Annotated in this window: 56 protein-coding genes and 4 pseudogenes (1 of these 60 only partly in view); 22 read left to right on the top strand and 38 right to left on the bottom strand. The window is 62.8% G+C overall.

Going from position 1 to position 55734, the window contains the following annotated elements; translation table 11 throughout:
- The 4 genes from QMX79_RS02135 to QMX79_RS02120 all read left to right on the top strand — a co-directional run.
- Positions 1-637, top strand: the 3' portion of a protein-coding gene (locus tag QMX79_RS02135) for an SDR family oxidoreductase (RefSeq protein ID WP_004574804.1). Its footprint begins 140 nt before the window's first position; 637 of the gene's 777 nt are visible here — the last part of the coding sequence; its start codon lies off the left edge, out of view; the stop codon is at positions 635-637.
- Between the two features lie 14 nt (positions 638-651).
- Positions 652-1218 (top strand): OsmC family protein, encoded by a 567-nt coding sequence (locus QMX79_RS02130; protein WP_004574805.1) that lies wholly within the window; start codon positions 652-654, stop codon positions 1216-1218.
- A 312-nt stretch (positions 1219-1530) separates the two neighbouring features.
- Complete coding sequence (locus QMX79_RS02125) at positions 1531-3258, top strand: DDE-type integrase/transposase/recombinase (RefSeq protein WP_003830779.1); 1728 nt, start codon at positions 1531-1533, stop codon at positions 3256-3258.
- Between the two features lie 95 nt (positions 3259-3353).
- Positions 3354-4238 carry a LysR family transcriptional regulator gene (locus QMX79_RS02120; RefSeq protein WP_003465017.1) on the top strand — a complete coding sequence of 295 codons (885 nt, stop codon included), beginning with the start codon at positions 3354-3356 and terminating at the stop codon, positions 4236-4238.
- 290 nt (positions 4239-4528) lie between these two features.
- Here the strand turns inward: QMX79_RS02120 and QMX79_RS02115 are convergent, their stop codons facing one another.
- The 8 genes from QMX79_RS02115 to QMX79_RS02080 form a co-directional block, all read right to left on the bottom strand.
- Positions 4529-7507: a Tn3 family transposase gene (locus QMX79_RS02115; RefSeq protein WP_282243866.1), complete on the bottom strand. Its 2979-nt coding sequence runs from the start codon at positions 7505-7507 to the stop codon at positions 4529-4531.
- Between the two features lie 4 nt (positions 7508-7511).
- Positions 7512-8096 (bottom strand): recombinase family protein, encoded by a 585-nt coding sequence (locus QMX79_RS02110; RefSeq protein WP_070427539.1) that lies wholly within the window; start codon positions 8094-8096, stop codon positions 7512-7514.
- 258 nt (positions 8097-8354) lie between these two features.
- Positions 8355-9866 (bottom strand): alginate export family protein, encoded by a 1512-nt coding sequence (locus QMX79_RS02105; RefSeq protein WP_282243853.1) that lies wholly within the window; start codon positions 9864-9866, stop codon positions 8355-8357.
- A 243-nt stretch (positions 9867-10109) separates the two neighbouring features.
- Positions 10110-10955, bottom strand: a complete 846-nt coding sequence (istB, locus tag QMX79_RS02100) for an IS21-like element helper ATPase IstB (protein WP_282243851.1) — start codon at positions 10953-10955, stop codon at positions 10110-10112.
- Positions 10952-12475 (bottom strand): IS21-like element ISFlsp1 family transposase, encoded by a 1524-nt coding sequence (istA, locus tag QMX79_RS02095; RefSeq protein ID WP_140043577.1) that lies wholly within the window; start codon positions 12473-12475, stop codon positions 10952-10954. The genes istB and istA overlap by 4 nt, the downstream gene beginning before the upstream one ends.
- A gap of 154 nt (positions 12476-12629) precedes the next feature.
- Entirely contained in the window at positions 12630-13442 is an 813-nt protein-coding gene (locus QMX79_RS02090) for an alpha/beta hydrolase (protein ID WP_023082276.1), read from the bottom strand.
- Positions 13443-13471: 29 nt separating this feature from the next.
- The gene (locus QMX79_RS02085) at positions 13472-14479 is read right to left on the bottom strand and encodes an MBL fold metallo-hydrolase (RefSeq protein WP_031668809.1); all 1008 of its coding nucleotides are present in this window, start codon (positions 14477-14479) and stop codon (positions 13472-13474) included.
- A gap of 61 nt (positions 14480-14540) precedes the next feature.
- Entirely contained in the window at positions 14541-15938 is a 1398-nt protein-coding gene (locus QMX79_RS02080; protein ID WP_023082275.1) for an MFS transporter, read from the bottom strand.
- A gap of 224 nt (positions 15939-16162) precedes the next feature.
- On the opposite strand from QMX79_RS02080, the gene QMX79_RS02075 reads away from it, so the two are divergent.
- From QMX79_RS02075 to QMX79_RS02055, 5 genes are all read left to right on the top strand, one after another.
- Positions 16163-16888 (top strand): alpha/beta hydrolase, encoded by a 726-nt coding sequence (locus tag QMX79_RS02075; protein WP_049881452.1) that lies wholly within the window; start codon positions 16163-16165, stop codon positions 16886-16888.
- Entirely contained in the window at positions 16881-17282 is a 402-nt protein-coding gene (locus tag QMX79_RS02070) for a nuclear transport factor 2 family protein (RefSeq protein ID WP_015063459.1), read from the top strand. The genes QMX79_RS02075 and QMX79_RS02070 overlap by 8 nt, the downstream gene beginning before the upstream one ends.
- A 66-nt stretch (positions 17283-17348) precedes the next feature.
- Positions 17349-18230 (top strand): gallate dioxygenase, encoded by an 882-nt coding sequence (locus QMX79_RS02065; protein WP_015063458.1) that lies wholly within the window; start codon positions 17349-17351, stop codon positions 18228-18230.
- A gap of 3 nt (positions 18231-18233) precedes the next feature.
- Positions 18234-18602 carry a protocatechuate 4,5-dioxygenase alpha chain gene (locus QMX79_RS02060; RefSeq protein ID WP_015063457.1) on the top strand — a complete coding sequence of 123 codons (369 nt, stop codon included), beginning with the start codon at positions 18234-18236 and terminating at the stop codon, positions 18600-18602.
- 58 nt (positions 18603-18660) lie between these two features.
- Positions 18661-19611, top strand: a complete 951-nt coding sequence (locus QMX79_RS02055; protein WP_015063456.1) for a LysR substrate-binding domain-containing protein — start codon at positions 18661-18663, stop codon at positions 19609-19611.
- 52 nt (positions 19612-19663) lie between these two features.
- Here the strand turns inward: QMX79_RS02055 and QMX79_RS02050 are convergent.
- The 5 genes and pseudogenes from QMX79_RS02050 to QMX79_RS02030 all read right to left on the bottom strand — a co-directional run.
- Positions 19664-19813: pseudogene (locus tag QMX79_RS02050) on the bottom strand (IS5/IS1182 family transposase); the annotation flags it as partial.
- 198 nt (positions 19814-20011) lie between these two features.
- Positions 20012-20425 (bottom strand): uracil-DNA glycosylase family protein, encoded by a 414-nt coding sequence (locus QMX79_RS02045; RefSeq protein ID WP_282243935.1) that lies wholly within the window; start codon positions 20423-20425, stop codon positions 20012-20014.
- A gap of 61 nt (positions 20426-20486) precedes the next feature.
- Positions 20487-20762 (bottom strand): annotated as a pseudogene (locus tag QMX79_RS02040) (uracil-DNA glycosylase family protein); the annotation flags it as partial.
- Positions 20763-20835: 73 nt separating this feature from the next.
- Positions 20836-21138, bottom strand: coding sequence for a cytochrome P460 family protein (locus QMX79_RS02035; protein WP_003830782.1), 303 nt, complete (start codon positions 21136-21138; stop codon positions 20836-20838).
- Positions 21139-21278: 140 nt separating this feature from the next.
- On the bottom strand, positions 21279-21812 hold the full coding sequence (locus tag QMX79_RS02030; RefSeq protein WP_032437899.1) for a carboxymuconolactone decarboxylase family protein: 534 nt from the start codon (positions 21810-21812) through the stop codon (positions 21279-21281).
- 117 nt (positions 21813-21929) lie between these two features.
- Here QMX79_RS02030 and QMX79_RS02025 point away from each other — a divergent pair, with 117 nt between their 5' ends.
- From QMX79_RS02025 to QMX79_RS02010, 4 genes are all read left to right on the top strand, one after another.
- A complete protein-coding gene (locus QMX79_RS02025) occupies positions 21930-22772 on the top strand; it encodes an AraC family transcriptional regulator (protein WP_003830784.1) in 843 nt (280 codons plus the stop codon).
- A 485-nt stretch (positions 22773-23257) separates the two neighbouring features.
- Positions 23258-23866 (top strand): hypothetical protein, encoded by a 609-nt coding sequence (locus QMX79_RS02020; RefSeq protein WP_014003956.1) that lies wholly within the window; start codon positions 23258-23260, stop codon positions 23864-23866.
- 2 nt (positions 23867-23868) lie between these two features.
- Positions 23869-24429, top strand: a complete 561-nt coding sequence (locus tag QMX79_RS02015) for a recombinase family protein (RefSeq protein ID WP_014003957.1) — start codon at positions 23869-23871, stop codon at positions 24427-24429.
- Between the two features lie 3 nt (positions 24430-24432).
- Positions 24433-27399, top strand: coding sequence for a Tn3 family transposase (locus QMX79_RS02010; protein ID WP_126941428.1), 2967 nt, complete (start codon positions 24433-24435; stop codon positions 27397-27399).
- Here the strand turns inward: QMX79_RS02010 and QMX79_RS02005 are convergent.
- From QMX79_RS02005 to QMX79_RS01990, 4 genes and pseudogenes are all read right to left on the bottom strand, one after another.
- Positions 27399-27953 (bottom strand): annotated as a pseudogene (locus QMX79_RS02005) (FAD-dependent oxidoreductase); the annotation flags it as partial. The gene QMX79_RS02010 and the pseudogene QMX79_RS02005 overlap by 1 nt on opposite strands.
- 3 nt (positions 27954-27956) lie before the next feature.
- Positions 27957-29015, bottom strand: coding sequence for an ACR3 family arsenite efflux transporter (gene arsB, locus QMX79_RS02000; protein WP_282243815.1), 1059 nt, complete (start codon positions 29013-29015; stop codon positions 27957-27959).
- Between the two features lie 20 nt (positions 29016-29035).
- Positions 29036-29527 (bottom strand): arsenate reductase ArsC, encoded by a 492-nt coding sequence (locus QMX79_RS01995; protein WP_032960056.1) that lies wholly within the window; start codon positions 29525-29527, stop codon positions 29036-29038.
- A 27-nt stretch (positions 29528-29554) separates the two neighbouring features.
- On the bottom strand, positions 29555-29869 hold the full coding sequence (locus tag QMX79_RS01990) for a metalloregulator ArsR/SmtB family transcription factor (RefSeq protein ID WP_012480201.1): 315 nt from the start codon (positions 29867-29869) through the stop codon (positions 29555-29557).
- 40 nt (positions 29870-29909) lie between these two features.
- On the opposite strand from QMX79_RS01990, the gene arsH reads away from it, so the two are divergent.
- From arsH to chrA, 3 genes are read left to right on the top strand one after another with little or no spacing between them, the layout of a single operon-like run.
- The gene (arsH, locus tag QMX79_RS01985) at positions 29910-30650 is read left to right on the top strand and encodes an arsenical resistance protein ArsH (RefSeq protein ID WP_282243811.1); all 741 of its coding nucleotides are present in this window, start codon (positions 29910-29912) and stop codon (positions 30648-30650) included.
- Complete coding sequence (gene arsC / locus QMX79_RS01980) at positions 30647-31066, top strand: arsenate reductase (glutaredoxin) (protein ID WP_046982947.1); 420 nt, start codon at positions 30647-30649, stop codon at positions 31064-31066. Before arsH ends, arsC begins: the two co-directional genes overlap by 4 nt.
- Before the next feature lie 54 nt (positions 31067-31120).
- A complete protein-coding gene (chrA, locus tag QMX79_RS01975) occupies positions 31121-32323 on the top strand; it encodes a chromate efflux transporter (protein WP_046272486.1) in 1203 nt (400 codons plus the stop codon).
- Here chrA and QMX79_RS01970 read toward each other — a convergent pair whose 3' ends face one another.
- The 5 genes from QMX79_RS01970 to QMX79_RS01950 are packed head-to-tail and all read right to left on the bottom strand — an operon-like array spanning position 32324 to position 35302.
- The gene (locus QMX79_RS01970; RefSeq protein WP_080341470.1) at positions 32324-33085 is read right to left on the bottom strand and encodes a sulfite exporter TauE/SafE family protein; all 762 of its coding nucleotides are present in this window, start codon (positions 33083-33085) and stop codon (positions 32324-32326) included. It abuts the gene before it with no gap.
- A 27-nt stretch (positions 33086-33112) separates the two neighbouring features.
- A complete protein-coding gene (locus tag QMX79_RS01965) occupies positions 33113-33550 on the bottom strand; it encodes a TIGR01244 family sulfur transferase (RefSeq protein WP_049430400.1) in 438 nt (145 codons plus the stop codon).
- The gene (locus QMX79_RS01960; RefSeq protein ID WP_046272483.1) at positions 33547-33978 is read right to left on the bottom strand and encodes a YeeE/YedE family protein; all 432 of its coding nucleotides are present in this window, start codon (positions 33976-33978) and stop codon (positions 33547-33549) included. The genes QMX79_RS01965 and QMX79_RS01960 overlap by 4 nt, the downstream gene beginning before the upstream one ends.
- Positions 33975-34415, bottom strand: a complete 441-nt coding sequence (locus QMX79_RS01955; protein ID WP_282243804.1) for a YeeE/YedE family protein — start codon at positions 34413-34415, stop codon at positions 33975-33977. Before QMX79_RS01955 ends, QMX79_RS01960 begins: the two co-directional genes overlap by 4 nt.
- On the bottom strand, positions 34412-35302 hold the full coding sequence (locus QMX79_RS01950; RefSeq protein WP_282243932.1) for an MBL fold metallo-hydrolase: 891 nt from the start codon (positions 35300-35302) through the stop codon (positions 34412-34414). Before QMX79_RS01950 ends, QMX79_RS01955 begins: the two co-directional genes overlap by 4 nt.
- A gap of 228 nt (positions 35303-35530) precedes the next feature.
- Between QMX79_RS01950 and QMX79_RS01945 the strand changes: the two genes are divergently transcribed.
- A complete protein-coding gene (locus QMX79_RS01945) occupies positions 35531-35830 on the top strand; it encodes a metalloregulator ArsR/SmtB family transcription factor (RefSeq protein ID WP_032967187.1) in 300 nt (99 codons plus the stop codon).
- On the opposite strand, the gene QMX79_RS01940 is transcribed toward QMX79_RS01945, so the two are convergent.
- The 4 genes from QMX79_RS01940 to QMX79_RS01925 form a co-directional block, all read right to left on the bottom strand.
- A complete protein-coding gene (locus QMX79_RS01940) occupies positions 35809-36519 on the bottom strand; it encodes a DUF2238 domain-containing protein (protein ID WP_049430396.1) in 711 nt (236 codons plus the stop codon). The genes QMX79_RS01945 and QMX79_RS01940 overlap by 22 nt on opposite strands.
- On the bottom strand, positions 36509-37348 hold the full coding sequence (locus tag QMX79_RS01935; RefSeq protein ID WP_049430394.1) for a universal stress protein: 840 nt from the start codon (positions 37346-37348) through the stop codon (positions 36509-36511). The genes QMX79_RS01940 and QMX79_RS01935 overlap by 11 nt, the downstream gene beginning before the upstream one ends.
- Positions 37349-37368: 20 nt before the next feature.
- Complete coding sequence (locus QMX79_RS01930; RefSeq protein ID WP_049447182.1) at positions 37369-38139, bottom strand: universal stress protein; 771 nt, start codon at positions 38137-38139, stop codon at positions 37369-37371.
- Between the two features lie 88 nt (positions 38140-38227).
- Positions 38228-39607, bottom strand: a complete 1380-nt coding sequence (locus QMX79_RS01925; protein WP_282243800.1) for a DUF4010 domain-containing protein — start codon at positions 39605-39607, stop codon at positions 38228-38230.
- Between the two features lie 51 nt (positions 39608-39658).
- On the opposite strand from QMX79_RS01925, the gene QMX79_RS01920 reads away from it, so the two are divergent.
- From QMX79_RS01920 to QMX79_RS01910, 3 genes are all read left to right on the top strand, one after another.
- Positions 39659-40486, top strand: coding sequence for a universal stress protein (locus QMX79_RS01920; protein ID WP_282243799.1), 828 nt, complete (start codon positions 39659-39661; stop codon positions 40484-40486).
- 117 nt (positions 40487-40603) lie between these two features.
- A complete protein-coding gene (locus QMX79_RS01915) occupies positions 40604-41998 on the top strand; it encodes an MBL fold metallo-hydrolase (RefSeq protein WP_282243797.1) in 1395 nt (464 codons plus the stop codon).
- Between the two features lie 92 nt (positions 41999-42090).
- A complete protein-coding gene (locus tag QMX79_RS01910) occupies positions 42091-42789 on the top strand; it encodes a phosphoribosyltransferase family protein (protein ID WP_282243795.1) in 699 nt (232 codons plus the stop codon).
- Positions 42790-42836: 47 nt separating this feature from the next.
- On the opposite strand, the gene QMX79_RS01905 is transcribed toward QMX79_RS01910, so the two are convergent.
- A complete protein-coding gene (locus QMX79_RS01905; protein ID WP_282243792.1) occupies positions 42837-43400 on the bottom strand; it encodes a GNAT family N-acetyltransferase in 564 nt (187 codons plus the stop codon).
- Positions 43401-43493: 93 nt separating this feature from the next.
- On the bottom strand, positions 43494-44267 hold the full coding sequence (locus QMX79_RS01900) for a glucose 1-dehydrogenase (protein WP_282243790.1): 774 nt from the start codon (positions 44265-44267) through the stop codon (positions 43494-43496).
- Between the two features lie 200 nt (positions 44268-44467).
- Between QMX79_RS01900 and QMX79_RS01895 the strand changes: the two genes are divergently transcribed.
- Positions 44468-45187 carry a helix-turn-helix domain-containing protein gene (locus tag QMX79_RS01895; RefSeq protein WP_282243788.1) on the top strand — a complete coding sequence of 240 codons (720 nt, stop codon included), beginning with the start codon at positions 44468-44470 and terminating at the stop codon, positions 45185-45187.
- A gap of 37 nt (positions 45188-45224) precedes the next feature.
- On the opposite strand, the gene QMX79_RS01890 is transcribed toward QMX79_RS01895, so the two are convergent.
- The 10 genes and pseudogenes from QMX79_RS01890 to QMX79_RS01840 form a co-directional block, all read right to left on the bottom strand.
- The gene (locus QMX79_RS01890; protein WP_282243787.1) at positions 45225-47204 is read right to left on the bottom strand and encodes a PAS domain S-box protein; all 1980 of its coding nucleotides are present in this window, start codon (positions 47202-47204) and stop codon (positions 45225-45227) included.
- Positions 47201-47920 (bottom strand): response regulator transcription factor, encoded by a 720-nt coding sequence (locus tag QMX79_RS01885; protein WP_282243786.1) that lies wholly within the window; start codon positions 47918-47920, stop codon positions 47201-47203. Before QMX79_RS01885 ends, QMX79_RS01890 begins: the two co-directional genes overlap by 4 nt.
- 114 nt (positions 47921-48034) lie before the next feature.
- On the bottom strand, positions 48035-48730 hold the full coding sequence (locus tag QMX79_RS01880; protein ID WP_282243930.1) for a VIT family protein: 696 nt from the start codon (positions 48728-48730) through the stop codon (positions 48035-48037).
- Positions 48731-48986: 256 nt separating this feature from the next.
- On the bottom strand, positions 48987-50354 hold the full coding sequence (locus QMX79_RS01875) for an ATP-binding protein (protein WP_282243928.1): 1368 nt from the start codon (positions 50352-50354) through the stop codon (positions 48987-48989).
- A 17-nt stretch (positions 50355-50371) separates the two neighbouring features.
- Positions 50372-51046, bottom strand: coding sequence for a response regulator transcription factor (locus tag QMX79_RS01870; RefSeq protein ID WP_282243784.1), 675 nt, complete (start codon positions 51044-51046; stop codon positions 50372-50374).
- A 24-nt stretch (positions 51047-51070) separates the two neighbouring features.
- On the bottom strand, positions 51071-51685 hold the full coding sequence (locus QMX79_RS01865; RefSeq protein WP_282243926.1) for a hypothetical protein: 615 nt from the start codon (positions 51683-51685) through the stop codon (positions 51071-51073).
- Positions 51686-51719: 34 nt separating this feature from the next.
- Positions 51720-52555 (bottom strand): annotated as a pseudogene (locus QMX79_RS01860) (SDR family oxidoreductase).
- Positions 52555-53229 (bottom strand): iron-containing redox enzyme family protein, encoded by a 675-nt coding sequence (locus tag QMX79_RS01850; RefSeq protein WP_282243780.1) that lies wholly within the window; start codon positions 53227-53229, stop codon positions 52555-52557. The pseudogene QMX79_RS01860 and the gene QMX79_RS01850 overlap by 1 nt, the downstream one beginning before the upstream one ends.
- Positions 53226-54722 carry an AMP-binding protein gene (locus tag QMX79_RS01845; protein ID WP_282243778.1) on the bottom strand — a complete coding sequence of 499 codons (1497 nt, stop codon included), beginning with the start codon at positions 54720-54722 and terminating at the stop codon, positions 53226-53228. Before QMX79_RS01845 ends, QMX79_RS01850 begins: the two co-directional genes overlap by 4 nt.
- On the bottom strand, positions 54719-55399 hold the full coding sequence (locus QMX79_RS01840; RefSeq protein WP_336618844.1) for a thermostable hemolysin: 681 nt from the start codon (positions 55397-55399) through the stop codon (positions 54719-54721). The genes QMX79_RS01845 and QMX79_RS01840 overlap by 4 nt, the downstream gene beginning before the upstream one ends.
- A gap of 118 nt (positions 55400-55517) precedes the next feature.
- Here QMX79_RS01840 and QMX79_RS01835 point away from each other — a divergent pair.
- Positions 55518-55734, top strand: a 217-nt coding sequence (locus tag QMX79_RS01835; RefSeq protein WP_282243774.1) for a hypothetical protein, incomplete at its 3' end; no start/stop codon positions are given.

The raw sequence follows: 55734 nt of genomic DNA, 5'->3' as shown, positions 1-55734 counted from the left end.
CCGCAAGGCGCTGTCGTCGTTGGGCACCGTGACCGCCCTGACTGCCGATCTCTCGCGAGCCGAAGATGTGAAGCGACTCCTGCATACCATCGATGAACACCACAAGGACATCAATCTTCTGGTCAACGCGGCTGGGGTGTTCTTCCCGAAGGCGTTTCTTGAGCACACGGAAAGTGATTACGAACAATATTTGACGTTGAATAAAGCGTTCTTCTTCATCACACAAAAAGTCGTGGCCAATCTCGTGGCCAGCGAGCGTCCCGGCGCCATTGTGAACATCGGCTCGATGTGGGGCAAGCAGGCGATTGCGGCTACGCCGTCGTCCGCGTATTCGATGGCAAAAGCAGGTTTGCATTCGCTGACCCAGCACCTTGCGATGGAGCTGGCATCCAAACAAATCAGGGTCAATGCCGTTTCTCCGGCGGTTGTCGAAACGCCGATTTACGAGGGATTCATACCCAAGGCCGAGGTTCATGGCGCCTTACAGGGATTCAACAGCTTCCACCCAATCGGCAGGGTTGGGACGCCACAAGACGTCGCCGAGGTCATCCTCTTCCTGTTGTCGGACAAGGCAGCATGGGTGACGGGCGCAATCTGGGACGTTGACGGCGGCGTGATGGCCGGGCGTAACACATAATGGGGGAACGAGAAATGAACACAAACATTAAAGGAACTCCCGGCAACGGGATCAACGTCGGCGCATTGCGTGAGTTTGCAGATCAGGTCGCAGCAAAGCCCGCCGCAGGCATCGCGACGTTCGGCGTCGTGACAACCTGGGAGGGTGGCACCCGGACGCGTGCGCGAACCATGCCGCTCGTACTAGGTGACACGGCCTTGGCGCGCGGCTTTGTCATCGACGCGGACGAACCGGCAGAATTGCTCGGTACCGACACGGCCGCTAATCCACAAGAATTGATCCTGGCTGCGTTGAACGCATGCATGACTGCAACCTACGCGGCAAATGCGGCGGCAATGAACATCGAGTTGCAATCGCTGACTATCCGCACGAAGGGAAGCCTCGATCTGAGAGGTTTTCTTGGAATCGATCCTGGGATCAATCCAGGGTACGACCAGGTCGAGTATGAGGTCGAAATGGAGTCGTCGGCGGATTCGGCGGCGCTGAAAGCATTGCACGCGCAGGTGCAGCGAACATCGCCGAATTACCACAACTTCGCGAGAGCCATTGATCTCAAGGCCAAGCTGACCATTCTCCAATGATCGAGTCAGTGTTTCCCGTGGTTGGCTGACGGGAGGCCAAACCAGATGCGCTATGACGGAAGGTTCAACCTTCCGTCATCACGTTCTCTGGAATACGCAGTGTCAATTTGAGGTATACCCTAACTGGATGTCAGGCAGAACCGCGCAGCTCCGTCAGAATAGAGTCTTCTGTCGTTTTCAGAAGACGACCGCACCATCTGACTGGATGTAACGCCTGGTGTGCATACGGCTCCTGACAGCCCAATATCAGGAGTCGTCTGCACCAATCTCGACTATGCTCAATACTCGTGTGCACCAAAGCGAGGTTTGGGCATGACATCAGACACTCCACCGATTGCCGCGCAAGGCGTGGCCACCCTGCCCGACGAGGCATGGGCGCAAGCCCGGCACCGGACGGAAATCATCGGGCCACTGGCAGCGCTTGAGGTGGTCGGGCATGAAGCCGCCGATGAGGCAGCCCAAGCGCTGGGCCTGTCCCGGCGACAGGTATATGTCCTGATCCGTCGCGCCCGGCAGGGTACTGGCCTGGTAACAGACCTGACGCCCGGCCGATCCGGCGGCGGCAAAGGCAAGGGGCGCTTGCCGGAACCGGTCGAGCGCATCATCCGCGAGCTGCTGCAAAAGCGCTTCCTGACCAAGCAGAAACGCAGCCTGGCGGCGTTCCACCGCGAAGTCGCGCAGGCGTGCAAAACCCAGAAGCTGCCGGTGCCGGCGCGCAACACCGTGGCCCAGCGGATTGCCGGACTACACCCGGCGAAAATAGCCCGCAGCCGGGGCGGGCAGGACGCTGCCCGTCCCTTGCAAGGCGCGGGTGGCATTCCGCCAGAAGTCACCATGCCGCTGGAACAGGTGCAGATCGACCACACCGTCATCGACCTGATCGTGGTCGACGAGCGCGACCGGCAACCGATTGGCCGCCCATATTTGACCCTCGCCATCGACGTGTTCACGCGCTGCGTACTCGGCATGGTGGTCACGCTGGAAGCGCCGTCCGCCGTCTCGGTCGGCCTATGCCTCGCGCATGCCGCCTGCGACAAGCGGCCCTGGCTGGAAGGGCTGAATGTGGAAATGGACTGGCCGATGAGCGGCAAGCCCAGGCTGCTCTATCTGGACAACGCGGCCGAGTTCAAAAGCGAAGCGCTGCGCCGTGGCTGCGAACAGCATGGCATCCGGCTGGACTATCGCCCACCAGGCCAGCCGCACTACGGCGGCATCGTGGAACGGATCATCGGCACGGCGATGCAGATGATCCACGACGAATTACCGGGGACGACCTTCTCCAATCCCGGCCAGCGCGGCGAGTACGATTCCGAGAAGATGGCCACCCTGACGCTGCGCGAGCTGGAGCGCTGGCTCGCGTTGGCGGTAGGCACCTATCACGGCTCCGTGCACAACGGCCTGCTCCAGCCGCCGGCCGCGCGCTGGGCCGAGGCCGTGGAGCGCGTTGGCGTCCCGGCCGTCGTTACCCGCCCCACCGCGTTTTTGGTCGATTTCCTGCCGGTGATCCGCCGCACCCTGACCCGCACCGGCTTTGTCATCGACCACATCCACTACTACGCCGACGCCCTCAAGCCGTGGATTGCCCGGCGCGAGCGCTTGCCCGCCTTCCTGATCCGGCGCGATCCGCGCGACATCAGCCGCATCTGGGTACTGGAACCGGAAGGTCAGCACTATCTGGAGATCCACTACCGCACCTTGTCCCATCCGGCCGTCACCCTCTGGGAACAACGCCAGGCGCTGGCCAAATTGCGTCAGCTCGGGCGCGAGCAGGTGGACGAGTCGGCGCTGTTCCGCATGATCGGGCAGATGCGCGAGATCGTGACCACCGCCCAGAAGGCCACGCGCAAGGCGCGGCGCGACGCTGATCGCCGCCAGCACCTCAAGACGTCGGAGCCACCGGCCAAGCCCATACCGCCGGATGTGGACATGGCTGACCCGCAGGCAGACAACCTGCCGCCGGCCAAACCGTTCGATCAGATCGAGGAGTGGTCGCCGTCGATGAATATAAGAGGACTTGCCATGGAATGCTCTCGGACATAGGAAATCAGGAGTTCCAATCTTCAGTGAGGGGCTAAGATAGGAAAAGTTGAATTTCTAAACGATGAAATTCAGCTTTTCTGAACAAGGAGTGACTCATGCGCGAAATCAGCCTGGACCGTCTGCGCACGTTGGTGGCCATTGCCGACCTGGGTTCGTTTGCCGAGGCGGCCCGTGTGCTGCACCTCGCGCCACCCACGGTCAGTTTGCATATTGCCGACCTGGAGTCGCGGGTTGGCGGAAAGCTGTTGTCGCGCACACGTGGGCGCATTCAGCCTTCGGCGATTGGAGAAACGCTGGTGGAGCGCGCGCGGCGCCTGTTGGCGGATGCGGAGCAGGCGCTTGAGGACGTGGAGCGTCAGGTGCAGGGCTTGGCCGGGCGTGTGCGGCTGGGTGCCTCCACAGGGGCCATCGCACAGTTGATGCCGCAAGCTTTGGAGACGTTGGGCCAACGCCATCCCGCTATCGATGTGCAGGTCGCGGTGCTCACGTCGCAGGAAACTTTGAAGAAGCTTGCCGAGGGCTCTTTGGAGATCGGTCTGGTCGCGCTGCCACAGACCCCGGTGAAGGAATTGCGGATCGAGCCATGGCGGCGGGACCCGGTCATGGCCTTCTTGCCGGCTCGCTGGGAATGCCCGGATGTTGTGACCCCCGGTTGGCTGGCCGCCCAGCCATTAATTCTGAATGACAAAACTACTCGGCTTTCGCGCTTGACCTCGGAGTGGTTCGCCAGTGATGGACGGCAGCCCACGCCGCGTATTCAACTGAACTACAACGATGCGATCAAAAGCCTAGTGGCGGCCGGTTATGGTGCGACGTTGTTGCCGCATGAAGCCTCCACGCCATTGCCCGATACCAGGATCGTCATGCGGCCATTACAGCCCTTATTGTGGCGTCAACTTGGTATTGCCCACCGTGGTGGGGACGTCGAGCGGCCTACGCAACATGTGCTGGATGTGTTGTGGGGGTTGAGTGCGGGCTAGGGCGATGTTGTCAGAGAAAGGACCGCTTTCGACCCGGTCATACGGTGATTGAGGTCCCAGGCGTCAGCTACCGCACCTGAAGCCGTCGTTCATCGCTCCAAAGCCGGTGCCTGTCTCCGTTCGCCCAGGCCAGGGTGTCGTAGTACTTGTGCAGCAGCTCGGTAATGGCGGCGGTGTCGTCGGTCATGGGGTTTCCTTGGGGTTGGCGGTGAGGACTGCCTGGACGCGTGCTTGCAGCGCGGGCAGCACGTCTTGTTGGGGGCGTCACATAAAACGGGCACAGATATACGCTAAGCATTTTGGGCATCGGAAACGCCGATCTTTTGGCGCAGCGGCCGCAGCGTTCCGCCCATTGTGCTGGCGTCCGTCCAGAGGTAGTCGCCCGTAAGATTGATGTGCTGCCAACCCAACGGCGACAAGTGCTGGAGCAACTCGGGCTGGATCTGTTTCCCATGCCGCTCCAGATGGTGCAGTACCGCCTCCATGTAGGTCGTGTTCCACAGGACAATGGCTCCGGCGACCAGGTTGAGGGCGCTTGCCCGGTGTCCCTGGGCCTGAATCCCATGGTCGCGAATCCGGCCGGTGCGGTGAAAGAAGATCGCCCGCTTGAGGGCGTTCTGCGCCTCGCCCTTGTTTAGCTCACGTGTGGCGCGGCGCCGTTCTTCCGGCTTTTCGATCCAATCGAGGGTAAAAAGCGTCCGTTCGACCCGACCGACCTCGCGCAGCGCCAGGGCCAGACCGTTGGCGCGCGGATAGGAGCCGAGGCGCTCGAGCATCGTGGACGCACTCGTGACGCCGGTCCGGATCGACGTCGCGAGGCGGACAATATCTTCCCAGTGACTGGCAATAAGCTGCTCATCGATGGCTTGCGCGGCCAGCGAGGCGATGGCCGGACCGGGCCGCGCATCACGAAAGAGATGGAGCCGCCGCGCGGCGATGTTCGGAATCCGCGGTGCGAACTGAAAGCCCAGCAGATGGCACAGCGCGAAAACGTGATCGGACACGCCGCCGCCGTCGGTGTGATGACGTTCGATCGCCAGTTCCGCGCCATGATGCAACAGGCCGTCAAGGACGTGTGCAGCCTCACTCGTGCCGGCGGAAATCACCTTGGAATGAAATGGCGCATAGCGATCCGAAACATGGGTGTAGAAGGAGACTGACGGTTCGCTGCCCTTGTGTGGATTGACGGCACCGGTCGCCTGGGCGCGGCGATCGAGCGGGAAATTCTGGCCATCGGAACTCGACGCATTGCCGGCGCCGAACGCGTTTGAAAGTGGCAGGCGATGCTGGGCATCGACCAACATCGCCAAGGCAGCGCCATACCTATCTTCGCGCAAATGCCAGGCTGCAAGCCAACCGAGTTGGCGCTGGCTCACCAGATCGCAGGCCTCGGCCATGCGGGCGTGCCCAAGATTGGTGGCATCGGCAAGCACTGCGGTCAGGACGGCACGGGGATCATCGTGCATTCGGCCGGTTGTGAGATGGGTGAAGCATTTCGAAAAACCGGTCCAGCGGTCAACCTCCGCCAGCAGGTCAGTAATGCGGATAGTCGGCAGATGGCTATACAAGGGCGCAAGGGCCTTTTCCGCTTCGTCCGGCGTGACGGCCCGAAGCGGCGATATCCGCAGCTTGCCGCCCGAGAGACGTACATCTTCGAGTGCATCGGCCGCTGCCTTTGCATCGACCTCGGCCAGTCTCTGGGTGAGCAGGGCCTTACGTTCCGCTAGCCAGGTCGCGGCGGTTTCGGCGACCGGGATGGGCAGCGGCCCCGCCGCCCGCATGGCAGCGAACACCGGCGCGGAAATGAGCTGCTGCTCGACCGCTCTATATCGCCGGCTGCCCTCGACCCACATGTCGCCGGCGCGCAAACGGTCCCGCAATTCGGCGAGGACACAGAATTCGAAGATGCGGCGATCAAGACCGGCTCGGTCTATCCGCCGCCGCCATGCGGGACGCACGAAGCCGAGCGCGACATCTGCAGGCAATTTGCGTAGGCGGCCACTGCCCAGATCGCGCAATGTCGCGATGGCACGAGCAAGGCCCGCGCAGGCAGGAACTGCGCCGAAGGTGAAGCTGGCGACAAAGGCCGGACCGATCTGACGAAGGATCGGAAGGTTTGATCGCGCAAGCTCGACGGGATCGAGCGGATCGGGACGCACAAGTTGCCTAGCCTCCGCGATTTCGGAGCCGAGGTCATCCCACCCGATTATCTCTGCAATGGCGCCGAAAGGATCCGAGCCGTTTGCCCTTGCGTCGATGATCGCGGTTCCGAGGCGAGCCAGCAGGCGGATTTTGCCGTTGATGGTGCGCTTGTCGCGTTTCAACGCCGCCTCTTCCCGGCGTTCGGCGCGCCGGAACATCTGTCCGATCAGTCGTTCGAACATTACCACGGCATCGTCGGTCAGGGCCACCTGCGTTTCGATGACGGTGGCGATCAGAACAGCCCGACGACGGATCGGGTTCAGGACGGAAAGATGTTGCGCGGTAAGCCGGACGCCCTGCTGGTTGAGACGGCGCAGCCGCTCGGGATGGACCGGAGCCACGACTTCAGGGGCCAAGCCGATTGCGCGGAGTGCGGACAACCGCTCAAGAATCGCCGCGAAGGAACGGCGCCCAGGCCTGCCGGGCGGTTGGCGAATCCACGCAAGAGTGCTGATCCGGCCTTCATCGTGCTGCAGCAACAGCGAATCCAGCAGGCCGCATTGTGCCGAGGTCAGATGGACCGTCAGCAAATCGCCCACTTTCCGCTCGGCGTCGAGCAGGGCCTTGCTCACCATACGTTCCAGGGATGTGATGCCGGGCACGATTATCCGCCGTCTCCGGAATTCCTCGATCAAGATCCGCGCCAGATCGATTCCGCCGGTCATGGTGAGGGCGATCGGCAGGAGCCAGGCCTGCAGTTCAGCCTGGATCGGACGGCTCAATTGGCGAAAACCGAATACCTCGCGCAGCGTGTCGAGTTGCTCGTACCGGGTGGGGCCGCGCGTGGCATAGTCCGCAAGTAGGTCCGGCGCGATGCCGAGCTGATCCCCGACGAACCTGAGAGGAGCATCGGGGATGAATTCGCCGGGCTTCAGCAGCCGGCCGGGATAGCGCAAGGCACAGAGCTGTAGCGCAAAACCGAGACGGTTGTGGGGACGCCTTCGGCTCGTGATGGCGCGCAGATCGTCGACACCGAGCGTCCAGTACCGCACCAGGTCGGCTTCGTTTTCGGGCAAGGCGAACAATTCGGCATGTTGCGCCTCGGTCAGGACAGAACGGCGGGGCATCTAGTTAGGCCTTGGCTGGCCCCGTCCAGCCAATCCGATCGAGCGTGCCGATGAGGGTCGATCGGGGCACCTTGAAGGACCGGCACACTGACGCTTTGCTTGCACCAGCATTGAGTGCGTCCGTGATCTGCTCGATCGTCTCCGCGTCGATGCTCGGCGGTCGACCGCCGCGTCTGCCCCGGCGCTTTGCCGCCGCCAGTCCCGCCATCACCCGCTCGCGCGTAAGCGCGCGTTCATATTGAGCAAGCGCGCCGAAAAGCGAAAACAACAATTCTCCGTGGGGCGTGGTTGTGTCCATCTGCTCCGTCAGCGATTGAAAAGCCACGCCCCGGACTTTCAGGTCGGTGATAATGGTCAGCAGGTTGGCCAAGGATCGCCCAAGGCGGTCGAGCTTCCAAACGATCAGGGTGTCGCCTTCCTTCAGGTATTCCAGACACGTCTTCAGGCCGGAGCGATCATCCCGGGCGCCCGATGCCTTATCGGAATAGAGATGGCGTTCATCGACGCCGGCGGCGAGCAGAGCATCGCGCTGGAGGTCGACCGACTGGCGGTCGTCGACCGATGAGACACGCATGTACCCGATGAGCATGTACGACAAACCCCTGGATCAATGTTGTCGCACAGTAGGTCAAAGCGACAGGGTTTGTCGCGCATAATCAGCCGCGATCATGGAGCTTCAATCCGTTTGCGTCGTCCCCTGTCGGGAAACATGCGGTTTCCGACATGGCAGCATTGCGCCCCAGTTGGTCGCTCCGGACCTAATCCAACCGCTCTAACATGACGAATGGACCACCGCAGTCTATGCCAGTCAGCGGCCGGAGGCGACAGATGGCGATCGGGAAACCCCTCAGAATCTCAAGCTGGTGTAGGCGCCGAAGTAGTTCCCGTATTTGCCGCCAACGCTTTCCAGCGACTTGCTCGGCATGAAATAGCTGTTGGCCACGCCGAATTGCAGGCGCTTGGTGGCCTGCCATGATATGTCGATTTCCATGGCGGTACCGATCCGCCGAGCGGAAGCGGACGCAAACGATGCACCGGCAGGCCCGACGTAAGCGCCGTCTGCAATGCGATGGCGCCAGTAAAGTTGGGCCCCGGTCACAATCGTCACCGATCGCGCCGGCTTCAGCGTAAGCGTTGGGTTGAGGTTCATCAAATTTGAGTAGTTGAACAAAACACCGGCATTGAGCATCTGATAACGAGGCGCAGGCGCGACAAAGGTACCCAGCGTGTCATTACCGGCGTTGCCGTCGCCGCTAAATACATTGGCTCTGAGCCCCAGGCGCGGCTGAAGGGCAACCTTGGGGAAGGTATAACCACCATCCATCATCATCGCCCATGCGCTGATGTCCTTGGTTCCAAAGCGACCGGACTGGTAGGTACCTTCCACGTCGAGATCCCAGGTCGCAGTGCGCTGCCACAGCCTCGCACCCCAGCTGCTACGGTTCTCGGAGGCCCTGCCCTGAGCGTTCAATGCAGTGTCACGCTTCACCTGGAACCAGTACCCGTCGACGCCAAAGCCAGCCACCACGTGCGGAGCGCTGACGTAAACGCCGTGGAATGACTGTGTGTGGTTAGGGGCATTGTTGAATTCGCCGTCCTTAATGTTTACGGGGCGAACGGCGAACGTGTCGACAGAGATCTTGCCGGGAAGGGCATAGGTCGCGCGCAGGCCCTGATAGAGCACACGCTGATTGACACCGTCCCGCAGCGTGACAAGCTTGCCGTTGCCAAGCGGCATTTCGAACCGACCAGGACGCAACGTCAACTTTCCAGCTTTGCCGAGCGGCACCGTCACATCGAGGAACGCCTGCTCGACGTCGAAGGGCCCCCGGTTCGGCGGAGTGACCAGGCTGGAACCGTACTCACGATTGTCGCCCAGTTCCACAAAGGCCCGGACGTGCGGCCCCAGGTGCAGATCGGCCAGCAGTCGCAAGCGACGCTGCACCGGGTCATTGGCGTCATTCGCAGTGCGCCCGGCATTCTGATGATCCCAGGCGGTGTAGTATGCGCGCGCCTCACCGCCGAGGGAGAGGTATATGTCATCCGAGCCGATCGGGATGTGCTTGATCCTGTCGATCAATGGCGCATCCTTGCTGACGGGCTGCGACCAGTCCTCCGTCCAGCGGATCGCCTGGGGAAGGTTCGGCGTTCCCGTCTGCCCGCCGGGGACCGCCACGGCAGCGCGGGGCTGCGATCGTGGGGGGCGAACACCGGGTTGCGCCTGGCTGCCCATCGGGCCACCTGCGGACTCGTCCTCGGTGCTGGCCGGAGGCACCGATTGCGCCAGGGCGACAGTCGACCCGGTCATGATCGCTGCTCCCAGCAGACAGCCGCACACGATCGTCTTGGAACCTTTCAACACAGCCTTCTCCCAGACGACGCCCCTGTCTGCCGCAGTCCAGCAGCCCCACAAGCGAGGTCGTTCACATCATTTTGAAGTTCTGTCAATGCCGGGGTAAAATTGTGCAAGATTCCGGTGTAAGAGTGTACCAGTTGGATTGAACAAAAAGCCTCTTGTCGAGGCGGTGCTTTCATCTGCTGTGCTGAACGGTCTGGAGCGTAGCGGAAGGCCGTTCAGCACAGCAGATGAGGGGTTTTCTGATCAGGTCATGGGGGGGGGCACCTCCTCTTGCTGTGCGTGGTGGCTGTGCTTTTGCCGTTTCCGGCTGCTGGCAAGCCGATAGCTGCCCCCGTTCATCTCGAGGATATGGACATGGTGGGTCAACCGGTCGAGCAGGGCGCCGGTAAGCCGCTCGGATCCGAACACCGATGTCCATTCATCGAACGGCAGATTGCTGGTGATGAGCGTGCTGCCGCGTTCGTAGCGCTGGCTGAGCACCTCGAACAGCAGTTCACTGCCGACGGCGGTGAACGGGACATAACCCAGTTCATCAAGGATCAGCAGCTTGACTGAGGCGAGATGCTTTTGCAGCTGGCGCAACCGGCGCTCGTCTCTTGCCTCCATCAGCTCATGCACGAGGGCGGCGGCTGTAACGAAGGCGACGCTGTGTCCTTTCTGACAGGCCGCCAGGCCGAGCGCGAGCGCGACATGGGTCTTGCCGGTGCCGGAGGGCCCAAGGGCGATAATGTTGCTGCGCGTCGTAATCCATTCGCATCGCGCAAGCTCAACCACCAGCGGCTTGTTCAGCGAAGGCTGCGCGGCAAAATCGAACGTATCGAAGCTCTTGGTGTGCGGGAACCTGGCGAGCCGGATACGGCGTTCGACCATGCGCCGCTCCCGGTCGATCCGTTCCAACTCGCACAGGCGCAGCAGATAGCCGGGATAATCGGTGCGGCTGCCCGCCGCTTCCATCGCCACCTTCTCATACTCGCGAGCGAAGGTCGGCAGCTTGAGCGCTTTCAAGTGGTTGCCCAGCAGGATCTGCGGCGGCACGCTGGTGCCCGTCTCCATTATGGCAGGCAGCGGTTGCATCACAGGGTCTGTCATGCTGATGCCCCCTTCATTGTCACGCGGTGGGCATCGGGTATCAGGCCCAGATAGGCGCGGGTATCGGTCACACCGACATTGGCGCGGGGCAGATAGGGATACAGGCTCATATCCAGCCTCGCGGGTCGGTGTTCCAGACGCGCAAGCAGGATCATCTTGACCGCATCAAAGCTGATCGCGCCCAGCTCCAGCGCACGGGCGACCGCCCACTCGACCAGCGACTGCTCATAATGTTCGCACAACCGCAGGACCTGGATGAAGGCACGCCGTCCTTCCTTGCCGCTTCTCGCTTCCATCAGCCGCCGCAGGCGGTGCACCGGTTCGGACAGGTGCCAGCCATCAAGCGGCGCGGCCTGATCCAGTGCGCCGGGCTTATGCTCGAGCAGGGCCAGATAGTGGAGCGGGTTGGCAATAAAATCCTCTCGCTCATAGCTGCGCACATGGCTGGCGATGCACGTGCCCCGACAGACGATGTCGACACGATCGACATAGCCCTTGATGACGACCTGCTGATGCGCGAACGCCGTGGGTACCGAGTAATCGTTGGTGCGATAGCGCACCAGCGCCATCGACGACGCGCAGCCGCTGACGATATGGCACGGATCGAACGCCACCTCCGGCAAGGGCATGAACGCGGCACTATCGGCTTCCATGCGCGCCGTGATGCTCTGGCTTTGTCCCCGCAATACCGCTGCACCGCGACGCCGGCATTGATCGGCAAAGCGGGCGTTCAGTTCTTCGATACTCGCCGCCGCCGGTATCGGCACCATGAAGTTGCGGCGCACATAGCCGACCAGTCCCTCGACCTTGCCCTTGTCGTTCCCCTTGCCGGGGCGACCGAACCGATCGTCGAACAGATAATGGCTCTGCAAGCCCGCAAACATCCGGCTGCGTTCGCGCCGTCCATCGCCAAGAATGCGCGCCACCGCAAGCCGGGTGTTATCGTACAGGATGCGCGTAGGCACACCGCCGAAAAAGGCAAAGGCGCTGACATGGCCATCGCAAAACGCTTCCGCCACTTCGGCGGGATAGGCCTTCACAAAACACCCATCGGACTGTGGCAAATCCATGCAGAAATAATGCAGCCGCACCCGCTTGCCTGCGATGATAGCATCGGCTTCGCCAAAATCCACCTGAGCGTGCCCAGGCCTGTGGCTCAGCGGTATGAATACCTCGCGGGAACGCAACCGCTGCGAACGAACATAATCGCTCAGGATCGTCAGACCGCCCGTATACCCATGCTCAGTCCGCAGCCGTTCGTATATCCGCTTGCACGTATGGCGCTGCTTGGGAGGAGCACCTTTGTCCGAACGTAATATCTCGTCGATTAACGTCTCGAACGGTGCCAGCTTCTCCGACACCCGCGGCACCGCTCGCCGATATCCCGGTGGCTCCGCATACTGCAGCATCTTCGTGATCGTGTTGCGATGAACACCAAAATAACGCGCTGCTTCTCGCCGCGTCATCCCTTCAACCAATACGGCCCGACGGACCTTCGCATATATCTCCACTGACTTCATCCTCCGGCCCTCTCTCCAGAGGACCCATCAGGACCGGTACACTTTTACTCCGAAATGAACGGACCCCGAAAGACCCGTCAGTGGTATGTTTTTACTCCGGCGTTTATAAGTTCTCTTGCGCAGTCTCGCGCGGGCTAATCCGCAATCGCGGAGATCAAGCTGCGGACAGCAGGATTTCCGATAGCTGCTGCGGTATGTCGATCATCACGTCGTGCCCGCACTCTTCGGCTGCAAGTCCTATCGCGGTCCACGAGGGATCCTTCTGCGCCTTGGCAAAATAGCTGTCGAACGTCGGCATCGCAAAGCCGGTAGCGCGAACGTACGTTTTGCGTGCTACGCGATCGCGCGCGCCTGACAGGACGATAGGCTGGATTGCGACCCCTGATGGTTGCGGGGTCATCTTCGCCTGCACCCAAACTGCTCTGGCAGTATCCTTGATGCCGAAGACCTCGGCTTTTGGCGCGGGTCGTCCCGCCTCGCCTTTGGCGATCGCGTCCTTGAGCGCCTGTTGAAACTGCGGCGAGTTGAGATCTATTACGCGTTGTCCATTTTCAGGCACGAAGGCATCCACGAAGACGACAGAGGCCACCTTGTTCCCGATCTTCGCGAGCGCCGCGGAAACGGGCCAACCGCCATACGAATGTGCGACCAGCACCGCGTCCTCGATGTCTTCCCATGCAAACAGGTTCACGATGTCGTCGATGTGTGTCTGGAGAGTAATCGAATTGGACAAAAGGTGCGAACGGTCCGCCAACCCGGTGAGCGATGGTGTGTAGACGGTGTGTCCCTGAGCTCGCAGCAAAGCCGCTACATCGCGCCAGCACCATCCGCCATGCCATGCGCCGTGTATCAGAACGAAACTGCGCTTCCTGGCTGGCGTCACCGCCATCGCGGGCACGCCCGAGGCGGCGGTGGCTGATGCAAGAGCCGTATAAAGCGCAGATTTGATGAGGGATCGCCGGTGCATACGGTATTATCCTTTGAAGGCAGGCGAGATCACTGAGCCGGAGAAGGAATGACCGACACTGCGGAGCCAATGGCGATGCGCATCAGATCGGTGCCGACGACGACGTTTCCGTTCGGCCAGTGCGAGAGCGCGCGACGCTTGAGCGCCGCATCGGTGTTGGTCTCGTCCTGCGGGCCCGGCCGCGAGATGTGCGAGAATACGGCAAGCTTCGGGTGCGCCTGGCGGAACACGTCGCCTGCCTCTTCGGCGCTGGTGTGATGCGCGATCGAAGGCTTTGCCCATGCATCGTTGACATGGCTTGCCGCAACGATGCTGGCTTCGTGCACCAGCAGATCAGCGCCGGTTGCCTGTCGGACGACCTCCAGATCGTATTTGGTGTCTCCGGACAGGACCACGGTGCGCCCCTTGTACTGGACCTTGTAGCCGACGGCAGGCTTGATCGCCGCGCCGTGATCCACCGTGAAGGCCGTAACGCGCACCCCATTCTTCTCGAACACGACGCCGTCTCGCGTGAACTCATGGACGTTGAGCTTCTCCGCCGCGGCGGTCACTTCGTTGTCGTGACGACGGATCACCAGATCAGGCTCGAACATCGCCTGCATGCCGGCAGCCACCTGCTTGATGCCAACCGGGCCATAAAGCTCGAAAGGGGCTGTCCGACCATTTTGCGGCGAAGGCAGCAGGCTAGTCGACCACAAGTCACCCAAGCCGTTGACATGGTCGGAGTGATAATGGGTGATGAACGTGGCATCGATGCTGCCCAGCTTCACGCCCAGTTGTGCAAGGCGGATGGAACTTCCACGCCCTGCATCGAACACCAGATTGAGGCCCCCGACTTGCACCAGCGTCGAATACCCGAAGCGTGCCGGGCTCAACGTGGGCGTTCCCGTGCCCAGCAGCGTCACGACCATGTCAGCTGAGGCAAGCTGGGTATTCGCTGCCGGAGCGGGCGCAGGCGCGCTCGCTTGGGCAAAAGCCGGCGCACCGGTTTCGGCACTGCCGAGGAGCAGGAGAAGAGAAGCAACAGTTTCACGCATTTTCGACATCCATCTTGTTGGGTTTTCGGTGAGACCCGGATTTTCACGCCGACAGAGCTGGTCAGGCGACCTCGCTCTCCCGGTAGCGCACAAACGAAAGGGCAATTCCGCCTATCAGTGTCCCGCCCGCCATAAGGACGGCGACAAGCGACAGGGAGGCGCCGCTGGCAAACAACAGACCGGCAACGATCGGGCCCATCGCAGCCCCCGCCCGGCCTATGCCGATGACGAGGCCCGTGCCACCCGCCCGAAGCGCGGCGGGAAACGACTGCGCGATCACTGCATAGAGGCCCGCAGTCGCCCCATTGGTGAAGAAACCGCCGATCGCCGCGAGCAAAGAGAGCGAAGCGAGCGTGGTGAAGCCCTGGCCGAATGCAGCGATGGCCACCGCGCCCAGGAACATCGAGCCTATGACCAGCAGGCGCACCCCGACTTTCTGCGTCAACAGGCTGAGCACGAGCGAACCGCTAGCGCCGCCCACGTTGGCCCATACCAGCACCCCGCCAGCCGATGCCGCCGGGAAACCCAGGTCCGCCACGATTTTGGGGATCCACTTCATGAGAAAGTAGAAGGTCATCATGTGCATAGCGTAAGCGACGACCAGCAGCACTGTTACGGCTGCAATGCCGGGGCTGAAGAAGGCTGCGACGCCAACGCGCTCAGGCGCTTCATCTTGCGGGGGCAGTTCAAGAAGCGGGGCACGCCCTTGGCGGGTCATCGTACGATTGATCTTCTCCAGAGCGCCCTTCGGACGCTTGTGGAGCAGAAACGCGATGGTTTCTGGCACCAGCCATAGCACCAGCGGAATAAAGCAGGCGGTCGCAACCGCACCGAATTCGAAAACCGACTCCCAGCGTTCGGTGAGTTCGAGCAGTTCGCTGGCAATCAGCCCGCCTACGATAGCCCCGACGGGATAGCCGCCCGCCATAACCGCGACCGAAAGATTGCGTCGCCGGGCGTTGGAGCATTCGGCCACGATGGCATTCGTGGCCGCAAGCATCCCGCCGATGCCAAGCCCCGTGAAAAGCCGGAAGATCGACAGGGTCGTCACATTCGGCGCCATCGAGGCAGCGAACATGCCGAAAGCCATAATCACGAGGCAGTTAAGGATAGTGGGACGTCGCCCGATGCGATCGGCCATCGCACCCAGCACGAAAGCCCCGACGCCCATGCCGATGAGCTCCATCGATAGCACCGCGCCCAAGGCGGCGCGATCTATACCCCACTCTCTCGCGATTCCGGGTGCCGCGAAGCTGATCGACAGCACATCGAACCCGTCAAGCGCATTGAGCGCCGCGGCAAGCGCCACAGCGAGGATCTGACGGGAGTGCATAGGCTCACGCGCGATCAACGCGCGAGGATCGGGAGAAGAGGTCGACAAGAAGCCATCCCGAGCGCGCGCGCGGATTTCGATGTCGCTTTTCCGCACGTCGGGGCCGGGGGATTGTGCCTTGTTCATTTCACCTCTCATGCCAGCGCTGAGACTGTTCTTCGCAGTCTGCATCGTCATGGATCTATCAGGGAGAGAGATGCGGGGCGTATGCTTTTGCGCGCGTTCGATATAACCCAGCCAAATATCTCGGATTGCATTTTTGGCATATCAAACGAGCAGAGAGGTATAAGACATTCCATCCGCAGCGAGTTAGGCGTGGCGAAACAAACTCACCGCGAGAGGATGCTGCTTTGGCCGAGACGCTCGTTCTAATACCCGGACTGCTTTGTGATGCCATTATCTGGAAGCATCAGGTGGCAGCTCTGGGCGAACGATACGATATCCTCATACCTGACCTCACCCGTTTCGCATCGATTGAGGCCATGGCTGCCTCGGTGCTAAACAAAACATCGGCGCAGCTTTCCGTCGCCGGTCACTCGATGGGCGCGCGTGTCGCCATGGAGATGGCGCGGATGGCTCCCGAACGCGTAGAGCGTCTGGCCTTATTGGACACCGGCATCCATCCGATGCGCGCGGGCGAACCGGAGAAGCGAGCGCACTTGGTTGAGCTTGGGCAGCGTGAAGGAATGAGAGCAGCGGCGGACGCCTGGCTGCCTCCGATGGTCGCGCCCGGAGCTCTTGACGCCGACCCTTCGCTGCGCTCGGATCTCTATGCTATGGTCGAGCGAATGAACCCCGCGATTCATCAGGCTCAGATTACGGCCCTGCTCACGCGCCCGGACGCGCGGCAGGTCTTGCCGCTGCTGCGCTGTCCGGTACTCGTCGGCGTGGGGGAACTGGACGCATGGAGCCCGCCGGCCCAGCACCTCGACATCGTTGATGTCGTGCCGCAGGCGACTTATGTCGTCTTCGCTGGCAGCGGCCACATGGCCCCGCTCGAAGCGCCTGAAGCAGTTTCGCAAGCGCTCTCGGAGTGGATGCTGACCCCCCTATCGAAGGAGCACGCGCATGAATGATGCCGCCCGTTTCGGCATCGAACATGCCTGCGAGCGCCTGATCAAGCGCTTTGCGCAGCTTAACGACGCCCACGACCACGATGCCCTCGCCGAAATGTTCGTGAGCGAGGGCAGCTTTGCCCGGCCGACAGACCCGACCAATCCCGTCACGGGCCGGGAGGATATCCGCGCGTTCTTTCGCGACCGTCCCAAACGGATCACGCGCCACGTCATGACGAACATAGTGGTCGAGGTCTTGGACGAAAACGCTGCGTGCGCCAGAAGCTACGTCGTCCTCTATTCCGGCGAAAAAGGCGCGCAAGTGCTCCTCGGTGACTTCGATGACACCTTCCGCCGCGACGATGACGGCGCATGGAAGTTTCAGAGCCGCGCCGGCTCCCTCGCATTCGGCTGAGTAAAGCGGCCGGACAGCATGACATGGCCGCTGCCAAGCGCAGCCGCCCCAACAGGATTGAACGAAATGGCACGGATAATCGGTGGCATCGGAACCTCTCACGTCCCGACGATCGGCGTCGCCTACGACAAGGGACGCCAGGCGGATCCCGTCTGGGCACCTTTGTTCGACGGCTACAAACCGGTCGCCGAATGGCTTGCAGAGAAGAAGCCGGACGTGTTGCTATTCTTCTACAATGATCATGCCAGCACGATGTTCTTCGACCTTTACCCCACCTTCGCGTTGGGCATCGGGGACCGCTTCCCCATAGCCGATGAGGGCGCGGGTCTGCGCGATCTGCCGCAAATTCGCGGGAACGTAGACTTCCAGGCGCATATCGGAGAATCGCTGGTCAACGACGAATTCGACCTTGCGTTCTTCCAGAACAAGCCCATCGATCATGGAATTGCATCACCGCTTCCGCTCATGTGGCCCCACGAGCCGGACTGGCCGGGGGTCGTCGTCCCCATCGCGGTCAATGTCCTGCAGTACCCGCTGCCCACCGGCCGGCGCTGCTATCGCCTGGGCCAGGCAGTGCGCCGCGCCATTGAAAGCTATCCAGAGGACCTTTCGGTCGTGGTGGTCGGCACCGGCGGGCTTTCGCACCAGATTCATGGGGAGCGAGCCGGCTACAACGACACTGATTGGGATATGGAATTTCTCGAGCAGCTTTGCGACACGCCGGAAAAGCTGCTCCACTTGCGCCACGCGGATTACGTGCGCCTCGGCGGCGCCGAAAGCGTTGAGCAGATCATGTGGCTGGCAATGCGCGGCGCCCTGCCCGATCGTCTGACCGAAATCCACCGTAACTACTATCTGATGACCACCACGGCGATGACCGTCGTGGTCTATGAGGAGGCAGGTGAGCGCGCGCAGCCTTCCGCAGCAAGCACCAGCGTGGAGGCCTGACCGATGTTCACCCAGAACCCGCAGACCGTCGGTATCGAAGAACTCACCGGCACGTACGTCTTCGATCTGCGTACCTGCAACCGTACACTGGCGTTTAACCGTTTCTTCTGGAACATGATCCGTCCGAAGTATCGCCAAGCCTTCCTCGACGACGAGGAGGCTGCGATGACGGTAGCCTCCCTTTCGGACGAGGAGAAGGCACTCGTGCGCGCGCGTGACTGGCTGGGCATCGTCCAGTATGGCGTCAACTTCTTCGTTCTCGAGAAATGGGCACGCGTAGTGCGGCGGACGAACCTCGAAGTCTATGCCATCATGCGCGGCGAGACGCTCGAAGAGTTCATGCAGACCCGAGCAGTGCCGCACGCCACCTGAACTGACGCGGCCCGCGATGCCCTTTTCAAGGTAGGGCAGCGCACGCTAGGATGGCGGCATGGCGCGCTACCTCGAACAACGATTGAAGATCCGGCATTTGCGCGTGATTGAGGCTCTTGACCAGCACAAGAGCCTTCTGCGGGCCTCAAAGGCGCTCGGCGTCAGTCAGCCCGGTCTCAGCCGAACCTTGCAGGAAGTCGAAGATATCGTCGGCTGCGAACTGTTTGAGCGGCATCCCCGGGGCGTGCAACCGAACGCTGTCGGACGCCTGCTGGCAAGAGGCGCCCAGCGTCTCCTGGGCGGCATGCGCCAGATCGAGGCCGACCTCGGAGAGCTGTTCGAGGAACACAAGCGAACGATCCGCGTCGGCGCGCTGCCTGTCGCGGCGCACGGACTTTTGCCGACGGTGATTTCAGACGCGACCGACCGAGGCTCCCACCTCGGGGTCGAGGTCATCGAAGGTCTGACGACGCAATTGCTGCCCGCCCTGCATTCGGGCGAGATCGACGTCGTGGTGGGCCGCCTCTACGAGCCGGATGCACCCGATGGCCTGATCCGGCGCGCACTCTATAGCGAGCCCGTCGGTCTCATAGCCCGCAGCGACCATCCCCTGTTCGAACTCGATGGCGTGACTGCAGAGGACGTGCGGCGCTTTCACGTCGTCTCTCCGGCCGTGAGTACTCGCGTCGAACACGACGTGCGTACCGCGCTCTCCGCCATGCAGGTAGACCTAGATGTGTCCATTCGGTCGACATCGGTCGGGTTCATGCGCGAGTTGTTGCTAACGGGAAATTTCATCTCGGCGATGCCGAAGGTCCTTGTTGCGGGCGACCTGGAAAGAGGGCTGCTTCGCCTCATCCCGATACCGCTTCCGGCCCCGCCGCGCCGCGCGGGCATCATTTACCGCGAAGGTTTGAGCGACGCAGGCAAATTACTTGTAGCGGCCATCGGTCGCGAGGTTGAGCGACTGGCGGCTAGTGGGATCATTGATGCGTTTAACGAGGATTGAGCCGGTCGGCCGGCTGCACAACATAAATGCCTGATTCGGAAGGTCCTAAGGTGTAGCAATACCTCGCAGCTCTGCGGGTGAGCATGCGGATGGATGCGATGGTCGCCGATGCGTTTGATGGTGCAATAGTGGTTTCCCGGTCCTTCGCGATGCGGCGGCATAGGCCAAGCCATGCGAAGATACGTTCGACAGCCCATCGTCGAGAGTACCGAGCCTTTTGATACGTTCAGCATCCAGTTCTAGATCCCCACGTGCTGACGGTTCGCTTCGCTCAATGGCCAGATCGTCAAACTCTGGCGGGATTTTTGCTATTTGCCATGCGGCTCAGCATCACCATCACCCGGCCACCTTCCGCCTCCTCTTGGCTTACCTGACGGCGCTTGTGGTAGAACTTCGCGCATCAGGGGCAAACTTGTTCGTCGTCTTGCTCATCGTAGACCCTCACTCTCAGGAGTTGCGGCCTCGGGCAATCCCGGGGCGGTCCATACCGGTGTTCAGCGTGTTGTAGAACGACCGCAAAATCGTAGGCCACGCATTGGCCGTAGTGTACGAAAAACAGGTGTTTTTCGACACCTGACACCCTTACCGTATATCTGTGCCCGTTTAATGTGACGCCCCCTTGTTGGAACCAGGGGTTGCGCACCAGCCAGCGATTGTTGCGCGGGCTAGGGTGAGGCAGGGGGAACGCTTGCGGCCAGTGCTCGCGCCAGGCTTCGACCACCCGGGTGAGCGGCGTCTTGCCAGTACCGAGGTGGTAGTCCATGGCGTAGCTGCCCAGCACGATGACCAGCGACAGGCGCTCGAAACGCTGCATGAAGGCTTCGCGCCAGGCGGGGGGCGCACTCCGGGCGTAGCGGCAGGTCACCGCTTTTGCCGGTGCCCGGATAACAGAAGCCCATGGGCAGAATGGCGATGCGGGTAGGGTCGTAGAAGGTGTCGCGGTCCACGCCCAGCCAGGCGCGCAGACGCGCGCCGCTGGCGTCGTCGAAGGGCACGCCTGAGGCATGGACCCGGGCCCCCGGTGCTTGGCCGGCGATGAGGATGGGCGCACTCGGGTGAAACTGGAAGACCGGCTGCACGCCGTGTGGCAGATGCGGTGCGCAGCGCGTGCAGGCGCGGACGTCGGTCAGAAAGGCGTCGAGTGTCGGCATGGCGCGCTTCCGGAAAGGGTGGCTCGCGCAGGACGGAGGTGCCATCCTGCGCGAAGCGTAACCCGGCAGCAAGTCAGTGCTGGGTCAGTGTCGGATAGCCCTGGATGAATACGCGGTCGGTCTTGGCCGCCGGCACATGGCAGCCCATGCAGTCGGCTTCGTAGCTGACGGCGACATTCTTGGCGGGGGCGTCGGCCTTGAACAGCGCCCAGCCCCAGCCGTCGCCCCACAAGGGGTTGCTGGCGAAACGGCCTTTGGCGTCCTTGACCATCACGAACCACACGGCCGCATCGGAACCCCAGACCACAGGGTTGCCAGTGGTCATGGCGCTGGTTTCGAGCTTGCGGATCTCTTTCACCAGCGTGGCGCCGTCCAAGAACTTGCCGGTCTTGCGGTAGTGCTCGGCCGAGGCCTTTAGTCGCCGGCCGTGACGGCCAGTGGCAGGACGAGGGCGCTGGCGAGCAGAGCGCCGGTGAGTGCGATTTTCATCGTGTTCTCCTTATATGCCTATGGAGATCAGACGGCGACCACGGGGAAATCCACCGTGGGGTCGGCGATGTGGTTGGTGTAGTTGGTGAGCGTGTTCAGCGCGACGTTGGCGATCACTTCCAGTATCAGGCCGTCGTCGAGCCCCGCGCGGCGGTAGTTGGCCATGGCGTCGGCCGACACCACGCCGCGTTGCTCGACCAGCGCGCGGGCAAAGCCGGCGATTGCATCGTCAAGTGCGTTGGCCGCCTGGCCGGTGCGGGCCGCGGCGATGGCCTCTGCCGACAGTCCGGCACCTTTGCCGATCAGGGTGTGTGCGCTCAGGCAATACTGGCAGCGATTGGCTTGACCGGCAGCGAGCGCAACGATCTCGCGCTGGGAGGCATTCAGGCGGCCGGTGCCCAGCGTTTCGGACAAGCCGAGGTAGCCATTGAGCGCCGCCGGCGCGTGGGCCAGCGTGGCGAACAGGTTCGGCACCATGCCAAGCTTGGCTTTGACGGCCTTGAGTGTGGCAGCGGTAGCGGCGTCAGCGGTGTCGATGGTCAGGGGGGCGATTTGGGTCATGTCTATCTCCGTAGTGGGTGAGGTGCAAGAGCACGTGGGCATGATCGCCCTTTGTTTGGTACGATATGGCACGTAAAGTATCAAATACGTAACCTATCGTCTTATATGGAGAGTGGAATGGCGGATCGACTGGCCGGCTTGCTCCGGCACTACTCGCTTTCGGCGCGCGTTTTTCACAGCGGCGCCTTCTGTGGGCAGCATCATTACGCGGCGCCGCATGGCTATATCCATCTGGTGCGGCGCGGCCCGATTACGGCGCGTTCGCCCGTGCATGAAGATCTGCTGGTTACCGAGCCGAGCCTGCTGTTTTATCCGCGCGTGGCGTCGCATCGTTTTGTCGCCGCCCCCGGCGATACCGCTGAGCAGTTGTGTGCGGAGGTCGACCTGGGCGCTTCGACGGGCAATCCGTTGGCCATGGCCTTGCCGTCGATGCTGCTGATTCCGTTGGCGGACTTGCCCGGCCTCGGGCCGACGCTAGAGTTGCTGTTTGCCGAAGCCGAGCGCGACCAGTGCGGTCGGCAGGCCGCCATCGACCGCTTGTGCGAGTTGCTACTGATCCAGTTGCTGCGTTATCTGATGGATGGGCGGCTTGGCGCCACCGGACTGCTGGCGGGCCTGGCCGACCCGAAACTCGCGCGCGCCATAACCGCCATGCACGATGCGCCGCAGACCGCGTGGTCGCTCGAGGCGCTGGCGGCGAAGGCGGGCATGTCACGCGCGCGCTTCGCCGCCGCGTTCAAGGACGCGGTGGGCGTCACGCCGGGCGACTATCTGGCCGACTGGCGGATGAACGTCAGTTGCACCCTGCTCAAGCAGGGGCGGCCGGTGGCGGTGGTGGCCGACCGCGTCGGCTACGGCAGCCCGAACGCTCTGGCGCGCGCCTTCCGCGTGCGCATGGGCTGCGCCCCGCGCGACTGGCTGGCGCAGCAGCGCGGTGACGCGGCGCTCAGCGGTTCGTGAGTTTGAGTTCGATTCGCCGGTTCTTGGCGTAGGCGGCGCCGGTGTTGCGCTCGTCGAGCGGGTGAAATTCGCATCACGCCGGAACAACTGGCGGAACTCCAGGTGGCGATCCGTCAACGGCTGGTCAGTCTGTTCGTGCGGCGCGGCCGGCTGGACAAGGCTGAGTCAGTGGCGCAGGTAGCTGGATGACGCTGTCCCGCCCTGAGCCGACGCTCACAGGCGGGGATTTCCAGTGTCGTCATTGTCGGCTATTGGCCGGCAGCAGCCCGTCGTTGCCTGATGGATCCAACCCCTCCGCTGCTATAGTGCAGTCGGCTTCTGACGTTCAGTGCAGCCGTCTTCTGAAAACGACATCTTCTTTCGCATTCTTTGACACATGCCCGCAAAGGTCATAGATTTCAGCCTGACAAAAGCAGGGCTTGAGGCGCAACGGAACAGAAAGTGCACTTAGCCCCCTTGCTCACCTTCAACGCGGAGTTGTTCTGATGACCTTTCTATGGGTTGGATTAGGGTTGGTAGTCGCCGGGCTGTGGTGGGGAACGGTTGTCTGGCGGCGGGAGCAGGCAGACCCTTGGATAAATCCACCAACTCCCGAGGCGCGGCGTTTGCTTCGAGCCGCGAGCCTGCATTTGCATTGCCACATTCTCGGCAGGCCTGCGGTAGACCAGGACGCGCCGTCGTTCGTTGGGGTAGATGCCCTCCAGGCACTTTATCTACGTGACGGGGTGATCTTTTTCGAGAAGGGGATCGCCACCTTGCCGGATGGAACCCAAGTCGAGCTGGGGGCACTCACTCATGAAGTGCTCGAAGTGCTTCGAGAAACCTACAGCGCCTTGGATGCCGCTTCAGCAGTGATCACTGACTATGCCACCACCTTCAATACTCCCGAAGAGTTAGAGAAGAGCGAGAATGAAATCCTGCGAAAGATCGCTGGCTACGGGAACATGTACCCGATGCAGAGCGCGATCGCTCGACTGGCATTGTTACTCAATCTCGATCCCGACAAGAACGATGTTGGGATTGGCGGCAAAGTGTTGTGGGAGCGCATCCGCCGTTGGCGTTGGCCCGAGCGCCATTTCTCGGCGGAGCAGTAGGCGTGCAGGGACATCGCATTGGCTACGTCCGGGTCAGCAGCTTCGACCAGAACCCGGAACGCCAGCTGGAGGAGACCGAGGTGAGCAAGGTGTTCACCGACAAGGCCTCGGGCAAGGACACTCAGCGCCCCCAGCTCGAAGCGCTGCTGAGCTTCGTCCGCGAAGGTGACACCGTGGTAGTGCACAGCATGGATCGCCTGGCGCGCAACCTCGATGACCTGCGCCGCCTTGTGCAGAAGCTGACCCAGCGCGGCGTGCGTATCGAATTCCTGAAAGAGGGCCTAGTCTTCACCGGCGAGGACTCGCCGATGGCCAACCTCATGCTGTCGGTGATGGGTGCCTTCGCCGAGTTCGAGCGCGCCCTGATCCGCGAGCGGCAGCGTGAGGGTATCGCCTTGGCCAAGCAGCGTGGCGCGTACCGAGGCCGCAAGAAAGCCCTGTCCGATGAGCAGGCTGCTACCCTGCGGCAGCGAGCGACGGCCGGCGAGCCCAAGGCGCAGCTTGCCCGCGAGTTCAACATCAGCCGGGAAACCCTCTACCAGTACCTCCGCACGGACGACTGATACATGCCGCGTCGCTTGATCCTCTCGGCCACGGAGCGGGACACCCTGCTTGCGTTGCCAGAAAGCCAGGATGACATGATCCGCTACTACACCTTCAACGACTCCGACCTGTCGCTGATCCGCCAGCGGCGCGGCGACGCCAACCGCCTAGGCTTCGCGGTGCAGCTCAGCCTGCTGCGCTACCCCGGCTATGCGTTGGGCACCGACAGCGAGCCGCCCGAGCCGGTCATCCTGTGGGTGGCCAAGCAGGTTCAGGCCGACCCGGCGAGTTGGGCGAAGTACGGCGAACGCGACGTGACCCGCCGCGAGCACGCCCATGAACTGCGCACCTACCTGCAACTGGCCCCGTTTGGCCTGTCCGACTTCCGCAACCTCGTGCGCGAGCTGACCGAGTTGGCCCAGCAGACCGACAAGGGCTTGCTGCTGGCCAGCCAGGCTCTGGAGAGCCTGCGGCAGAAGCGGCGCATCCTGCCGGCGCTGAGCGTAATTGATCGGGCCTGCTCGGAGGCCATTGCGCGGGCTAATCGGCGGGTCTACCGCGCCCTGGTCGAACCACTCACGGACTCGCACCGTGCCAAGCTGGACGAACTGCTGAAGCTCAAGGCCGGCAGCAGCATCACCTGGTTGACCTGGCTGCGCCAGGCACCGCTGAAACCCAACTCTCGGCACATGCTTAAGCACATCGAGCGGCTGAAGACATTTCAGCTGGTGGACTTGCCCGAAGGGCTGGGCCGGCACATCCACCAGAACCGCCTGCTCAAGCTGGCCCGCGAAGGGGGGCAGATGACGCCCAAAGACCTTGGCAAGTTCGAGCCGCAGCGGCGCTACGCGACCCTGGCCGCCGTAGTGCTGGAGAGCACCGCGACTGTGATTGATGAGTTGGTCGATCTGCACGACCGCATCCTGGTCAAGCTGTTCAGCGGCGCGAAGCACAAGCATCAGCAGCAGTTCCAGAAGCAGGGCAAGGCGATCAATGACAAGGTGCGCCTGTACTCGAAGATCGGCCAGGCTCTGCTGGAGGCAAAGGAAAACGGCAGCGATCCGTACGCCGCCATCGAGGCGGTGATTCCCTGGGACGAATTCACCGAGAGCGTCAGCGAGGCCGAGCTGCTGGCCCGGCCGGAGGGCTTCGACCACCTACACCTGGTCGGCGAGAACTTCGCCACCCTGCGCCGTTACACGCCGGCCCTGCTGGAGGTGCTGGAACTGCGCGCTGCACCGGCCGCGCAAGGCGTGCTGGCGGCCGTGCAGACCCTGCGCGAGATGAACGCCGACAACCTGCGCAAGGTGCCGGCGGATGCCCCTACCGCCTTCATCAAGCCGCGCTGGAAGCCGCTGGTGATCACCCCGGAAGGCCACGACCGACGCTTCTACGAAATCTGCGCGCTGTCCGAGCTGAAGAACGCCCTGCGCTCCGGTGACATCTGGGTCAAGGGTTCACGGCAGTTCCGCGACTTCGACGACTACCTGCTGCCGGCAGAGAAGTTCGCCGCGCTCAAGCGGGAACAGGCCCTGCCCCTGGCGATCAACCCGAACAGCGACCAGTACCTGGAAGAGCGCTTACAGCTGCTGGACGAGCAGTTGGCCACCGTAACCCGGCTGGCCAAGGACAACGAGCTGCCCGATGCCATCCTCACCGAGTCCGGGCTGAAGATCACCCCGCTGGATTCTGCGGTGCCCAATACCGCGCAGGCGCTGATCGACCAGACCAGTCAGCTGTTGCCGCGCATCAAGATCACCGAACTGCTGATGGATGTGGACGACTGGACGGGTTTCAGCCGCCACTTCACCCACCTGAAGGACGGTGCCGAGGCCAAAGACAGGACATTGCTGCTGTCAGCAATCCTGGGCGATGCGATTAACCTCGGGCTGACCAAGATGGCCGAGTCGAGCCCCGGCCTGACCTACGCCAAGCTGTCCTGGCTGCAAGCCTGGCACATCCGCGACGAAACCTATTCGGCGGCCCTGGCCGAGCTGGTCAACCACCAGTACCGCCATGCCTTCGCCGCCCACTGGGGCGACGGCACCACCTCATCCTCCGATGGCCAGCGCTTCCGGGCGGGCGGCCGGGGCGAAAGCACCGGGCACGTCAACCCGAAGTACGGCAGCGAGCCGGGGCGACTGTTCTACACCCATATCTCCGACCAGTACGCACCGTTCAGCACCCGCGTGGTGAATGTCGGCGTGCGTGACTCCACCTATGTGCTCGACGGCCTGCTGTACCACGAGTCCGACTTGGGGATCGAGGAGCACTACACCGACACGGCCGGTTTCACCGATCACGTCTTCGCCCTGATGCACCTGCTGGGCTTCCGCTTCGCACCGCGCATCCGCGACCTCGGCGAAACCAAGCTGTATGTGCCGAATAGCGTCCAGGACTACCCGACATTGCGCCCAATGGTTGGTGGCACCCTGAACATCAAGCACGTCCGCGCCCATTGGGACGACATCCTGCGCCTCGCCAGCTCGATCAAGCAGGGCACCGTCACTGCCTCGCTGATGCTGCGAAAGCTCGGCAGCTATCCACGCCAGAATGGCCTTGCCGTGGCCCTGCGCGAGCTGGGCCGGATCGAACGCACCCTGTTCATCCTCGACTGGCTGCAAAGCGTCGAACTGCGCCGCCGCGTGCATGCTGGACTGAACAAGGGTGAAGCGCGCAACTCCCTGGCCAGGGCGGTGTTCTTTAACCGCCTCGGCGAGATCAGGGATCGGAGCTTCGAGCAGCAGCGCTACCGGGCCAGCGGCCTGAACCTGGTGACGGCCGCCATTGTGTTGTGGAACACGGTGTACCTGGAGCGCGCCACTCAGGGGTTGGTCGAGGTCGGCAAGCCGGTGAACGGTGAGTTGCTGCAATACCTGTCGCCGCTGGGCTGGGAACACATCAACCTGACCGGCGATTACGTCTGGCGGCAGAGCCGCAGGCTGGAGGACGGGAAGTTCAGGCCGCTACGGTTGCCCGGAAAACCTTAGCGTACGATTTTTTCCGAATTCTGCGGGCTCCCCAGGTAGACCTTGCGGGCGATGTTGGACAGGTACAACGCCTCTTCCACGGCGGTGTTGCCGCCGCCGACCACCACTACGTCCTGGTCGCGGTAGAAGAAGCCGTCGCAGGTGGCGCAGGCCGATACGCCGCGGCCCTTGAAGGCTTCCTCGGAGGGGATGCCCAGGTACTTGGCGGTGGCGCCGGTGGCGATGATCAGCGCATCGCAGGTGTACTCGGCGCTGTCGCCGATCAGCCGGAACGGGCGCTGGGACAGGTCGGCGGTGTGGATGTGGTCGAAGATCACCTCGGTCTCGAAGCGTTCGGCGTGGGCCTGCATGCGGCTCATCAGGTCCGGGCCCATCAGGCCATGCGCGTCGCCGGGCCAGTTGTCCACTTCGGTGGTGGTCATCAGCTGGCCGCCCTGCTGCAGGCCGGTGATCACCACCGGCCTGAGGTTGGCGCGGGCGGCGTAGACCGCGGCGGTCCAGCCGGCCGGGCCGGAGCCGAGGATCAACAGCGGGATGTGTCGGGTCGTGCTCATGACTCAATAACTCCGTGCGTCGGCAGGAAAGTAGCGCTTGCCCAGCCGCAGGGCGACATGGACCAACAGGATCAGCACCGGCACCTCCACCAGCGGTCCGATGACCGCCGCGAAGGCGACCGGCGAAGCCAAACCAAAGGCGGCGATGGCGACGGCGATGGCCAGCTCGAAGTTGTTGCCAGCAGCAGTGAAGGCGATCGCGGTCGTGCGCGGGTAGTCCTTGGCAATGAACTTGCCCATGAAGAAGCTCAGCACGAACTGAATGATGAAATAGAGCGTCAGCGGGATCGCGATGCGCACTGCATCCATCGGGATGCGCAGCACATCGCCTCCCTTCAGGCTGAACATGGCAACGATCGTGAACAGCAGCGCCGCCAGCGTGATCGGACTGATCGCCGGCAGGAACTTCTCTTCATACCAACGCACGCCCTTGCGCGCCTTGAGCCAGCGGCTGGTGAGGAACCCTGCGAGGAAGGGGATGCCCAGATAAATCAGCACCGCCTCGGCAATGGTCCAGAAGCTGACGTCGATCACGCTGCCCTGCAGCCCGAACACCGGCGGCAGCCACGACAGGAAAAACCAGGCATACACACTGAACAGCGCGATCTGGAAGATCGAGTTGAAGGCCACCAGCCCGGCCACATACTGCCCATCACCGCGGGCGAGCTGATTCCAGACCAGCACCATAGCGATACAGCGTGCCAGGCCAATCAGGATCAGGCCGGTCATGTATTCGGGGTAGTCGCGCAGGAACAGCACCGCCAGGCCGAACATCAGGAACGGACCGATGATCCAGTTCTGCACCAGCGAGAGCATCAGTACGCGCTTGTCGGCGAACACCTTGGGCAGCTCTTCGTACTTCACCTTGGCCAGCGGCGGATACATCATCAGGATCAGGCCAATGGCGATCGGGATGTTGGTCGATCCGATCGACAGGCTGTGGAGCGCGCTGGGCACGCCTTCGAACATCGCGCCCAAGCCGACGCCCAGGGCCATCGCCAAGAAAATCCAGAGTGTAAGGTACCGGTCCAGGAAGGACAGGCGGGGGGAATCAGTAGTCATGGCAGGTCTCGGAAAAGCGGTTAGTCGATCTGCGCGATCGGGTCGAGGCGAGCCTTCAGCGCTGCGCGGTCGTCCCAGGCGCTGTCAGGAATCTCCAGGAAGGCCTGCAGGCGTCGCTTGATGGTCTGATGGGCACGGTCAAAGGCTTCTGCCTTCTGCGCATCCGAACCTTCCACGCCGGCCGGGTCGAACAGGCCCCAATGCACGCGAACGAAGTCACCAAACACCACCGGGCACGCCTCGGCGGCCGCGCTGTCACACACGGTGACGATCAGATCCATGGCAGCGGCATCGGCTTCGGCAAATTCGTCCCAGGACTTGCTGCGCATGCCCTCGACCGGGAAGCCTTCGCGCTCCAGCTGGGCAATGGCAAAGGGATTGACGCGACCGGCCGGCTGGCTGCCCGCACTGAAGGAGAGATAGCGGCCTTCGCCCCATTTTTTAAGGGTCGATTCGGCAAGCACGCTGCGGGCGGAGTTGCCAGTACACAAGAACAGAACACGACGGGTCATTTGAGCGATCTCTAGGAGGGGGGGAGGTCAGCAGCCAGCAGGACGTTCGCAGGCCTGTTCGTCGGCGCAGCAGTTTTCGGTCAGGTAGGCAACCAGCGAGCTCATCGCCTCGAACTCGGCGCGGTAGCAGATGGTGCGACCGCGCTGCTCGGCGGTGATCAGGCCAGCGGCCAGCAACTCCTTCAGATGGAAGGAGAGGGTGGCACCGGGAAGGGAGAGGGACTGGGCGATATCGCCGGCCAGCTTGCCGCCACTTCCGGCTTGGACCAGCAGGCGGAAGATGGAAAGCCTGGTGGCGTGACCCAAGGCAGCCAGGGCGTGGGTTGCGTTCTTATGTTCCATGCTTCTAGAATAGTCGAATCAAATTGGCAGGACAACCCCCATGCAACACCTCCCCAATGTCGTCCCCGGCGCCTTGAACCCTCCGGCGGCCGAAAAGCTGAGCGAGCCGAATGCCGCGCCACACCGGCCCCGCATCCTGATCCTGTACGGCTCCCTGCGGCCGCAGTCTTTCAGCCGCAAGCTGGCTTTGGAGGCGCAGCGGCTACTGGAACATCTGGGCGCGGAGACTCGACTGTTCGATCCGCATGAGCTGCCGATTCTCGATTCGGTGCCGGCCTCACACCCCAAGGTGCAAGAGCTGCGCCAGGCCTCGTTGTGGTCCGAAGGGCACGTGTGGGTCAGCCCGGAACGGCACGGGACGCTGACTGCCGTGTTCAAGAACCAGATTGACTGGCTGCCGCTGGAAGAGGGCAGCGTACGCCCGACCCAAGGTCGCACCCTGGCAGTGATGCAGGTCTGTGGCGGCTCCCAGTCCTTCAACGTTGTCAACGCGTTGCGCGTTCTCGGCCGCTGGATGCGGATGGTGACGATTCCGAACCAGTCCTCGGTGGCCAAGGCCTGGCAGGAGTTCGATGACGAGGGGCGCATGAAGCCGTCGGCCTACTACGATCGCGTGGTGGACGTGATGGAGGAACTGGTCAAGTTCACCCTGCTGGTGCGCGGGCGCAGTGACTACCTGGTCGACCGCTACAGCGAGCGCAAGGGCGCCGTTGAAGCGGCGGCGCTGGCGGCCGCTGCAGGCGTGGTCGAGACCATTTTGAATCAGGAGGAAAGTGCGTGAACGCTGTCATCTACCACAACCCCAAGTGCGGCACCTCGCGCAACACACTCGCGCTGATCCGCTTCGCCGGGATCGAACCGGAAGTGATCGACTACCTGGCCCACCCGCCCAGCCGCGCGCGCCTGGTCGACCTCATCACGGCCGCAGGGTTGAGCGTGCGTGATGCCATCCGGCAGAAGGGCACGCCGTATGACGAGCTGGCACTGGGCAATGCAGCACTGAGCGACGACGCGCTGCTTGATGCGATGCTGACGCACCCGATACTCATCAATCGTCCTTTGGTACAAACCGATAGGGGTACCCGTCTGTGTCGGCCATCAGAAGTGGTGCTGGACATCCTGCCGCCGCTGCCCGGACCGTTCCGAAAGGAAGATGGAGAGTGGGTGACCGGGCATACCGGAAGCTCGACGCCGTGATCCCATTGCTTGGCTGGGCTCGCTGCCGTTGAGAACCACAGGAGGTCATGCCCTATGTCGCCGCTCGATCCCGCAACAACCGAAAGCGCGTGGCGCGTCTTCCTGGTGTTCCTGCGACTGGGACTGACGTCCTTCGGCGGCCCGATTGCCCACCTGAGCTATTTCCGCCACGAGTTCGTCGAGCGTCGCCGTTGGCTGACGGACCGTAGCTATTCCGATCTGGTGGCCCTGTGCCAACTACTTCCGGGCCCGGCCAGCAGCCAGGTTGGAATGGCGCTTGGCCTGCGTCGAGCCGGCTGGCCTGGTCTGGTGGCCGCCTGGGCAGGCTTTACCCTGCCCTCGGCCGTGCTGATGATCCTGTTTGCCTTGGGCGTTGCCGGATACCAGGGCATCGTTGAATCCGGCTGGCTGCATGGCCTGAAGATCGTGGCAGTTGCCGTGGTGGCCCAAGCGGTATGGGGAATGGCCCGGTCCCTGTGCCCGGACCGTCTGCGCGCAGGGATGGCATTTGTTGCCGCTGTGTTGACCTTGGCCATGCCCTCGGTCGTCGGCCAGATCGTGGTGATCATCTTCAGCGGACTGCTCGGTCGCTGGATGCTGAAGATCGAACCAGTTTCCGGCCAATCAGACGGCGGCTATCCCGTCTCGCGAAGAACCGGCACGGTGGCACTGGTGCTACTGGTGCTGCCACTTGTTCTGCTGCCGGTGTGGGCCGCGGCGAGCGGATCCCCCCTGGCCATGCTGTTGGAGGGGGTCTACCGCGCCGGCGCCCTGGTCTTTGGCGGCGGCCACGTCGTGCTGCCATTGCTGCAGACCGCGGTTGTCCAGAGCGGCACCGTGAGCACGGCAGATCTGCTCGCCGGGTACGGTGCGGCGCAGGCGGTGCCGGGCCCTCTTTTCACATTCGCAGCGTACCTGGGGGCCATGGCCGCGGGTCCGTTGAGTGGCTGGGCGGGAGGTCTTACGCTGTTGGCGGTCATTTTCATGCCTGCCGTTCTCGTGCTCGTAGGAGTGCTGCCCTTCTGGGAGTCGCTAAGCCACCGCAAGGATCTGCAGGCTTCAATTGCAGGCGTCAACGCCGGGGTCGTCGGGATCCTGCTGGCAGCGTTGTACGACCCGGTGTGGACGAGTGCGATCCATGACCGATGGGATGTCACGATGGCGCTGGTTGCGTTCGGGCTACTGGTCGTCGCGCGTGCACCGCCGATCGTGGTGGTGTTGCTGGCTGCCATGGCGGGTTGGGCGATGGCGCGGTAGTCAGGGCATCTGCCAGAGCATATAAGCCGCCGTCATGAAAATGAGTAGCGCGAATGCAACATTCAACACTCCACGGTGCTCTGCCAACGCTGCTGATGCGCGCGCTCCGGCGATTCCGCCCGCACTTCCAGCAACGACGAATGCGGCAGCAAGTGGCCAGTTGACCAGGCCGGATTGAGCATAGTTGATGGCAGTCGTCAGACCGAAAGCGGAGACAGCTACGAGGGAGCTGCCTATTGCGGCCAGCATCGGCATGCCCGTGGCGGCCATCAGCCCAGGGACAACCAGGAAGCCGCCGCCAATACCGAAGAATCCGGAGAGTGCCCCGGAGAACGCCCCTAATCCGAGCAGTGCCGGCATGTTCCCTTTGCTGAGGCGGACGCTTGCATCACCTTCCGCATTGCGTTTGCGCAGCATAAGAATGCCTATCACGACCATCAGCAGGGCAAACATGAACAATAGTCGCTGCCCATCCACGGCCTTACCTAAGCTGGAGCCCAGATAGGCGCCAGCGATGCCTGCCAACGCGAAGACCGACGCGCACGGCCATCTCACGTTTCCCCGGCGGGCATGAACGAAAAGGTTGGAAAGTGCATTGGCAGCAACCGCCAATGCACTGGTACCGATGGCGACGTGTGGACTGTCGATGCCCACCAGGTAAAGCATGAGCGGGACAGCCAGAATAGAGCCGCCTCCGCCGACCAGCCCGAGTACGAAGCCCACCAGAATGCCGGAGAGTCCACCCAGCGCGAGCTGCAACAGGGAAAGGGTTTCCATGTCAGTTGGCCGTTAGGCAGCGGAAGAGGGGGCGCCTCGCAGGCGCGAAGCAAGAGAGGACAGGTCGTAACCAGCCTCACCGGCAATGGACAGCACCTGTTCGGGCGTAGCTCCGCCGTTACGAACCTGGGATAGGGCCCATAGCGACGTCGAGCGGGTGCCGGTCCTGCAGTAAGCGACGATGGGTGCAGGCAGTTGTTCCAGCAGCACGCCAAACTGCTGCACATGTCCATCGGTGATGCCGCCAGGCACGACGGGCAGATAGGCAAAGCCCAGGCCCGCCCTGGAGCAGGCCGCCTGCAGTGCAAGGTGATCGGGCTGGTCCGGCTGCTCGCCGTCGGGTCTATTACAGATGACACTCGAGATGCCCGCCTTTTTCAAGGCAGGTATGTCGGTGGGAACCAGTTGGTCGGTCACATGCAAGCTCGGCGCAAGTGAGTGCAGATTCATGGCGAATTCTCTGTTGAGCGGGGACGGTGGAGGAGCCAGTGGAGGAGCATGCCGACGACCATGGCGGCCGCGAAAACGAGTGCAAAGGGTTGACCCGTTGGCAACAGTGCAATGGCCGGGCCCGGGCATACGCCTGCCAGCCCCCACCCAACGCCAAACACTGCCGCGCCAATGACCAGGTTCCGGTCGATCTGACGCTGATTGGGAATGTGCAGCGCCGCAGCGAGCACAGGAGCATTGCGTGCGCGGACCCATCGATAGGCGATCGCTGACGGAATCAGCGCCCCGGCCATGACAAGTGCCAGTGATGGATCCCACCTGCCTGTGACGTCAAGAAAGGCGAGTACGCGCGTGGGATTGGCCATGTCCGAGACGACCAGGCCCAGGCCAAACAAGGCGCCACACAGAACTGCCGCCAGCCGGATCATGTTCCGCCTCCGATCATCATGCGGACAACCGCCACGGTCGCCATGCCCATGAGCATGAAAACGCCCGTGGCAACCATGGAGCGTGGTGACAGCCTGGCCAGGCCGCAAACGCCGTGACCGCTCGTGCAGCCAGATCCGAGGCGGGTTCCAAAGCCGACCAGCAGCCCGGCCAACACCAACAACGGCGTAGCGGAGATTGAAAGCGACGGCAGCGAAATGGGCTTGACCGCGAGCGCCAGCCCGGACGCCACCAGCAGTCCTGCCAGGAACAGGGCCGACAAGGAGCGGTCGCCAGCGGACGACAGGCCAAGAGTGTTGGCAAGCAAGCCGGAGACGCCGGCAATGCGACCGGTCAGCACCAGAAACCCACCCGCTGCCGTACCGATCATCAGGCCGCCGATGACGGGCCAGTACCACGCCAAAGAGGGGAGGGTCATAGCAGGTCCACCGGCAGTTTGAGGTAGCGCACCCCGTTGTCATCTGGGTCGGGCAGATGGCCCGCGCGCATGTTGACCTGCACTGAGGGCAGGATCAGGCGCGGCATGGGGAGCGTCGCGTCGCGGCTCTCACGCATCTCCACGAACATGTCCTCCGTCACGCCTTGATGCACATGGATATTCGCGGTTCGTTCCGCGCCTATGGTGGTTTCCCATGCGAACCGATCCCGGCCCGTGGCCTTGTAGTCGTGGCAGAGGAACACCCGGGCGTCATCCGGCAGGGCCAGTAGACGTTGGATGGAGCGATAGAGCTGGCGGGCCGAGCCACCGGGGAAGTCGCAGCGGGCCGTGCCGTAGTCCGGCATGAACAGAGTGTCGCCCGGAAAGACCGCATCCCCGATGACGTAGGCCATGCACGCAGGGGTGTGGCCTGGCACGTGCAAGGCAGTTGCCTGGAGATTCCCAACGGTGAACTCCGCGCCATCGGCAAACAGATGGTCGAATTGGCTCCCGTCGCGCTTGAACTCCTTGCCAGCGTTGAAAACCTTGCCGAAGGTGTCCTGCACGCCGGTGATGTGCTCGCCAATGGCAAGCGTTCCGCCGACCCGCCGCTGCAACCACGGTGCAGCGGAAAGGTGATCGGCGTGGGCATGCGTTTCCAGCAGCCACTGAACCTGCAGCCCTTCGTCATGAATGTACTGGACCAGCGCCGCGGCGGAGTCGGTCGAGGTGCGTCCAGAGGGCATATCGAAATCAAGAACGCTGTCGATGATGGCGCACGCCGAAGACCGGGGGTCGCGTACCACGTGGCTGGCCGTAAAGGTGGCGGGGTCGAAGAACGTCTTCACGCAAGGCGAAGGCGTGTGGCCACCTCGCGCTTCACGCACGATGTCTTGAGCTCTCTCCAATGAAGAATCGACGACGACAGGCCTGTTCACGACTCGCTCCCGGTGGTTGTATGATGGATATTAATACATACTTACGTAAACTATGTAAGTGCCGCTTCGTGTCCTTTGTCCGGTTCAGCTGGCGTGCGGATTAACAGGTACGCTCTAGCTCTCCTTTCTGGTGAACCGCTCTTGACCAACCGCCTCACCGCCAACAACCTGGCCGACATGAAGGAACGGGCGCCTGAAGTGGCCGAGTTGCTGCGCTTCATGGCCACGCCGTCGCGTCTGCTGTTGCTTTGTCAGCTGTCCCAAGGGGAGTCGACCGTCGGTGCCCTCGAGGAGGCCACCGGCATCCGACAGCCGGCCCTTTCCCAGCAGCTCGCCGAACTGCGTCAACGGCATCTGGTGACGACCCGGCGAGAGTCACGTTCAGTCTTCTATCGCATCAATGACAGCCGCGTTGAGGCGATGCTGGTTGCCATGCACAGGATCTTCTGCGTGGATCAGTCCGACGACCGGGAGTGAGCAGACGTGGCGTGCCGTACGCTGGCACCCACCGCGCTGATGATCGCTCCAGCCGACGCCAACAGCACATCCTTGTGCGCATCCCACACGTCGCCCTGGATGCCGAGATAAGCCATTCCAAGGTCCTGGTCGACCACCAGAACCGCGCCCCATTCGATCAGTTCATAGGCAGCGGACGTGGCGACGATGAACTGAGTGGCAATCAGGGTCAGCGTCAGCTCGCTGGCCACAGCACGCCTTGCGTAGAGCTCTCTCGCCGCGGGAAAGACCAATACGCCGTAGGCGAGGTGAACGAGTCTGTCGAAATGGTTGCGATCCCAGCCGAACAGGTCGGTGATCCTGTAGCCCGCAAGTTTCTGCGCCCAAGCGTCGTAAGGGACTTCCGAGTACGTAAAATGAGCGCCCACGGCATGCAGGCACAGAAAAAGCAGAAGCGAGACATTGGTTGCGGGCCGGAACGGGCGCTTCCACTGCTGGAAGACAACGTAGGGAATGGCGATGAATACCAGCAGATTCTCCAGCAACCAGTCGCGCCGGTGGTAGGGTTCGACTGCGGCAAGCAGCCAGCACCCTATGTAGATTCCAAGGCAGAACAGCGCGAAGCGCCAGGAGTCCGACTGCGTGCTCCCCAATCTGCCTTTCGCCGCTGCCGAGGCACGATCCTGGCGTTGGGGGTACTCAATGGGCATAAAGGACCGGAATGGTCGCCCCCTGCAATAGCTCCATCGTCATCCCTCCGATGGTCCGCTCGCGCAGGCGGGAGTGTCCGTATCCGCCAACCACGATCAACGTCGCCTTGGTCGCGCGGGCGTGATCGAGCAGGACCTCGCTGGAACGGCGGTGTCTGGCAAGCAGCCGGGTGGCCGATGCGGCGATGCCCCAGCTCCGGAGGTGTTCAATGAGGGAAGCTGTGACAGTGCCAGCAGCACCCTCCATCTCGTCCGAATGGCTGCATATCTCCACCAGAAGGACAGTCTGCACCTGCTGTAGCAATGGGATCGCGCTGTGCAGGGCGCGGCATGCGTTTGGGGTGTCTTTCCAACCCACAATCGCACACGAGTGGTCGCTTGCCCGCCAATGCGGCGGCACCACCACAACGGGCCTTCCCGCGTCAAAAAGCAGCGCATTGAACAGGGCCACGCCCGCTGGGTCGGCCTTGGCGAATCCTGACCAGCCCCCGACAATGGCCAGATCCGCAGAGAAGGCCAGTCGAGCGGCGAGCTCTGCAGGAGATTCAATGCCCGCTTCGTGAACTTCTACGGAAACACCAGGGTGCTCTGCGATTCTGGCCCTGATCCTTGAGGCTCTTTCCGAGGCCTCCCGCCGACATGCGTCCTGGGCAGCCAGGAACGATGCGCGGGGCGTCGGATCAGCAGTCCCGATCGCCGGCGGAGGCAGGTCGACCGTTTCGATGATGCGCACCCGCGCGTCCTGCGACCTGCCGATCTCGACGGCGAAGCGGATGGCCGCGTCATCTGCTGATGAGTCTGACAAAGGCACAAGAATATCCTTCAACATGGCTCTGGCATCCTGGTGCGTCAACGTGACAGGAACAGGGGCGTGAGGGTGCGCTCGAAGAGCTCCCTCGTCGTTCCCCCCAGCAGCCATTCGCGCGCGCGCGAATGGCCATAGGCGCCGCAGACGAGTAGATCCGCCTGGCTATCAAATGCGTGGCCCAGTAGCGCTTCAGCCACGCTCCCCCCATCTGACGACACGGGAGTAAATATCGCTTCTCGCCCCTGCCGCATCAGACTGTTGATGAACGCCTGAGCATGTTCATTGACCCGGTCACTTCCGTCCACGGTGGTAACCACAAGGGCACACGCGAAATCCAATCTCAGGAAATCATGTGCCGCGCGAGCGGATTCGGGGGTTGCACTCCAGCCGATGACGGCCCGCTTGAAGATTCCGTCGAAACGGGTTCTCCCTGGCAATGCCAGGATGGGGCGTCCGGATCGGCTAACCAGTGAAGAGAACTGAGCATGTTGCAGCCTGCGCTCGGCGTGGTCATGTCCGGCGCACGCCATTATCACCTGGTCGAAACCCTGTGCGCGCAGGGCAATCGCGTCCACAGGACGTTCCGCGCGCCCGTCCTCGATCTGGATGTCATGCGGAACGCTCCACTGCGCAACCCGGCGCAAGAGCGTGGCGACTCTGGGCGGGACTTCGGCGCGTGCAACGTCGGGCAAGGGAGATTCCACTGGCTGCACCAGCGTGATGTGCCCGCCACGGGCGCCGACAAGCGCTGCTGCCAGCTGCATGGCAGAAGCATCAGCGGGCGTATCCGTCAAAGGGACAAGAATATCCATCTTGGCTGTTGGACACAGAGGCCGGCGTTGGCCCGCATTCTCCGCCAGTCCTGCGCGGAGATATTGACGTGGGTCAAGGTGTTGACGATCACCCGCTACGCCCGGCGGCCACAGCGAACGTTCCGACGATGAGGCTGGTCCCGATCAACAACGGAGCAGAGAAGCGCCATCCGCCCCTTGCCGCAGCGATCAAGCATTTCAGCAATGAGTTGGTCGCAAGTGCGATGGTGATCGCCTGAATCGCGATACCGTTGCTGATCCGCTCCGCACCCACCATCTGGGCGGCAGAGGCGGTGGCGGCATGTACGTCGGCAATGCCGGAGATGCCCAGAGTCCAGGGCAGGCTCTCGTCACCCAGCCAGTCTCGCAGCAGACTTGCTGCCAGAAGCAGAATGACGATCAGCCCAACAAAGACCAGGATCGCCAACGGTTTGAATGGCCGCACGATGGCCAGCCCGGACACGGCTGAGGTACTGAGCAAGGACCGCCATCCGAATGCCACTGCTGTCCCCATGGCCACGATTGCCGAGCAGACCAGCGGGACCATGCTGTAGGCGAGCAATGCAGGTGCGAGCGTGCCCATTACCAGGCCCAACTGCAGAATCATGGCCACGTTGGAAAGCAAGGCCGCTCCTGCGAAGGCAGGCGCCAGCCGGGGCGACGAGCGCGCGCCGTCCGCCATTGCGGCGATGGTGGCGGTACTGGAGACGAACCCACCGGCGAAGCCGGTCAAGGCCAACGCCGACCTGGGCCCCAGATGGCGCAGCGCCAGGTGCGCTCCGACGCTGACTGCCATCAGCGCCACGATGAGGGTGCCGAGCCTACTCGGGTTGATGACTTCCCAAGGGTCGACGGTGCGGTCTGGAAGCAAGGGAAGCATCAGAAAGCCAGCAGCCAGCACCGTTGCGATGTCCCGAAGATCCCGGTTGGAAACCTTCGCATTCACCTTCCGTATCAGGGCAGGCCCCCCAACCAGTATCACCAGGATGGCACTGCCGGCGAGGACCGCCGTTGCAGGTGCACTTACCGCAATGGCGCCGACCAGATACAGGGCAGGCAGCACAATCAGATGGGGGGCAGCCGCCTGGGAGTGTCGCGGGCGAGGGCAGACAACCAGGCCCAGCAGTACCGCGCCAGCTACCAGCGCCGCGCCTCCCAGCAGCGCTCCCAACCCGCCTGAGATCGCGACCAGCGCAAGCACAACACTGCCGCCAAAGCGCGTGTGGCCCGCCGCCATCCTCCCGCCTGCTCGCTGCCAGACCAGTCCAACAACGGCGCCCACGACAGCGGCGGTAATCAGCCCCGCGGCGGTGCCTGCCGGATCCTGGACGATGCTCAGCATGTCTGGTTGCCCACTGGAATCGGTCAAAGGCGATTCTGCTCCGGCATTTGTGCAGAACGAATCCCGGGAGGACTTGACCCAGGTCAACGATCCAGGGGAATTTTGATTGACTTCGATCAAGTTCATTCGTCGCGCAGGGTTCAAGCTACCGGCTCTTTCACCCCGGGGAGAGCGAGCATGTACTGCGACATTCTGTTGCCCTTCGTCTTGGGCCGCCTGCACGAGCAGGCGCTGGGTCTAGCCACGGCGCTTTCGCGTGAGCAGGGGAGCCGCCTGGTAGCACTGGCTGGGGCCAGTGTGGTTGTGCCGGTCGCGACGGGGTGGATGTACTACCCAGCTGTCTACACCGCTCTTCATGAGCCGGCCAAGGAAACGGTCAGGGTGCTTGCCACCACGCTGGAGGAGCGGCTGGCAGACGCAGGTGTGGATTGGCTCGTGTGTGCGAACGAGAGGGTGTGGGAGGGACCGGTGGATCAGGTGATGCCTCAGGCAGGATGCGTTGACCTGACCATCCTGGGGTTGCATCGCGATGACCCCGGCACTGAGGACACGCTTGTCTCCTCGTTGCTGGTGGAATCAGGGGTGCCGTTGCTGCTTGTCCCGCCGGGCGCCCGCGACGCGGTGCCGCGTCATGTTGTGATTGCGTGGAAAAGCACCCGGGAAGCCATTCGCGCGGTGCATGATGCCTTGCCGTTGTTGATCGCTGCACAACGCGTGCACTTGTTGTATATCGATTCCGATCCGGACGATCCGAGCAGGGAGGACGACGCCAGTCTGCGCCTGGTCGCTCATCTACGGCGCCATGGCGTAACAGCCTCGCCTGTGCACCGCGGTTATGAGGAGGGCGGGGCAGGACCGGCCATACTGAACTTCGTGAAGGAGAGCGGCGCCGATTGTATTGTCGCCGGTGGCTACGGCAGATCCCGTGCCTCGGAATTCCTGTTCGGCGGCGTCACCCGCACACTGATCCGGCACAGTCCGATACCAGTATTTCTCGCCCACTGAGACCCGCGTGAAGCCCGCTGTCCACCCAGTTCTCCCGTACCGGGCATCGGCTGCCGAGCAACTCCGGCTTAAGTCGCCGCACGGCTGATGCAACGCCCTGGCAGGTGATCCATGTACATGAACGATCAGCCTCACAATGCGACGCGTCTTGGCGTCGCGTTCCTGGGCGGGACGGATACCGTCACCGGCTCACGCTACGTGGTTGAGGCCGGCGGCGCCCGCGTCATGGTGGATTGCGGGCTCTTCCAAGGATACAAACCGCTGCGATTGCGGAACTGGCTACCGTTTCCCGTGGATCCCGCTTCCATTGATGCGGTGGTGCTCACCCACGCGCACCTGGATCACAGCGGATATCTGCCACGTCTGATCAGGCTGGGATTTCACGGGCCTGTGTGGTGCACACCGGCCACCCGGGATCTATGCGGAATTCTACTCCCCGACGCAGCGCACCTGCTGGAGGAGGAGGCGCGCCACGCCAATCAGCGCGGCAGCTCGAAACACCATCCGGCCGAGCCGCTCTACACCGTGGGCGATGCGCAACGGTGCCTTGACCTGATGCGGGTCGTCGACTTTTCCGATGCCTTTGACCCGGTGCCTGGCGTAACGGCTACGTTTCACAAGCAGGGACACATTCTTGGCGCCGCATCGGTATCGCTGGTCCATCGGGGCAGGCGAATCACGTTCAGTGGTGATGTCGGCCGTTCGAACGATGCGGTGATGCGCGCTCCCTCGTCGCTGCCGGCATCGGATTGGGTTGTAGTGGAGTCAACATATGGCAATCGGCGCCATCCGACGGCGCTCTTGACGGACCTGCTCGTCGAGCCGATCCGGCGCACGCTCGGGCGCGGTGGGGTGGTGATGATTCCGGCGTTCGCGGTGGGTCGCGCCCAGCTGCTGCTACACGTGATCGCCACCCTGCAGGCGGAAGGGCGGATCCCACGCGCCCCGATCTACTTGAACAGCCCCATGGCCAAGGACGTCACCTTGCTCTATGGGAAATACAGAAGCGAACATCTGCTCGATGACGCCGCACTGGAGCGCTTGCACGCGGCTACCCGGTTCGTCAATAGCATCGAGGAATCCAAGGCCCTCAACCTTCGGCAGGGCCCCATGATCATCGTCGCGGGCAGTGGAATGCTGACCGGGGGGCGCATTCTCCATCATCTCATCGCTTTCGGCTCGGATTCTCGCAACATGATCCTGTTGCCAGGCTTCCAGGCAGGTGGCACGCGCGGAGCGGCGCTGGTGCGCGGTGACAGGCTGTTGCGCATCTATGGCCAGGATGTGCCGATACGTGCCGAGGTGGTACAGCTGGAGGCCGCTTCTGCCCACGCCGACGCCGACGAACTTCTCAACTGGCTACGCACGGCCCAGACGACCCCGCGGCAGGTCTTCATCACACACGGAGAGCCAGACGCCGCCGACGCGCTGCGATTAGCCATTGAACGGGAGCTACATTGGTCTGCATGCATCCCCGAGTACCGACAGTACATTGACCTCGACCCGGGATGAAAAGGGTCCGGGATGGCCCGCAGAGGCCATAGAGCGTCGCCACCCAGCGGCATGGACGGCGAGAACTACCTTCTGCCAAACAGGACACCGTCGTGACGCATCTTGTCTTCCGGGACTATCTTGAAGCAGCAGTCGGGCTCGCGGACGCGTTGAGCTCTTATAAGCAGACCCGGGCATCCATACTGGCCGTTTCATGTGCCGCGCTGCCGATGGCACGGCTCATCGCCGATATGCTTGGGGCGCAGCTGAGGCTCGCGGGTATGCTCGCCGTGCGGGCCACTGCTTCATTCCAAGTGGCGATCGCCAGCCGCAGGGAGCGGGCGGAATCGTCACCGCCGTTGGGTAGTCCAGAAACAAAGGTCGGCGAAGCCGGTATGGAGGATGTGCAGCAAGCGCTCCTGGCCCAGGCTCAAGCGCATCTCAGGCGCTGTGGAATCTGCTCATCGGCTGGCCTGGCGCAGCGAACGATCATCGTGCTCGATGACGGATCGGCGACACCCTCCACCATTGAGGCTGCCTTGCGAATGGTACGCGTGTATGGTCCGGCGCTGTTGGTGTATGCGGCACCGGTCACCACGACGGAAACCCTGGCACGAGCGTCGGGGCTGGCCGATGCGTGCATCTATCTGGCCGCGGCAGACTCGGTCAATGCGGTAGCCGCGCACTTTCTGGAGTACCCGGTAGTCACGGACCGAGAGGCGGTGCGTGCATTGTTCCCCAAGCCGATGCGATGGGGGGATGGTGACGGGACGTGCGCGCGCTGTCTTTCGCTCGGAACAGGAAAGCCGTGATCGCCTGAGCACCACAGAAGGCGGACACGATGCTGCCTTCCGCGATGTCAGGTGCTGGGATCGAGGAGCAACTCATGAATGACTTGGCAATGGTCTTCGGCATCGATACGGCTGCTGAATCCCAGATGCTTGGCCAGCTCCCGCATATGTGTGTTCTGTGCGTCGTCAATCGAGTACATCTGTTTGATGCCTCGCGACCTGGCGATGGCAATCAGGTGGTTCATCAGGATCACTCCCAGTCCACGTCCCTGCCATTCGTCGGCGACTGTCACCGCGCACTCGCAAGCATCCCCGGAGGCAGTGGTGCTGTAACGGCTTACGCCGATCAATTGCTTACCCGACCCGGCGGAAACGACCGCAGCAAAGGCGACCTGGTGGGTATGGTCCAGTACCGTCAACTGCGTCAGCAATTGTTCGCTGGGCGAACGAATCTGGCCCAGGAACCTGAAACGGCGGGCCTGTGGCGACAAGCCCTCAATGAACGCGCGCTCGATATCCCTGTCTGCCGCGGTGATGGGTCGAATCAATACCCTCGTACGGTCGCGCAGCACCTCGATCCAGCGTGGAAAGAGCTCGGGGGACAGGGTAGATGGGAGGTCTGGAGTGTTCATGGCGGCCACGGCTAACGGGGACGCATGCATGCTAGGGTGCTGCGGGAGCCAGCAAATTGACGCAGATCAACGTACACGGTGTTGCGTGCAACCTCAGCGCGCCGTGTAGCCGCCATCGATCACCAGGGACGAGCCCGTGACGAATCGGGATTCCTCCGATGCAAGGTACACCACCCCCCAGGCAATATCGTCCGGCGTACCGACATGGCCCAACGGGTGCATTTGATCCAGCGCGTGTCTACCGGCGACCAGATCAGCGGTACCGCTGTCTCGCAAGTGCTGCTCGACAAGCGGCGTCCAGATGAAGCCAGGGTGCACCGAATTGACTCGAATCCCGTCGCTCGCATAGATCAATGCGTCGGTCTTGGTCATCAGCGTGACCGCGCCCTTGGATGCGTGGTAAGCGGGAAGGTCCGCTGCGCCCACCAAGCCATAGATGGAAGAAAGATTGATGATGCTCCCGGCGCGGTTCCTGCGCATGTGGGGCAGGGCATGCTTGGTGCAGAAAAAGACGCCTTTGACATTCACTGCCTGGACCTGGTCCCAATCGGCCTCGCTGAGCTCGTGGGTCGGACGGTTGGCGCCTGCGATTCCGGCATTGTTGACCATGACATCCAGACGCCCAAGCCGATCCACGACGGCGTCGATGGCATCGTGCACACTGGCTTCCTCCCGAACATCGACGTGCCAGTAGATCGCGGCAGAGCCAGCGCCAGCCAGCTCGTTTGCCAATGCGTTGCCTTCCCCGTCATGTATGTCGAACAGGGCTACCGCGGCGCCTTCTTCGGCCATGCGAACTGCGCATGCGCGGCCAATGCCAACCGAAGCCCCCGTGATTATGCAGACCTTTCCTCTTAATCGATTCATCTAAAGCGTCCTCTTCAGGCCGGAGGTGCGCACAGCACCGCCCATACCAATCTTCATTTGGCGGCGTACCGGAAGAGGGCGTGTTGACCTGCATCAAGAGATGCGGTTCTTTACAGATCTTTACAAAACAGTTCTCCACCGCCATTCGCCAGGCACCCGCCCGTGCCTAGATTGAGTATGGGTCAGGTGGAGGATCGGATATGTGGGACACTCCCAGTCACGTCACGTTCGAAACCGCGGGTGTGGAACCCTTGCTCGGCCTTCAAGGCGGCGGCGCCGCCGGTGTTGGCGGGAGCTGGGAGCACCTGCTGCAGGGCATGCCCCTGGTTCGACGCCGCGTTCGCAGGAAGCAGCACGTCATCCGCGCAGGCCAGCCATTTCGTGGATTGTTCCTGGTACGGTCGGGCATCTTCAAAAGTGCTCTCATCAGTGAAGATGGCCGAGAACGTGTGACGGCGTTCCCGATGCGCGGCGAACTGCTCGGTCAGGAAGCACTGGATCTGGCTGCGTATCCATGTGACGTGATCGCGCTGGATGACGGCGAGGTGTGGGAGCTGCAGCCCTTCCTTCTGCGTCAGTGCCTTCCTGGATTCGAGGCGCGCTTGACCGGGATACTCGCCTCGGAGATAAGACGGGATTGGCGATGGATGCTGGCACTCGGCAGCCTGAATGCCGAGCAGCGGTTGACATCGTTCCTGCTTGATTATTCCACGCGCCTGGCCGAGCGCGGTTTCAGCGCGACACAGATGCTGCTCTGTATGACGCGTGCCGACATCGGCAGTTTTCTTGCCATGCAGATCGAGACAGTCGTCCGCGCGTTGCACAGGTTGCAGGATCAAGGCCTGATCGAGGTCAGTCGTTCCCATATACGCTTCGTCGATCTGCCGCGCCTGCGTGCGCAGTCAACAACGCTGAACTGACCTCTTGTGGCGCCCGTGTCGGGTACGAAAACCACTGTCAAGCGATCAGTTGCTGGACCGCGACCAACAGATCCTCGCGCCGATACGGTTTGCGTAGCAACGTGCCGCAGTGCCCGAGGTCGGAAGTGACGTCGGGCGCGTCATCGTGGCCAGTTGTCAGGAGCGCCGCCAGGCCGGGCAGCTGCTCGCGCAAGGTGGATGCCAGCGCATGGCCGTTCATCGCGCCTCCAAGCATGACGTCGCTGAAAACCAAGGCCGTCTCCGGATGCATCTTTGCGATCGCAAGCGCCTCGACCCCGTCGCATGCTTCCAAAGTGACATAGCCCGCCGCCTGGAGAAACGATACGGCAACCCGTCGCACGCCCGGATCGTCTTCCACCACCAGAATGGTCTGCCGCGCGCCCTCCACACGATGTCGCGGGGGCAGCACGCGCTCTGGCAGGGACGTGGCGACCGGGAGGTACATGCTTACCGTTGTGCCTCGGCCGTGGACGGTGTCAATGTGCAGCATGCCTCGGCTCTGCCTCGTGAAGCCATACACCATGCTCAGGCCAAGCCCGCTCCCTTGACCCATCGACTTGGTGGTGAAGAAGGGTTCGACTGCGCGTCGAGCGGTACTGGCGGACATGCCCATGCCGCGGTCCGCGATCCGGATGACAATGTAGTGCCCGGCCTGCAGCTCCTCCATCTCCTGCGGTCTGACCCATTGCTCGCCAACGGAGAGCAGGATTTCGCCGTTTCCCGGAAGGGCATCGCGTGCATTCAACACCACGTTGACCAACGCTGTCTCAAGCTGGCAGGGATCCACATGCGCTGGTGGGAGGCCACGGTGGCATTCGATCGTCAAGGAGAATGACTCGCCCAGGATTCGTTGAAGCATGGTGCCCAGATCGTGAACCAACTGGTGAAGCTTTACCGATTGGGGAGCCAGGGGTTGGCGTCTTGCAAAGGCAAGCAGCTTGGAGGTGAGAGATGCTCCGCGCGCCACTGAGTGGAGGGCGCCTGCGATAAGATCGCGCGCGCTTTGGTGAGCGGCGTACTCGTCATCAAGAAGCTGCAGGCTGCCGGAGATGATGGTCAACAAGTTGTTGAAATCGTGCGCGATACCGCCGGTCAACTGGCCTAGCGCATCCAGGCGTTGCGCGTGGGCGAGTTGCTCCGCCGTTCTGCGGCGCTGCATTATCGCCGCAACCAGGACTGCGACGCCCTGTATCAGATGAAGGATGTCGTGCTGGATCGGTCGCGTGTCTGTGGAAAGTACCATCAGAGCCCCTGTCGGCTGGTCGCGGTCACGGAGCAGCGTTGCTGCACCACACGCAAACCCCTCACCAGCTTCGCCCAGCAGTTCCAATTGCCGATCATCCAGGATGGTGGCGCGGTCCACTGGAAGCGATGCTTCAAGCAGGGCCCAGCGCGAGGACAGTATGTGCCGAAGGGCTTCGCCGTTGATCTGTCCGGCAACGCGCACATCCATGGCTTGACCATCCGACTCAGGAAAGGCCAACGCGACTGCGTCGGCCTGGAGCTCATCGATAAGCATGCCAGGCAATGAGCGAACAAGCTGTTGCTCGCTGCCCGCGTCCAGGGCCATCTGTCCCAACCGTGCAATGAAGGCATCATAGCTGGCCCGCACGAGGGCTTGCCGAACGCGCTGACTCTCCGAGATGTCGCGCACCGACGCCAGGTAGTGTCGTCCGTGTGCGGTGTCGATCGGACTCAACGCAATTTCCACCGGAAACTGCTGACCGTCCACCTTCTGGCCGACCAGCACCTGATCGGATTGGCCCATCGGTCGGACGCGCGGAGACGACATGTAACCGAGGCGATGCTGGAGATGCCGCTCTCTCGCGCCGGCCGGCATCAGTGCTTCCACGGCTAGGCCAACGAGCCCGTCATCGCCATAACCAAAAAGACGCTCTGCGTTGCCGTTGGCACGGATGATGCGCCCCTCTGCATCCACCAGCAACAGCGCATCAGGGACGATATCAAACAACTGTGGGAGCATCAGTGCGGTCACGGCGACACGCTGGCAGCCAACCGATAGCCGACGCCTCGGGTCGCCTGGATCAGCTGAGGCTGCGACGGATCGCGTTCGAGCTTGCGCCTCAGTCGGCCTATGTGGACGTCGATAGCACGGTCGAACGGGCCCGCATCGCGTCCGTGTAGCGAATTCATCAGCTGATCCCTGCTCTGTACCTTGCCGGCGCCTTGAACCAGCGCGTAAAGCAGGTCGAACTCGGCCGAGGTCAAGCGGATCGCGTTGCCCTCACGGTCAAGTACTACCCGCTCCGACGCGTTGAGGAGTATCCCATCGAAGCGGAAAACATGTCTGGCTGATGGCGACGGATGCTGTGCACGCCGCAATACCGAATGTATGCGGGCCAGCAGTTCGCGGTAATCAAACGGTTTGGCAACATAGTCATCGGCACCGAGCTCAAGGCCCACGACTCTATCCACCGAGTCACCTCGGCCGGTCACGATGATGACCGGAATCTGACAGGACTGACCTCGCAACATCGTCAGCCCATCTCCATCTGGTAGGCCGAGGTCCAGCAGGATCAGGTCAACCCCCCCTTGGGACAGGCATTGTTCCGCCGCCGCAACGCCTGCGGCAATGTGGCACTCGACGCCGTGATTCTGCAGGAAGCGGGCCGTGAGGCCGGCGATGGCCTCGTCGTCTTCGACCAGAAGGATGCGCGGTCGGGCGATCAGGGGTCGTTCGAGCACTGCCATCGACGCGCCCTTACGGCATAGTTTGGATGATCATACCCTTAGCTGCAGCCTGCACGCTGCCAGCCCTTGATTCATCTTTGCGAAGGCTCAATTGCGGCTTCCGGAGGGTCATGATCATGGCGCGGTCAGCGCCCCAAACCACGCTCCTATGGCGTAGGTGGCCGCCATTGCGATGGCGCCCCAGACGACAACCCGTAGCGCGCCACGCAGTTGGGACGCTCCACCGAGCCTGGCCGCAACAGCCCCGAGCGCGGCCAGGACGCATAGCGTGGTTGCGACGACAACTCCCGCCAGGTTGCTATGCGCCAGGGTTGCAACCAAAAGAACCGGGGGCAGGGCACCGACGACAAATGACATTGCAGAGGCACCTGCTGCCTGGAGTGGCCTTGCCTTCAATACATCGTGAATGCCCAATTCGTCCCTCAGATGTGCTGACAGCGCGTCATGCGCGGTCAGCTCGCGGGCAACCTCCTCGGCAAGCCGTCGCGTCAACCCTCTCTTTTCGTAGATGGTTGTCAACTCAAGTAACTCTGCGTCCGGCTGGTTCAGCAGCTCCCCGCGCTCCTTCTCTTCGTCTGCGTTCTCGGCGTCTGCCTGCGAGCTGACTGAAACGTACTCGCCCGCCGCCATCGAGAGTGCACCGGCGATCAGTCCTGAGAGGCCAGCGACGAGAATCGTTTGAGTTACCGCGCCAGCACCGACCATGGCGACGACCAGGCTGCTGGTCGATATAAGTCCATCATTTGCACCCAATACTCCGGCACGCAACCAGCCGCCGCGTTGACTGCGATGGAATTCTCCGTGGCTCATGACATGTCCTTGGAGTGTGTCGAGCTTTTGAAGGTACTCCCAGCCCGGTGAAGGCACTAGGCATCTATTCGGGCGGTCCCCCAACATTGGGTTGCGCGGATCAATAATGGTCAGCTTGCCAGTTGTCAGGTTAGATTTCATAGACCTTGTTCAGCAGAACATCTCAAGAATTTTCGTGTTCTTGGATGGACGACCGCCTGTGCTATTGCCGGGGTGAGAATTCACTATGCTCTTTGAACCCGCGCCACCTAGGAGGCTACGCGTTGGTATGCAGTTTCACAGTCACCTTCAACCCGTTGAGGCATTGCGACGTTCCAAGGCTGATCTTCCCGCCGTGCACGTCCAATGTCTCCTGGACGATAGACAGGCCTAATCCGCTGCCCTCCGCGCCACTTCCGATCACACGGTAGAAACGGTCGAAGACGCGGTCCTGCAGGTCCTTGGGAATGCCGGGTCCTGAGTCTTCCACCGTAAGAACGCATTGCTCGCCCGTCTGTTCGGTAGACACCACCACGACCCCATGCTCGGGGGTATACCGTATGGCATTCTCGACGAGGTTGCGAACCAGCAAGCCCAACGAGAACTCGTCGCCGAAGACGTCCGCTTTGTCGAGAACGAGGTTCATAATCTGACTCTTGGAAGCCGCCAAGGCCTTGAGCTCTTCAACCTCGTTGCTCACCAGGGCGTCCAAGCTTAGCTTGGCAAACGCATCCTTTCCGATGCTGCGCTCGGTTCGGCTCAGCGACAGCAGCTGTGATACCAAGCGCTCAACCCGTTCCACCCCTCGGGCAAGCAACCGCTGTGACTCTTGGCGTTCTTGATCAAGCGTGGCGAGCCGCGCGTTGTCTGCATGAACCTTCACTGCGCTGATCGGCGTGCGCAGCTCGTGCGCAGCATCTGCGATGAAGCGTCTTTCACGTACCAGGGCCAGATCCAGCCGCTGCAGCAGCTCGTTTACCGCGCGAACCAGGCCGTGGACCTCCTCTGGGAGCTTGGTGTCATCCAAGGGTGTCATTCGGTCGAGGTCACGCTCACCGATGTCGGTGGAGACTTTCCGCAAGGAGCGCGTCGCCCAGGCGACCGTCAGCCAGATGACCAAGGCCATCACCGGAAGCGCAAGCAACAGTGGCAGCAGCGTACCGATGGCAATGTCCTCGGCCAGTTCCTGGCGGATATCCGAGCGCTCGGCGGACTGAAACCATCGACCCTGTGGCGAGCGCAGCGTAAAGGTTCGCCACTGCGCCCCTTCTATGTCGACATCCGCGTAGCCCGGCGACAAGCTCGCCATTGGCGCAGTGGGCGCGCTGTCTGATCGGAGCAGAAGGCGACCGTCAGGCGCCCATATCTGAAAGGCCAGCTTGTTCTCGTAGGCATGTCCGTCTTTGAAGGCCAATGCCTCGCCCACGCCCTCAGCGCGACCGTGCCAACCGCGCAGGACGATCGGGTCGCCGGGAAACGCGCTCAGATCGCTGAGCGGCTCGTCCACCAGGCTCAACAGCACCCGTGAGGACTGCACCAGCCGGGCGTCGAACATTTCCCCGGCCTCCTGCAGCCCGGCTCGGTAGCTCAGACCGGCCGCCAGGAGCATGAGCAGGGAGAGCACCCCCAGCAACACGACCAGCAGGCGGCGACGGATGGACGTCATGCAGCCGCATCCGAGGGGTCGCCCAAGGCGTAGCCGATCCCCCGCACAGTGCGGATGATGCCGGGATCCAGCTTCCTGCGCAGTTGGTGGACATGCACATCGACGGCATTGCTTGCCACGTCCTCATCCCAGCCATACAGGTGCTGCTGGATGGTCTCGCGCCCAAGCGGCCTGCCTTGTTGTTCCATGAGCAGTCTCAGCAGGGCGAACTCCCTGCGGGTCAAGTCGAGGGTGTGCCCTTTCCAGATGGCGGTCAGACGGGCCGGGTCCAGGCTCAGCGCACCCGCTTCCAACGTCGGTTTTGCACGGCCTACGCTGCGGCGGAGCAGGGCGCGGACGCGGGCAAGCAGCTCGGGCGTGTCAAACGGCTTGCCCAGATAGTCGTCGGCGCCCACGTCCAGCCCAAGGGTACGGTCGGATGCCCGCTCGCGGGCGCTGAGTACCAGGATGGGCACGTTTCCGCCCGCCGCGCGCACCTTGCGAATGACGTCGATCCCGTCCATTCGCGGCAGACCCAGGTCCAGCACGACCAAGTCGATGTCGCCGTCGCCGATGGCGGTCAGCGCGGAGGCACCGTCCTGCACCCAGTCCACGGCGTATGCCGCTCGACGTAGGGCGGTCCGGATACCTTCCCCGAGTGATGCATCGTCTTCGGCGAGCAGGATGCGCATGCAGGCAGTCTCGTTGTCCCGGGCTTACTTGGCAAGGTGGCCCCGGACCTCGTTGAGTTTGGCGGTCGCTTCGGCGCGCCGGCCGGCATCGGCGACTTCCCGGCCGGGGCGGGCAGGTGCAGCAATCGCCTTCTCCAGCGCTGCCCGGGCGCCTTGCCAGTTCTTCTGGTCGCGCAGGAAATCCCCGTAGAAGTAGTTGGCATCGATACCCTTCGGGTCCACGGCCAAGCCCTTCTTCAGCATGGCCGCTGCGGTGTCGTCATTGCCGAATCCCAATGGCCACCCCGGCACCTGGTAGTAAAGGGCTCCCAGGCTGGTGTAGGCCGCACCCTGCAGTGCGTTGGGATCTATCTTCAGGGCGGCCTCGAAGTCCGCACGTGCCTGTTTCACCAGGCTGAGTGCCCCCATGCCACCTTTCTCGCCGGCGAGGCTGGAGAGGACGATACCCTCCCAGATCAGTGCACCGGCATCATCCGGCTCGGTCTGGCGGGTCTTCGCTGCCTGGCTGGCCAAGGCCTCGAACGCGGTCTGTCGCTGCGGCTTACTGGTCTGGTAGTTGATCTGGGCCCAGCGGTCGCGCAACTGGGCGACCGTCATGGGCGTTCCCGGTTCGGCGGCACAGGCAATGCCGACCAACATGACCAACGCGCTGATGAGCAGGATGAACATGGTTTTACCGTGACGTTGCTTCATGGGAGGAGTCCTCGTGGATGGGCTGCGCTTGAGCGGCGTGGCGCCTGATGATAGGAAGCTCGGCACGCAGGCTGCGGTCGACCAGCGCGGGGAACATGCCGTTGATGCGCGCGAACAGCTTTTCCGGCCAGCCGAGCTGGCGGCGCCGGTCGCCTTGGACGATAGCGTGGACAAGCGCAGCGGCGACGGTCTCCGGCGCATCGCTGCCGACCTTGAGCTCGGCATTGAGCGCATCGACGGCAGGCGTATTGAAGGCGGTGCGCGTGGCGCGCGGGGAGAGATACTGGAAGCTCAGGCCGGTGCCGTCGTGTTCCCTTGACAGCGCTTCCATGAGCCCCCGCAGGCCGAACTTGCTGGCGCTGTAGGTGGCGAAGCCGGCGAAGCCAATGCTGCCGAAGGTGGAGCCGATGGCAACAACGCTGGCCTGTTCGTGGCGGCGCAAGACCGGCAACAGGGCGTGGATCAGCAGCGCCGAGCCGACCAGGTTGGTCTGCAGCAGTTTTTCCAGCTCATCGGGGTGCTGGTCTTCAAACAGACCGAACGCGCTCTTGGCGTGGCCCAGCACCAGCATCGAGAGGAGACATTTGCCTGTCCGATCGCAGCGATCAGGTGGGAGCGGCCTAGTGGCGCGGACAGGTCGGCGACCACGGTGTGCACGCGCCCGGCCGGTAGCGCGGCGGCAAGTGTGGTGAGCCGGCTGCGGTTGCGCCCGACGGCCATGATCGAGGCGCCGGCCTGGACCAACGCGTGGCACAGCGCCACGCCGATGCCGCCACTGGCGCCGGTGACGATGACGGTCCTCCCGGCGAGATTCATCACGCGGCCTCCGCCCAGCGCACGCCGTCCTGACGCAGCGTGCGGAAGATGTCGCCATACAGCACGTAGAAGCGCCGGGCGGCGTGGATGACGGCCTGCTGATCCGCCGGATCATCCAAGCGCTCCATCAGCCCTTCGAAGAAACCGACATGCTCGATGTCCAGGTCGCCGTGGGACAGCAGGTAGCTGAACGCGTTTCGCGGCAGGTCGAGCGAGGTCTGGATCGTGTTGGCCGCACGGGTCGCCAGCGCCACGCTGGTTCCCTCCAAGACCAGTACCATGCCGAAGAAGCCGACCGGGTTGCCGCGGTGGATGGTGTCGTAGGCGTAGCTCACCATCAGCTCGGTGGCCAGTGAGGGCAGGCTGGCAGCGGCTTCGGCGCGGTCGGCACCGCAGGCCGCCAAGTCGTCCAGCACCCACTCCTGGTGGCCCATTTCTTCCTCGATGTATTCGCCGATGGCGGTGCGCAGCCATTCAAGCCGGGCCGGCAGACGCGCGCCGCAGGCCATCAACAGCGGAACGGTGTGCCTGACATGGTGGTAAGCCTGCCCGAGGAAGGCGACGTAGTCTTCGCGGGCGATCTGGCCCCCCAGCGCGGACTGGATGATCGGCACGGAGACCAGGCTGGCTCGCTCCTGCTGGGTCTGGGCGAGCAGTTCGGAATGGAAACTCATGCGGATACTCCCGTGGAAGGAACGGAGGCGGGACGGCGATAGCTCGCATCGACCTCGGCCTGGAAATGGGACAGGATGGCGTCGCGACGCGGGCGCCCATTGGCGGTGAGCAGCCCGGTACCTGCAGAGAATGGCGCCGGTGCGCGCACGATGCGCGAGACACGGGCGTAGTCGGGCAGGCCGGCGTTGACCTCGGCGACGGCGCGGGCGAGGGCGGCATCGTCCAGGTCGGCGCGACGCGGAACCAGCACGGCGACGTTGTCGGCCTGTGCTTCGCCCCATACCACCGCCTGGGCCAGGTCTGGATGGGAGAGAAGCTCGCTTTCCACCCATTCGGGTGAGACATTCCGACCGAACGCGGTGATGAAGACATTCTTGCGGCGGCCGGTGACGTGGACGAATCCGTCAGCGTCGACGTGGCCCAGGTCGCCAGTGCGGATGGGACCGTCGGGAAGCGGTTCGGCACCGAGGTAGCCCAGTGCGCGTGCCCCATCGACCTGGATTTCATTGTCGACAATGGCGATACGAGCGTGTGGAAGCGCTTTGCCGACGCTGCCATCCCGGCTCGCACCGGGTTGATTGAGGCACACCACCGAGGCACATTCGGTCAGCCCATAGCCTTCGAAGACCGGCAGCCCCAGGGCGCGCGCCCGTGCAAGCAGCCCCGGCCCTACGCGCCCACCGCCGACGGCGATATAGCGCAACGAGGCGGGCAGGGGAGCACCGCTTTCGGCGGCCATCACCACCGCCAGTAACAGCTGAGGCACCAGGATGACGCTCTCCGGCTGATAGCGGTGCAGGCACCGCAACAGCGTCGGCACGTCCAGGCCCGAGGCGCCGGTGTAGCCGATCTCCGCCAGCGACGGGAGCGCGATCTGCGCGTCCGAGAGCAGCGTTGCATACAGCCCGGCGACGTTCTCCAGGAGCGTGGAGAGCGGCATCAGGCACAGGTGGCGGCGCGGCGCAATCGCAGACGATCCTTCCACAAGTGAACTGGCGACCGTAAGCAGCGTGTCGGCCGACAGGCACACGCCCTTGGGGCGGCCGGTCGTGCCGGAGGTGTAGGTCACGCATGCGGTGCCAGTGGGGAGGTCGACCGACGTCGCCGGACAGGTCCGCCACTGGGCGAGCGTCCCGCCGTCCAACGTCCCCAGTGTGCCCATGCTGCCAGTTGGCGCAGGCGCGCCCCGGGCGGTGACCACGCATTGGGCACCGCTGGACGCCAGGGCATGAGCGATCTGTTCGGCAGAGAAGAATGTGGGCAACGGCACATGCACGCCGCCGAGCTCGCGCACGGCAAGATCCAAGACCAGCCAGTGAATACCGTTGTCCAGCTGGCTTGCGACGCGGTCGATGCCTTGCAGGTCCAGCCGACTAGCCAATCGCAATGCGCGTTGCCGGATCTGCTCATCGCCAATTTCCGCGCTGGAAGTGAGCACGCGTGCCTTGCGCCCGCCGAGACCGGCGATCAGGGGAGAGGTCAGCGCGTTCATTGCGCCCCCACCATGGCTTGCAGAGACGAATCAGGATCCGTTTTGGAGCGCGCATCGTGTTTTCGTGCTTGGTGCAAGAACGCACGTCCGGCGGCGACATTCCCACAGACCACCTTCGGCCGGGCTTGGTAGTAGCTGCCCCACTGGGAGGCATCGCCGGTGAGTCGCTCTGGGCTTGCTTCGCCAAGTTCCACCGTCACCAGATGCAGTCGGTCGAGGGCGTTCCGCAGCTGTTGGGTGGCAGCGAACAGCACCCAGCGCACGCGTGCGGCATGCAGCATCTCGGTCAACCGGACAATCAGCTCACGGGCGATGCCAGGCGTGGTGGCGGCAAAGTTGCCGATCTCGGCGATACGGTCGCGGCCCACATTGGCGATCTCCCGATGCGAGAGGATGGCCTGCACGGGTTCATCGAGATATTGCTCGACAAACAATGGGCCTTCGCTGCCCGCGCGCATGCCGACCGCCGCCACCAAGTGCCCATGGCCATCCCGGAACGCAAGCAGATGGGGCAGAAACGCGTGCAGGGTGGCACCGTAGCGTTCGCGATATACGTGGGCGATGAACCGCTCCACCTCGCTGCGGCTTGAGTCTTGAGGGCCCACGACCTGCGACAGCGGCAGGATCGACGGGAACGTGACAGCGAGAGAGGTGGGGATCCAGGACATGGCGAGCATGCTGGCCGGCCCGGATTAAGGACGAATTAGCCGTTAGTTAAGCAGTCATTATCTTTTGGGAAGACTTTCGTTGCGGTCGCCCAGCCATCTTTCATAGCCCCCAGGCGCTCAGGAGCAAGTGCGTATCCTCGATGGGCATTTGATCAATCGCCGGCAGTGCGGAGGATCAGGGGTGTTTATCGTGGTAGGGCAGATGTCCGCTCTTGGCCTTGGATTCAACCGGTCGACGCAACACACTGAAGACTGCTTACCGGCAGCAGGAGTGTTGCAGATGGAGCGCAGGCCAAGGATCTACTACAGCGACGCCCAGAAGGCTCTGATGTGGGAGCGATGGC

Source organism: Stenotrophomonas sp. PS02300 (genome assembly GCF_029959395.1).
Taxonomy (GTDB): Bacteria; Pseudomonadota; Gammaproteobacteria; order Xanthomonadales; family Xanthomonadaceae; genus Stenotrophomonas; species Stenotrophomonas maltophilia_AD.
Note: the sequence above shows the minus strand (reverse complement) of the source record. Positions and strands in the feature narration are given on the sequence as shown.

Excerpts from the sequence above, each read along its gene's own strand:
- QMX79_RS01900 (WP_282243790.1), bottom strand. The coding sequence starts at position 44,267 with ATGAATCGATTAAGAGGAAAGGTCTGCATAATCACGGGGGCTTCGGTT.
- QMX79_RS01895 (WP_282243788.1), top strand. The coding sequence starts at position 44,468 with ATGTGGGACACTCCCAGTCACGTCACGTTCGAAACCGCGGGTGTGGAA.
- QMX79_RS01935 (WP_049430394.1), bottom strand. The coding sequence starts at position 37,348 with ATGTTGAAGGATATTCTTGTGCCTTTGTCAGACTCATCAGCAGATGAC.
- QMX79_RS02120 (WP_003465017.1), top strand. The coding sequence starts at position 3,354 with ATGCGCGAAATCAGCCTGGACCGTCTGCGCACGTTGGTGGCCATTGCC.
- QMX79_RS02025 (WP_003830784.1), top strand. The coding sequence starts at position 21,930 with ATGGCGGATCGACTGGCCGGCTTGCTCCGGCACTACTCGCTTTCGGCG.
- QMX79_RS02085 (WP_031668809.1), bottom strand. The coding sequence starts at position 14,479 with ATGCGTGAAACTGTTGCTTCTCTTCTCCTGCTCCTCGGCAGTGCCGAA.
- istA (WP_140043577.1), bottom strand. The coding sequence starts at position 12,475 with ATGAAGTCAGTGGAGATATATGCGAAGGTCCGTCGGGCCGTATTGGTT.
- QMX79_RS01845 (WP_282243778.1), bottom strand. The coding sequence starts at position 54,722 with ATGAACGCGCTGACCTCTCCCCTGATCGCCGGTCTCGGCGGGCGCAAG.
- QMX79_RS02090 (WP_023082276.1), bottom strand. The coding sequence starts at position 13,442 with ATGCACCGGCGATCCCTCATCAAATCTGCGCTTTATACGGCTCTTGCA.
- QMX79_RS01995 (WP_032960056.1), bottom strand. The coding sequence starts at position 29,527 with ATGACCCGTCGTGTTCTGTTCTTGTGTACTGGCAACTCCGCCCGCAGC.
- istB (WP_282243851.1), bottom strand. The coding sequence starts at position 10,955 with ATGACAGACCCTGTGATGCAACCGCTGCCTGCCATAATGGAGACGGGC.
- QMX79_RS02080 (WP_023082275.1), bottom strand. The coding sequence starts at position 15,938 with ATGAACAAGGCACAATCCCCCGGCCCCGACGTGCGGAAAAGCGACATC.
- QMX79_RS01960 (WP_046272483.1), bottom strand. The coding sequence starts at position 33,978 with ATGATCCGGCTGGCGGCAGTTCTGTGTGGCGCCTTGTTTGGCCTGGGC.
- arsB (WP_282243815.1), bottom strand. The coding sequence starts at position 29,015 with ATGACTACTGATTCCCCCCGCCTGTCCTTCCTGGACCGGTACCTTACA.
- QMX79_RS02130 (WP_004574805.1), top strand. The coding sequence starts at position 652 with ATGAACACAAACATTAAAGGAACTCCCGGCAACGGGATCAACGTCGGC.
- QMX79_RS02010 (WP_126941428.1), top strand. The coding sequence starts at position 24,433 with ATGCCGCGTCGCTTGATCCTCTCGGCCACGGAGCGGGACACCCTGCTT.
- QMX79_RS02070 (WP_015063459.1), top strand. The coding sequence starts at position 16,881 with ATGAATGATGCCGCCCGTTTCGGCATCGAACATGCCTGCGAGCGCCTG.
- QMX79_RS02110 (WP_070427539.1), bottom strand. The coding sequence starts at position 8,096 with ATGCTCATCGGGTACATGCGTGTCTCATCGGTCGACGACCGCCAGTCG.
- QMX79_RS02060 (WP_015063457.1), top strand. The coding sequence starts at position 18,234 with ATGTTCACCCAGAACCCGCAGACCGTCGGTATCGAAGAACTCACCGGC.
- QMX79_RS02030 (WP_032437899.1), bottom strand. The coding sequence starts at position 21,812 with ATGACCCAAATCGCCCCCCTGACCATCGACACCGCTGACGCCGCTACC.
- QMX79_RS02125 (WP_003830779.1), top strand. The coding sequence starts at position 1,531 with ATGACATCAGACACTCCACCGATTGCCGCGCAAGGCGTGGCCACCCTG.
- QMX79_RS01865 (WP_282243926.1), bottom strand. The coding sequence starts at position 51,685 with ATGTTGGTCGGCATTGCCTGTGCCGCCGAACCGGGAACGCCCATGACG.
- arsH (WP_282243811.1), top strand. The coding sequence starts at position 29,910 with ATGCAACACCTCCCCAATGTCGTCCCCGGCGCCTTGAACCCTCCGGCG.
- QMX79_RS01850 (WP_282243780.1), bottom strand. The coding sequence starts at position 53,229 with ATGAGTTTCCATTCCGAACTGCTCGCCCAGACCCAGCAGGAGCGAGCC.
- QMX79_RS01840 (WP_336618844.1), bottom strand. The coding sequence starts at position 55,399 with ATGCTCGCCATGTCCTGGATCCCCACCTCTCTCGCTGTCACGTTCCCG.
- QMX79_RS01885 (WP_282243786.1), bottom strand. The coding sequence starts at position 47,920 with ATGGCAGTGCTCGAACGACCCCTGATCGCCCGACCGCGCATCCTTCTG.
- QMX79_RS01925 (WP_282243800.1), bottom strand. The coding sequence starts at position 39,607 with ATGAACTTGATCGAAGTCAATCAAAATTCCCCTGGATCGTTGACCTGG.
- QMX79_RS02115 (WP_282243866.1), bottom strand. The coding sequence starts at position 7,507 with ATGCCCCGCCGTTCTGTCCTGACCGAGGCGCAACATGCCGAATTGTTC.
- chrA (WP_046272486.1), top strand. The coding sequence starts at position 31,121 with ATGTCGCCGCTCGATCCCGCAACAACCGAAAGCGCGTGGCGCGTCTTC.
- QMX79_RS01920 (WP_282243799.1), top strand. The coding sequence starts at position 39,659 with ATGTACTGCGACATTCTGTTGCCCTTCGTCTTGGGCCGCCTGCACGAG.
- QMX79_RS02045 (WP_282243935.1), bottom strand. The coding sequence starts at position 20,425 with ATGCAGCGTTTCGAGCGCCTGTCGCTGGTCATCGTGCTGGGCAGCTAC.
- QMX79_RS02055 (WP_015063456.1), top strand. The coding sequence starts at position 18,661 with ATGGCGCGCTACCTCGAACAACGATTGAAGATCCGGCATTTGCGCGTG.
- QMX79_RS01880 (WP_282243930.1), bottom strand. The coding sequence starts at position 48,730 with ATGAGCCACGGAGAATTCCATCGCAGTCAACGCGGCGGCTGGTTGCGT.
- QMX79_RS01870 (WP_282243784.1), bottom strand. The coding sequence starts at position 51,046 with ATGCGCATCCTGCTCGCCGAAGACGATGCATCACTCGGGGAAGGTATC.
- QMX79_RS01915 (WP_282243797.1), top strand. The coding sequence starts at position 40,604 with ATGAACGATCAGCCTCACAATGCGACGCGTCTTGGCGTCGCGTTCCTG.
- QMX79_RS01905 (WP_282243792.1), bottom strand. The coding sequence starts at position 43,400 with ATGAACACTCCAGACCTCCCATCTACCCTGTCCCCCGAGCTCTTTCCA.
- QMX79_RS01940 (WP_049430396.1), bottom strand. The coding sequence starts at position 36,519 with ATGCCCATTGAGTACCCCCAACGCCAGGATCGTGCCTCGGCAGCGGCG.
- QMX79_RS01930 (WP_049447182.1), bottom strand. The coding sequence starts at position 38,139 with ATGGATATTCTTGTCCCTTTGACGGATACGCCCGCTGATGCTTCTGCC.
- QMX79_RS02020 (WP_014003956.1), top strand. The coding sequence starts at position 23,258 with ATGACCTTTCTATGGGTTGGATTAGGGTTGGTAGTCGCCGGGCTGTGG.
- QMX79_RS02065 (WP_015063458.1), top strand. The coding sequence starts at position 17,349 with ATGGCACGGATAATCGGTGGCATCGGAACCTCTCACGTCCCGACGATC.
- QMX79_RS01965 (WP_049430400.1), bottom strand. The coding sequence starts at position 33,550 with ATGAATCTGCACTCACTTGCGCCGAGCTTGCATGTGACCGACCAACTG.
- QMX79_RS01955 (WP_282243804.1), bottom strand. The coding sequence starts at position 34,415 with ATGACCCTCCCCTCTTTGGCGTGGTACTGGCCCGTCATCGGCGGCCTG.
- QMX79_RS01945 (WP_032967187.1), top strand. The coding sequence starts at position 35,531 with ATGAAGGAACGGGCGCCTGAAGTGGCCGAGTTGCTGCGCTTCATGGCC.
- QMX79_RS01990 (WP_012480201.1), bottom strand. The coding sequence starts at position 29,869 with ATGGAACATAAGAACGCAACCCACGCCCTGGCTGCCTTGGGTCACGCC.